This is a genomic window from Pseudomonas sp. ACM7 (assembly GCF_004136015.1).
In the GTDB taxonomy this organism is placed as follows: Bacteria; Pseudomonadota; Gammaproteobacteria; order Pseudomonadales; family Pseudomonadaceae; genus Aquipseudomonas; species Aquipseudomonas frigoris.
Window position 1 is genome coordinate 717,743 of record NZ_CP024866.1, and the last position, 57,671, is coordinate 775,413.

Below are 57,671 nucleotides of genomic sequence, written 5' to 3' on the forward strand. Positions count from 1 at the left end.
AGCGGTTGGTTAAGATCTTTCGTCTCAACCGAGGCGCGCATTCTACAGCAGCCTCTGTTGCTGTCAAGCGGTTATTTTTCGAAGTTTTCAAAGTTTCCTTTGCAACTTCAACCACTTGCGCTTGCGATCTCTCGTTAGCGGGAGGCGAATTCTACAGCGTTACTCGCTGCTGTCAACACCTCTTTTACACCGCTGTCGACCGAGAAGATCGAACCGTTAAAAGAGCCAAACCACCCTGCTCTTTCAACTCCTTCTGGGCTTCGATGATCTGAAGCAACTCACTGTCGAAAACTTCGTAACTCATTGTTTACCAAGGAGTTTTCCGTTTCGACTGCGCCGGAAGTGGGGCGAATTATAGACTTCCAGAATCTGCCGTCAACTCTTAATTGAGCTTTTCTATAAGGGTGCTCAAAATCGCTGCTTATATATAGACGCGCCCGCCATGAGTGCGCAGTATATTGCCCAGTAACATTCTCGCTTCCTACTTCGGACGATGCCACGCCATGAATGACCAACCTCGCAGCCTTGCCTCGACCCTGTTTTCGGTTGGCCTGCTATTGATAGCCATGGCATCCATCCAGTCGGGAGCCTCCCTTGCTAAAAGCATGTTCCCCATTATCGGTGCGCAAGGGACCACCACCCTGCGGCTGATCTTCGCCAGCGTGATCATGATGTTGATACTGCGCCCCTGGCGAGCGAAGCTCACCGCAAAATCCTTGCGCACCGTCATCGTCTACGGAATGGCGCTGGGCGGCATGAACTTCCTCTTCTATATGTCCTTGCAAACCGTCCCCCTTGGTATCGCGGTTGCGCTGGAATTCACCGGCCCACTGGCGGTAGCCATCTACGCCTCACGTCGCGCGATCGACTTTTTGTGGATCGCCCTGGCCGCCGTCGGCTTGCTGCTGTTAATACCTATGGGAGAAGCGACCGCGGGAATAGATCTGGTAGGCGCCGGTTATGCATTGGGCGCAGGTGTCTGCTGGGCGCTGTACATTCTGTTCGGCCAAAAGGCCGGCGCCGACAATGGTGTGCAGACCGCGGCACTCGGGGTGATGATTGCGGCACTTTTTGTGGCCCCTATCGGCATCTTCCATGCTGGCGCAGCACTGCTCACTCCCTCACTGATCCCCGTGGCCATCGCTGTCGCCATTCTGTCCACCGCCGTGCCCTACACGCTGGAGATGGTCGCCCTCACCCGAATCCCGACCCGGACATTCGGCACGTTGATGAGCATTGAACCTGCGATCGGCGCACTGTCAGGCCTGTTGTTTCTCCATGAGTACCTATCACTGTCACAATGGATGGCCATCATGTGCATCATTCTGGCTTCCATAGGCGCAACCATGACGATGGGGAGTGCGGCCAAACCTGCTGTCGCTGCAGATTGAGACAGGATTTGACGAGGGTCTGGTATTTACCGCGCAATTAGGCCATGTTTAGGCCCGTAACCCAGTGCCAGACATGGATTTTTCAGATAGGGATATCAGAACGCTTCAAGCGAAAGCGAATGCAGCCAAACCCGGGCGCAAAGATCCGGGACGCTATAAGGACAGTAATGAAACGAATTTTGATACTAATCGCCGTACTTGCGGTTGCGGGCTGCGCGGCGACATCGAAAACCCAGGTAAAACACGGCAAGAAAGGGCTGCATATCAACTGTTCCGGGCTGTCGTCATCTTGGGACAAGTGCTACACCAGCGCTGCCAACTCGTGCGCTCCCAAAGGTTACAAGGTCATCGCCAAGTCAGGGGACGCTGTGGAAGAACCAGGCGATTACCCGTTCGGCCTCAACCCTGCCGGCTATACCAGCCGCAGCATGATCGTCATCTGCAAATAGATTGATGCCGCCTTGTCAGGTTCGTGGACCTGCGATCTGGCGGCCAATCTCATCGTAACTGGACTTCAGTACCGCGCGCTGAATGTCCGGCGTGGCCAGCATTCGCGCAATGACCAACGCACCGATACATTGCGACAGAATCGCCCAGGCCAGGCTGTCGCTTTCCAGAACCTGCGCCCAACTCTTCTGAAGCCGACAAATCCAGTTCTCCGCCTGCTGACGAATCATCACGTCTGAACGTGCAATCTCAGCCCCCAATGCCGGCAAAGCACAACCGGATTCCGGGTGCTCGACATGGGCCATGCTCAGATAGTGTTTCAGGCAGCGCTGGAGCTTCTCAGGACTCTGGTCCGCCCCTAAACGCTCCAGGCTTTGAGACAGCTCACGCTCGACGATTGAAGCGAACAGCTCATCCTTCGACGAAAAGTGACTGTAGAACGCCCCGCCACTCAAACCGATCGCCTTCATCAAACCGTCGACACCTACCGTTGAAAAACCAGACTTCTTGGCCGACACCGCACTGCTTTCAAGTAGTTTCTCTTTGGTTTCCAGTTTGTGATTGGTCGAGTAACGCATTGCCTTGCCCTCAGGATTGATCGCTTGACGCTTGCCGAATCGTAGCATAACGTTCGTTTAGTTAACGATCGTTTAGCAAAGGGATCTACCCATGAATAACAAGAAGGTCGTACTGGTTGTAGGTGCAGGGGATGCCACCGGCGGCGCAATTGCAAAACGCTTTGCGCAGGAAGGATTTGTGGCGTGTGTAACCCGCCGCAGCGCGGACAAACTCCTGCCGTTGGTGGACGCCATCAAGGCCGATGGCGGTGACGCCCACGGATTTGCCTGCGATGCGCGCAAGGAAGAGGACGTGATTGCTTTAGTTGAGCAGATCGAAAGCCAGATTGGCCCGATCGAAGCGTTCGTTTTCAACATCGGCGCCAATGTGCCTTGCAGTATTCTCGAAGAAACCGCGCGCAAATATTTCAAGATATGGGAAATGGCCTGCTTCTCGGGTTTTCTCAACGCTCGTGAAGTGGCCAAGCGCATGGCCAAGCGTCAACGGGGTACGATCTTGTTCACCGGCGCTACCGCCGGCCTGCGTGGGGCCTCAGGATTTGCAGCGTTCGCCGGCGCCAAGCACGGGATTCGCGCCCTGGCGCAAAGCATGGCGCGTGAATTGGGGCCGATGAACATTCACGTCGCCCATGTTGTAGTCGACGGTGCCATCGATACCGATTTTATCCGCGAGAGTTTCCCCGAAAAGTACGCGACCAAGGACCAGGACGGCATTCTCAATCCAGAGCACATTGCCGAGAACTATTGGTACCTGCACAGCCAGCCCCGTGACGCATGGACCTTCGAGCTGGACCTGCGCCCCTGGAGCGAACGCTGGTAACCCCCCCTAAAAATAATAAGCAGAGCGCATCGACCATGAGCAAAACCGTGGAGTTCTATTTCGACCTCGGCAGCCCCGCCACCTACCTGGCCTATACCCAACTGCCGAAGATCTGCGAGCAGACCGACAGCCAGTTGATCTACATACCCATCCTGCTGGGAGGTATCTTCAAAGCCACTGGTAACGCCTCCCCCGCAACCATCCCCGCCAAGGGCCGCTACATGTTTCAAGACCTGGACCGCTACGCCAAGCGCTATGGCGTGCCACTAAAGTTCAATCCCCAATTCCCTATCAACACCCTGATGCTGATGCGCGCTGTCACCGGCATACAGTTGCGCCATCCCGAGCGCTTTCAGGCGTTCATCGATTGCCTGTTTCACGCCCTCTGGGTTGAAGGCCACAGCCTCGATGACCTGGCGACTGTCGCGTCAGTACTGACACAGAACGGTTTCGATCCCAATGCGGTGCTGGCCCTGACCGCCGATGAGGAAGTCAAAGCCACTCTCAAGGACAACACAGAGAAAGCGGTGCAACGGGGCGTATTCGGTGCCCCGAGCATGTTTGTCGATAATCAGCTGTTCTTCGGCCAGGATCGCCTGGACTTCGTCCTTGAAGCCCTGAGTTAAATCTCGACGACCAGCCGCCCCTGCGCAGTTCCCGAAACGAGCAGCTCATGGGCGGCTTCGGCGGTTTGCAGCGTGAACTGCCGAGGGTCGAGCAGCGGTTTTAACTGACCCGCCTCGATCAACTGCGCAGCCTCCCGAAGTATCTCCCCGTGATGCTCGCCCCCTTCGCCAGTCCGCAACGGTAACAAGGTAAACACTCCAGAATAAGTCGCCCCACGAAACGAAAGCGGCGCAAGGCTGTGCAACCCCCATCCAAGACAACTCACGACATGCCCCTCGTAGACGCGAGCAGCCTTGAATGAAGCGTCCAGCGTCTCACCACCCACCGTTTCGTAGACAATGTCGAAGCCCTCCCCCGCCGTGTGCTCAGCCACATACTCCTCAACCGAAGATTTGCGGTAATCAATAAACGTCGCACCGACCCCTTCAATGATCGCCTGCTGCCCGGCCGCCCCGGTGGCAAACACGTCAGCACCGAAAGCCCGGGCAATTTGCACAGTCACATGCCCGACACCACCCGCACCGCCGTGAATCAGCACTTTCTGCCCCGCCCGCACCCGCGCACGATCCACCAATCCTTCCCACGCCGTGATCAGTACCAACGGCAACCCCGCCGCCTCCCGAATGCTCAGATTGACTGGCTTGCGCGCCAGCAGTCGTGCATCGACGGCGGCATATTCCGCCAGTAACCCTGCGCACCGCCTATTCCGGTGGCCATCGCATAGACCTCATCACCCGGCAGCCATCCACTGACGCCTTCCCCCAATGCCGCCACTGTTCCCGCAAGATCAATACCCAATACCGCCGGCAACGGCTGGCGCGCATGAGCAGCCTGGCCCGACCGAATCTTTCCATCCAGAGTGTTCACCCCACTGGCCTTGATCCTGACCAATACCTGACCGGCTCCAGGCACGGGCCGTTGAATGGAAGCCAAGCGTAAAGGCCCGTTGGCCGAATCAACAATCAGAGCGCGCATTTCAAGTGAGTCAGTCATTTCGCAATTTCCCGTCAGAGGTGGCTGTGGGATTAATCTTCCTCTTGCTCACTCATGCCGATAAGACGCTATATAGCTATAGTGACCATGCCCATTTGGCATCAATGAGAACCCCCGTGGACAAACTCAATGCAATGGCGATCTTCGTTCGTGTTGTCGAACGTGGCAGCTTTTCTGCCGTCGCCCGGGAATTGCAGACCAGCCAGCCGACCATCAGCAAAGTGCTGCGAGCACTGGAAACTGAACTGGGTGGAAAGCTGATTTCCCGCAGCACCCGACAACTGTCCCTGACCGACTAAGGTCAGCGGTACTACAGCGAATGTCGACAAATCCTGGCGGCCGTAGACGCCGCAGAACACAGCTTTCACTCCGGCCGCGAAGCTGTTGCCGGAAACCTGAAAATCGGATCGTCCTTGAGTTTCGGGCGCTTGCAGATTGCGCCGCGACTGCCGGCATTCCTCAAAAAACATCCCCAGGTGCAAATTGATCTGCAACTGAGCGATCAAAATCAGCACCTGGTCAGTGAAGGACTGGACGTCACGTTCAGGATTGGCGAGTTGAACGACAGCGGATTGATCGCCCGTCGCATCGGCACCACCCACCGAGTGACCGTCGCAGCACCCGACTATCTTGAGCGACACGGCACCCCGCAAACACCGCAAGAACTGAGCGAGCACAACTGCCTGCTGTTCAACCTGCTGAACAGTCAGAACCTATGGGTTTACGAGAGAGATGGCCAACGTCACGAAGTGCGAATCAAGGGCAACGCCCAAAGCAACAACTCCGAGGCAATCCGCGAGATGGTACTGGGGGGATTGGGAATTGCGCTGTCGCCGGTTTGGCTGTTCAGTGAGGACTTGAAGGCGGGACGCGTGACCGCGATTCTGCAGGAATACAGCGCGCAGTCGCTGCCGATTCATGCGGTGTCCCCGGCGAATCGTCGCCAATCCGCCAGGGTCAAAGCCTTTGTCGACTACATGAGCCAGGCGCTCGAAGAAGCGCCTGAACTCAAACCGATCAAATAGCCGCAGTCCGGGTGTTCAACCACTCAAGGGCTGCGCCGTCGAGCAACGGGCTCAAGCGCTCGCGCACCTCGGCATGGTAGGCGTTGAACCACTGTTTTTCGTCATCGGTCAGCAGCGACGGTTTCAGGCAGCGAGTGTCGATCGGGCACAGGGTCAGGGTTTCGAACTTCAGGAATTCACCGAATTCGCTTTTGCCCGCCTCGCGGTTCAACACCAGGTTCTCGATCCGCACACCCCAGCGGCCCGGACGGTAAGTGCCCGGTTCGATGGACGTGATCATGCCCGGTTGCATCGCGGTTTGCGGTGCCGCAGCGGCCTGATAGGCAATGACCTGTGGGCCTTCGTGCACGTTGAGGAAGTAGCCGACGCCGTGACCGGTGCCGTGACCGTAATCAACGCTTTCAGCCCAGATCGGCGCACGGGCAATCGAATCGAGCAACGGCGAGAGAATTCCACGAGGGAATTGCGCGCGGGACAACGCAATCACGCCTTTGAGCACCCGCGTGCAATCGCGCTTCTGCTCCTCGGTCGGCGTACCGACCGGTACCATCCGCGTGATGTCAGTGGTGCCGCCCAGGTACTGGCCGCCAGAGTCGATCAACAACAGACCGTCGCCTTCGATCACCGCGTGTTCTTCTTCGGTGGCGTGGTAGTGCGGCATCGCGCCATTGGCGTTGAACGCCGCAATGGTGTTGAAGCTCAGCGATACATAACCCGGGCGTCGGGTACGCGCGGCCGTCAGGTGTTCGTCGATGGTCAGTTCGGTGATGCGCTCACGACCCAACGCAGTGTCCAGCCAGGTGAAGAATTCACACAGCGCCGCGCCGTCCTGCTCCATGGCCTGACGAATGTGCTCGGCATCGGCCAGGCTTTTCTGCGACTTGGCCAACGTGGTCGGGTTCAGGCCTTCGACCAGCTTCACACCGCTATCCAGATTATCCAGCAAGCCGGCGGTGACGCGCGCCGGATCGACTTGCAGACTCGCCCCGCTCGGTACGGCGCGCAAGGCGGCGGCCACTTCACTGTAGTCGCGCAGGGTCACGCCGTCCTGTTCGAGAACTGCGCGCAGCTCGGCATCGACCTTGCTCAGCGCCACGAACAGGGTTGCCTGTTGCTGGCTGATCAAGGCAAAGGAAACAAACACCGGGTTGAACGACACGTCACCGCCGCGCAAGTTGAACAGCCAGGCGATGTCATCAAGGGTGGCGATGAAGTGCCAGTCGGCACCGCGATCTTTCAAAACCTCACGCAGCTTGGCCAGTTTCTCGCCGCGACTGACCGTCGCCTGAGGCGGCAGGTGTTGATAGATCGGTTCATTCGGCAGCGTCGGACGGTCGCTCCAGACTTCGTTCAACACATCGATATCAGTGCGCAGACGTGCGCCGCGCTCTTCGAGCTTGCCGCCCAACGTACGCGCCGAAGCCACGGCCATCACTGCACCATCTACCGCGACGACGCCTCCTTCAGGGGTTTGCTCGGCCAGCCAGTCCAGCGGGCCGGGTTGACCCGGTTGCAGCTTGACCAGTTCGATCCCGCTGCCCTTGAGTTCCTTGGTCGCTTGTTCCCAGTAACGGCTGTCGGCCCAGACGCCGGCAAAGTCCGGCGTAACGATCAGCGTGCCGACCGAGCCATGGAAGCCCGACAACCATTGTCGCCCTTGCCAGTAACCCGGCAGGTATTCCGACAGGTGCGGATCGGCCGACGGCACCAGCAGAGCATGAATGCCCTCCCGGCTCATCAGTTCGCGGGTTTGAGCCAGGCGTTGAGGCACCGATCCATTGATCGAAGGCTGCGTACTCATCATGTCTCCTGCTAATCACTTCATCATTATTGTTGAGTGCCGATCAACGCCGACACTTTCAGATCTTATTGCCAAAATGCCGGAGCACTTGCGCAGGCCGCTTTAATCAGGTGTACCGCTTGGTCGATGTCCTGCTCGGTGGTGAATCGGCCGAGACTCAAGCGAATGGTGCGACTCGCCGAGCGGGCGTCATGCCCCAGGGCCAGCAGCACATGGGAGGGCGTGTTGCTGGCGGAGTTGCAGGCCGAGGTCGCGGAAAACGCGATCGAGGTGCTCAACGCCGCGGAATTGAACTCGCCTTCGTTGAAGGTCAGGCTCAAGGTATGAGGGATGCGCTGGGTCGGACTGCCATTGAGGCGAACCCCTGGAATACTCAGCAGTTGTTCAAGCAAGCGCTCGCGCAACCGGACGATCGTGGCTTTCTCTTCATCGAACGAAGAGGCCGCCAACTCGAACGCCACACCCATAGCAGCGATTTGGTGGGTCGCCAGGGTGCCGGAACGCAAACCGCCCTCGTGACCACCGCCGTGGATCTGCGCCTGCAAACGCTGTTGCGCGCGCGGCCCGACGTACAGCGCGCCGATGCCTTTTGGGCCGTAAATCTTATGGGCGGAAAATGACATCAGATCCACTGGCAACCGGGCCAGATCGATCACCACTTTGCCTGCACCTTGAGCCGCGTCGACATGGAACAACGCATCGCGAGCACGCACGACCTCGCCGATAGCCGAGATGTCGTTGACCGTGCCCAGCTCATTGTTGACCAGCATCAGCGACACCAGAAAGGTGTCTTCGCGCATCGCTTCGCTGACCGCTTGCGGGGTAATCAGACCCTCGGCGTCAGGCACCAGATAAGTCACCGCAACACCGGCATCCTGCAACTGCTTCGCCGTGTCGAGAATCGCTTTGTGTTCGATCTGGCTGGTGATGATGTGGCCGCCAGAAACGCCGCGAGCCTGGGCCACGCCCTTGAGGGCAAGGTTGTTGGATTCAGTGGCGCCGGAGGTCCAGACGATCTGGTCCGCCTGAGCGCCGACCAGTTCGGCGACCTGGCGCCGCGCCTGCTCGACCGATTGCCGGGCCTGTTGACCGAACGCATGGGAGCTGGACGCCGGGTTGCCGAAGTTGCCGGTAAAACCCAGACACTCGACCATGACCTTGATGACTCGCTCATCCACCGGCGTGGTGGCGGCGTAGTCGAAATACAGAGGACGTTTATTCATAGAAGACTCGCAGAGCATGTTCCGGGATCAGGAGGCTCGTCACTGAAACGTCAAAGCGCAGCCTCGTGAGCTGCGCCGATCGTTCAGAGCGTTAGAAATACCTGATCGGAGGCCGTTAAAGAAGAACAACTTCATTTAAAAGTGCGTAGGAACGCTCCTGAAGTCGAGCTTAACAGGCATCGGGCAACCGGTTGAAGCAATGCGTCAGCTAAAGCTTTCGAGCAACAACGGGTACAGCGAAGCCACCAGCAACAAGGCCATGCCCCAGTTGAACAGCCGCAACCAGCGGCGATCCTTCAGCACGTTGCGCAACAATGTGCCGCAGCCTGCCCAGACACTGACGCTTGGCAGGTTGATCAAGGCGAACACTGCCGCGATCACGATCACGTTGGTGAAATAACCCTGCATCGGCGTGTAGGTGCTGATGGCACCGATGGCCATGATCCAGGCCTTGGGATTGACCCATTGAAACGCTGCGGCGCCCAAATAGCTGATCGGCTTGCTCTCGCCCTTTTCACTTTCGGAAACCGGTCCGGAACGGGCGATTTTCCACGCCAGGTACAGCAAATACGCCGCGCCGACGTAACGCAGCACGCTGTAGAGCAAAGGATAAGTTTGAAACACTGCGCCCAAGCCGAAACCCACTGCCACGACGAGCACGAAGAAGCCGCAAGTGATGCCAAGCATGTGGGGGATGGTGCGGTTAAAGCCGAAGTTCACACCCGATGCCAGCAGCATTGTGTTGTTGGGGCCGGGAGTAATCGAGGTGACAAGCGCAAACAGGGCAAAGCCCAGCAGCAAATCGAGCGAGAGCGTCATGGGTGGCAGTCCATTGGGGTCAGTCAGGTGTTGACCCTATCGCACGCCTTCACGGAAACCCACGGACAGTTGCGTGAAACTTCAAGCGGTACAGTTTTCGATCAGCCAGGACGACCGTGAAGCTGTACAGCACGTTCGGCGTTCATCTCGCCTTGTTTGTCGAAACTGAAAGATTTTTGCGGCTGGCCGAGCAATTCGGCTTTCTTCGCGTGGTACTCCTCGAAAGACAGACCGCGACGATTCAACGCCTCAAGCGCCAGTTCCCTGGTTTCTTCCGCGGTGTACGGCCGTAATTCCGGGGAAACATGGCTGGCACATCCGGCGAGTACGGAGACCGCAAGCAGCAAGAAAGTAGCGATTAGAGGTTTCATTGTGAGCGTCCTGACATCTGGGTTCGAGGCAATGAACACAGGCTACGCCGGGCATCCGATCAGCAGAAATCAACGCTCTCGATAGTGGCTATCGACTTTGACTAATGCCGCTCAGGTAGACCGCCTTATATCTCCAAACGATCTATAAATATTAATTTAATGTCTTTTACGGAATAACACCGAGCCTTTATAACAACTGTCATCGCTTCACGCACTGTTGCCCAAGCAACTGTTGGCCAAGCAACTGTTGGCCAGGCAACAGTCATTCAACAAACAGCTCTGCCATTCGAACAGCGTCTACCGGCTAACGGGCTGAAAGCCCCGTAAATCGGGGATCCGAGGGATTGGTACAGCTCTTGCTCTCTGTCAGTGACTACTCACTGCTCCCTGAGCAACTGTTTAAAAAGGAACTGATCATGTCGCGTCCATTGAAAGTCGTTGCCCTCTCCGGCGGTACCTGGCGTCCGTCACGCACGTTGGTGCTTACCCAGGCGCTGTTGGCGCAACTGGCCGAGCAATTGCCGATTGAAAGCAAGCTGATTGAACTGGGTGACATCGCCCGACCGTTGGGCGCCGCGCTGTCCCGCCAGGAATTGAGCGCCGAGATCGAAGCCGAGCTGCAAGCGATCGAGAACGCCGACCTGCTGATCGTCGCCGCGCCGGTTTATCGCGGTTCCTACCCTGGACTGCTCAAGCATCTGTTCGACCTGATCGACCTCAATGCATTGATCGACACGCCGGTATTACTGGCCGCCACCGGTGGCAGCGAGCGTCATGCACTGGTGCTCGATCACCAGTTGCGGCCGCTGTTCAGTTTCTTCCAGGCCCTGACCCTGCCGATTGGCGTCTACGCCACCGAAGCCGATTTCTCGAATTATCAAATAACCAGTGAGCCCTTGAAGGCCCGCATTCGTCTTGCTGCAGAACGCGCCGCGCCGTTGTTTGGCGTGCACCCCAAAAATCTGCTGAAAATCGCTTAAGGATTTCTTCATGGATGTTTTCTGGTTCCTGCCGACTCACGGCGACGGCCATTACCTGGGCACCACTCAGGGCGCTCGCCCAGTGACACTCAACTACCTGAAACAAGTGGCCCAGGCGGCCGACAGCCTCGGCTACCACGGTGTACTGATTCCCACCGGGCGCTCCTGCGAGGATTCGTGGGTGATTGCTTCGGCGCTGGTGCCGCTGACTGAGCGCCTGCGTTATCTGGTAGCGATTCGGCCGGGGATCATCTCGCCGACAGTCTCGGCGCGCATGGCCGCGACACTGGATCGACTGTCCAATGGCCGCTTGCTGATCAACGTGGTCACCGGCGGTGACCCGGATGAAAACCGTGGCGACGGTATCTTCCTCGATCACAGCGAACGCTACGAAGTGACCGACGAATTCCTGCAAATCTGGCGCCGGGTGCTGCAAGGCGAATCGGTGGATTTCGAAGGCAAACACCTGCAAGTGCAGAACGCCAAGGCGCTGTATCCGCCGGTGCAGAAACCGTATCCACCGCTGTACTTCGGAGGCTCTTCCGAGGCAGCCCATGAACTGGCCGCCGAGCAGGTTGATGTCTACCTGACCTGGGGCGAACCACCGGCCGCCGTGGCGGAAAAACTGGCCGATGTGCGTGAACGTGCCGCGCGAAACGGTCGCACGGTGAAGTTCGGAATTCGCTTGCACGTGATCGTTCGCGAAACCGCTGAAGAGGCCTGGAAAGCCGCGGATAAACTTATCGAGCACATCAGCGACGAGACCATCGCGGCCGCGCAGAAGTCGTTCTCGCGTTTCGATTCCGAAGGTCAACGGCGCATGGCCGCGTTGCATGACGGGCGTCGTGACAACCTGGAAATCTCCCCCAACCTGTGGGCCGGTGTCGGCCTGGTGCGTGGCGGTGCCGGGACGGCGCTGGTGGGCGATCCGCAGCAAGTGGCGGCGCGGATCAAGGAGTACGCAGACCTGGGAATCGAGAGTTTCATCTTCTCCGGCTATCCGCACCTCGAAGAGGCTTATCGCTTTGCCGAGCTGGTGTTCCCGCTGTTGCCTGAGCCGTACGCAAGCCTGGCCGGGCGTGGGGTTACCAATCTCACCGGGCCGTTTGGCGAAATGATCGCCAATGATGTGCTGCCGGCCAAAGCCACGGCCTGACCAGGTAATCCATGTGGGAGCGGGCTTGCTCGCGAAGGCGTCAGTACCGTCGACATTGATGTTGAATGTTATGGCCTCTTCGCGAGCAAGCCCGCTCCCACAGGGGATTTGCGTCGACTCATATGAGGAACCCCGCGTGACTGCCAAGCCGCAAAGCGCCCTGATATCCCCCTTGCAGACCGCCCGCCGATTGGCCGCCGAGTTTGCCCTGACCGCTGTCGAGCGCGATGAACGTGGCGGTACGCCCAAAACCGAACGTGACGCCTTGCGCCACAGCGGTCTGCTCGCCTTGAGCATTCCCGCCCAGTACGGAGGCCTCGGCGCCAGCTGGAGTGACACCCTGACCATCGTGCGCGAGTTCGCCAAGGTCGACAGTTCGATTGCCCATGTCTTCGGCTTCCATCACCTGATGCTCGCCACCGTGCGCCTGTTCGCCCGGCCCGAGCAGTGGCAGCCATGGTTCGAACAAACCGCACGCAAGAACTGGTTCTGGGGCAACGCCCTGAACCCGCTGGACACCCGCACCGTGGTGAAAAACCTCGGTGGCTGGCGTGAGTTTTCCGGCAAGAAAAGTTTCTGCTCGGGTGCCAGCGATTCGGAAATGCTGATCGCCTCGGCCGTCGACGAAAGCACCGGCGGCAAGCTGTTGATCGCCGCGATTCCCAGCGGTCGCAGCGGCATCACCTTGCACAACGACTGGAACAACATGGGCCAGCGCCAGACCGACAGCGGCAGCGCGACGTTCGAACGGGTACGGGTCGAAGAGTCGGAATTGCTGCTCGATCCAGGTCCCTTGAGTACGCCATTCGCCTGCCTGCGGCCGTTGATTGCCCAGCTGACCTTCACGCACATGTTTCTCGGCATCGCCGAAGGTGCTTTCGAAGAGGCGCGGCAATACACCCTCACCGAAACCCGCCCGTGGCACAAATCCAGTGCTCAGGATGTGCGTCAGGATCCTTATGTACTCGGCCACTACGGCGAATTCTGGGTCGCCCTCGAAAGTGTTCGACTGCTGGTGGAGCGCGCTGCCGGGCTGCTCGACAAGGCTTGGGCCAAAGGCCCGAACCTCAGCGCCGAAGAACGCGGGCACCTCGCTAACACCATCGCCACGGCCAAGGTCGCTGCCACCCGCAACGGTCTGGAACTCTGTAGCCGGTTGTTCGAAGTGACCGGCGCCCGTTCAACGCATGCCTCACTGCGACTGGACCGCCACTGGCGCAACCTGCGCACGCAAACCCTGCACGACCCGGTGGATTACAAACTCCATGAACTGGGTGACTGGGCGCTCAACCAGTCCCTGCCGATTCCGACTTTCTATTCATAGCCTTCTATTCATGGAGCCTGCCCATGCAACTGCTGACCTTACCGCCCTCGCCCGCTCTGGCCACCTCGATCCGCGCCACGGCGCAGGTGTTCGAAGACCCTAAATCCCAGGCCTTGCTTGCCCACATTCAACAAGTCGCACCGAGTGAAGCCAGCGTGCTGATCATCGGCGAAACCGGCACCGGCAAGGAGCTGGTGGCGCGGCATATCCACAACCTCAGCGCCCGGCGCAACCGGCCATTCGTGGCGGTGAACTGCGGCGCGCTCTCCGAATCCCTGGTGGAGGCCGAGTTGTTCGGCCATGAAAAAGGTGCCTTCACCGGTGCGCTGAGCGCCAAGGCCGGCTGGTTCGAGGAGGCCGACGGCGGCACGTTGTTCCTCGACGAAATCGGCGATTTGCCGATGGCGATTCAGGTCAAGTTGTTGCGGGTATTGCAGGAGCGCGAAGTGGTGCGACTGGGTTCGCGCAAGAGCATTCCCATCAACGTGCGCGTGCTGGCGGCGACCAACGTGCAACTGGAGAAAGCCATCAACGCCGGTCATTTCCGTGAGGACTTGTACTACCGCCTCGACGTGGTCAGCCTGGAATTGAGCCCGCTGCGCGACCGCCCCGGCGACATCCTGCCGCTGACCCGACACTTCGTCGAAGCCTACAGCCAGCGCCTCGGCTACGGCACCATCACCATCAGCAAAGAGGCCGAACTGAAACTGCGCGGCTACAGCTGGCCGGGCAACATCCGCGAACTGGAAAACGTCATTCACCACACCCTGCTGATCTGCCGTAACGGCGTGATCGAACGCGACGACCTGCGCCTGTCGAACATGCGCATCGAGCGTCAGGACGACTACCACAGCAACGTCGACGACTCACCGGAAGCCCTGCTCGATCGGGCCTTTCAAAAGCTTTTCGAAGAACAGGCCGGTGCGCTTCACGAGAAAGTCGAAGACGCGTTGCTGCGAGCCGCCTATCGTTTCAGCCACTACAACCAGGTGCACACCGCTGCGCTGCTGGGGCTGAGCCGCAATGTAACGCGCACGCGGCTGATCAAGATCGGCGAACTGGCCGTGAACAAACGCCGGCCCACGGAAAATCTCCAGGGCGAGCGTGTCATGCAGCTGTCGATCTAGCCCACCAGATTGCAGTGCAGCGCGTTGTCGTGGCTGCGTTCCAGGCTGTGCAGCACCTGGAACGAGCCGAAGGTCACGGTTTTCGCCTGATGGGCGCGGATCAGTTGCCAGAAGTCCTGCTCGCCGCTTTCAAAGCTTTGAAACGCGGCTTCTCCCGCCTCGCGTGTTTGCCATTGCAGGTAGTTGAGCACCCGCCGGCCATCGTCGCTGGCCTGGATGCTGGCACTCAGAAAACCGCTGTAACCCTGGGCGAGACGCTCGGTCTGCTTCGACAGAGCCGACACCAGTGCGGGCTGTTGATGGGGTTCGATCTCGAATTCAATCAATTGGGTGAAGCTGCGATTTTTCTCTGACAGTTGCATGAAGAGTCCCCGCTGACCTGTAAGCCGGATCTTGCGATCCGAAGGCTTGCAGGGTAAAACCTCGAGTTAACTTGAGGTCAAGGGGCATTTTTTAAATGATCACCTCGGAAAATCTGCACAAGGAACTCACCGTCGGCCAAGTGGCTGCGCGCACCGGTGTCGCGGTCACGGCTCTGCACTTTTACGAATCCAAGGGTTTGATCAAAAGTAATCGCAACCAGGGCAACCAGCGGCGTTACCCACGGGAAGTGTTGCGGCGGGTGGCGTTGATCAAAGTGGCTCAGCGATTGGGCATTCCGTTGGCGGAGATTGGTGAGGCATTGAAATCGCTACCGGACAATCGGGCGCCGACGGCAGCGGACTGGAAGGTGTTGTCGGCGCAGTGGAGTCGGGATCTGGATGAGCGGATCAATCAGCTGACCTTGCTGCGGGACCGGCTCAATGGCTGCATTGGCTGTGGGTGTTTGTCGATGGAGGCATGTCCGTTGCGCAACTTTGGCGATGTGCTGGGGGAACGAGGGCCCGGGGCACAGCTACTGGAATCGGGGACTGATCCGAAATAGCGGTGCTGCTGCTCGTCGGACACTCGGTTGCAGAAAAGAGGCTGACCTATAGTTATCCGGCCGGAAAACGGCACAGGATCTTTCTCGATTGACAACAAAAACAGGGAGAACAGCCATGAGCGTCAAACCTATTCCAGAGGGTTATCACAGCATCACGCCTTATCTGGGCATTCAAAAAGCAGCCGAAGCCATCGAGTTCTACAAGAAAGCCTTTGGTGCCACCGAAATCATGCGTCTGTCCATGCCCGATGGCGGCATCGGCCACGCTGAACTGCGCATCGGCGATTGCCCGATCATGCTTGGCACGCCATGCGATCAGGGGCCATTGAGCAATCCGGACAAGTCGCCGTCTGTGGGGCTGCATCTGTATGTGAACGATGTGGACAAGTCTTATAAACAGGCGATTGCGGCTGGTGGCACGGTGGTGTCCGAGGTCAAGGATCAGTTTTATGGCGACCGCTCGGGAACCCTGAAGGATCCCTATGGGCATCTGTGGTTTCTGGCCACGCGCAAGGAAGATCTGACTCAGGAGCAGATCGAACAGCGGGCGAAGGAGATGTTCAAGCAGGGCTGAAATCTTCGGTGGCTGATCTGGCCTCATCGCGAGCAAGCTCGCTCCCACATGGGATCTTCTGCGAACACGTTATTTGTGAACACCCAAGATCACCTGTGGGAGCGAGCTTGCTCGCGATAGCGTTGGGCCAGTCAACATCAATGCTGAATGTCAAAGCGCTTTCGCGAGCAGGCTCGCTCCCACAAAGGGCAGGCTTCATTGCAATACGAAACATTTTCTTTCATATCCCCCTTCGGGATTTTCGATGCTCATCCGTCTTATTTAGATGCAGTCGGCCCGCGTAGGCAAAAGCCACGGCCGGCCTTTCATGGACCTCATCGCCGAGAAGACCGCAGCAGAGGCCCATTCATCGAAACAAGACCTTTAATCATGTCGAAGAAATCCCGTTCAAAACTCTGGTTTCTGGTCCATAGCTGGCTGGCATTGCCGATCTGGTTTTTCGTACTGATCGTCTGCGTGACCGGCACCCTGGCGGTGATCAGCCAGGAAATCGTCTGGCTGGCCAACCCGCAAATGCGCGCCAGCCAACCCTCGGACGATGCGCCGCTGCTCAGTTATGACCAGATCATAGCCGCGATCAAAAAAGCGGAGCCGAACACACTGGTCGAAGGCATCAGTCGGCCCGATGAATCGCACTTCGCCCTCGACGTGGACGTCAGCTACCCCGACGGTCGCTCCGTGACGGTCTACGTCAATCCCTACAGCGGCGTCATTCAGGGCACGGCGCCGCAGTTCAATTTCAAGGCGTTTACCCGCGCCCTGCATGGCTGGTGGCTCGTGCCGTTTACCAATGGCTACAGCTGGGGCTGGTACCTGGTGTCATTCCTGAGCTTGCCGTTGCTGGCTTCGTTGGTCACCGGGCTGGTGGTCTACAAGCGTTTCTGGAAAGGTTTCTTGCGCCCGACGTTGCGCATTCGTCACGGCGCACGGATTTTCTGGGGCGACTTTCACCGCCTCAGCGGCATCTGGTCGATCTGGTTCATCGCGGTGATTTCCATCACCAGCACCTGGTTTCTGATTCAGGCGTTCATGTTCGATAACCAGATTTCGATTTCCACCGCGCCGGTGGCTGCCGTGGTCCCGCGTGAAAGTGTCCCGCTGACTGCCGACGGTTCGCCAGCGCCGATGATCAGCCTGGAGACGGCGATCCGCGAAGCCAAGGAACGTATTCCCGGACTGGACGACAGCTTCGTCAGCCTGCCTGCCAATGCCTATAGCTATCTGTCGGTAGGCGGACGCAGTTGGTATCCGCTGATGTTCCAGACCGCCGACATCAACCCGTACACCGGCGACATCGCCGCCACCCGCCTGTTGTCGGATCGTTCCGGCCTGGAGCTGGTGACCGAATCCATGCGTCCGCTGCACACCGGGGATTTCGGCGGCATCTGGATCAAGCTGATCTGGTTCTTCTTCGGCCTGATCCTGAGCATGATGGTCCTCAGCGGCCTGTTGATCTGGACCAAACGCACCGCCCTGGCCACGGCCAATGCCCTCAAGCGCAGCCATAAACGCCCGCGCAGCCAGACCGCTGCGGCCCACAGCCGTGAAACCACGGAGGTCAGCTAATGAGTCTGTTTACCGCTGATAAACCGGGCTCGAAACTGAGTCGTTTCTGGCACAAATGGCGCTTCCACATCAACGTTCTGCTGTTGCTGGTGCCGCTGGGCTTCATGCCCAAATACTTTGCCGACGCTGCGCTGTTTCGCGGTGACACCGGCCTGGGCGAGCGGGAGATCGGCGAGGTTCAGGTCGGCCCCTGGAGCCTGCGCCTGGCCGAATTGCGTAACGATGCACCGACCCTCGATGGTCCGGCCGGTTACATGAAGAACTTCAACGCGGCGCTGTGCGACAGCTGCCGCGATCAGGTCAAGGCGACTTACCTGCGTATTGGCAAACCGCGCAGCCTGCGCGCTGCCGGGGTGATTTTCTTTGGCACGCCGTACCGCATGGGCGCGATGTTGCCGATCCCCGAGAAGACCAAAGCCGACGCCGAGCTGTGGATCACCATGGAAGGCTGGGACGGCGCCATGCATCAGGCCTCCGTCCCCCTGAGCCAGGCATCCCCGGCCACCCTCGCCTGGCTGAACCAACAAGGAGGCAAACCATGATCAACGTTATACGTCCTCTGAGCGCCACGCTGCTGGTGCTCTGCGCCGGTTTCAGCGCCAGCGCCCTGGCCCACAACCCGATGTGCGAATGCAAAGCCATCGACGCCGAGCAGATCAAATGCACCGGCGGTTTCTCCGACGGCAGCGGCGCGCCGGGCGTGACCCTGGATGTGATCGGCTACGACGAAACCATCCTGGTGCCCGGCAAGCTCGGCGCCGATTCGACCCTGACTTTCAAGAAGCCCGGCGCCGAGTTCTACGTGCTGTTCGACGCAGGTCCCGGTCACGTCGTCGAGATTGACCAAGCGGACATCGAAGCCCCATGAGTACACCGACTACGCAAATCGTCCGCCCGGCCGGTGCCGGCCATGAAACCCTCTATGTGTTGCTGTTGTGCCTGATGATCCTCGCGGTTGCCGGCTCGGTAGTCGCCTGGCGCGGTGAGTCTCAGGAAGTCAGCAGCGTTGGCAGCCATCAACTGGATGCCCGTCGTGACTTGAGCGCGTCCGAGCAAGGCATCTACGCCGACCTGCGGGTGACGCTCGACGAAATTCATCTGCTGCGTCAGGAGCAACAAGCGCTACCCGCCCCCGCCGCCCTCGCCGATGAAGGTTTTGCGCCGTTCGCCCAGGACGCCAGTTCCGTCAGCCGCGGCGGTCATGCCTGGCAATTGCTCGACGCCAAGGCTTACTTCGGCCAGAGCCAGACGCCCACCGTGGCGGGTTCGTTTCTGATGCGTTTGACCGCTGACGATGATGCTCCGGACGTCTGGCTCAACCGCGGCAACGCCCTCGCTGCCCCGACCGACCTCACCGACGCCGCGCTGGAAAGCGCTGGCTGGCAGCAGATCGTCGCGCAATTCGATGCCGGCGTGACCCGCCAGCACCGGCACTGAACCCTCGCCTTCACCCGAGAGAAGACCGCTTTCCCATGCCTATTTCATCTCAACGTTCTTTCTTGCGCCTGATGTTGGTCGGCTTACTGGCTTGTCTGCTGACCCCGCTGGCCTATGCCGACGCGGCCAAGCGCCTGCGCATCGGCATCACCCTGCACCCTTATTACAGCTACGTGGCGAACATCGTCGGTGACAAGGCCGAGGTGGTGCCGCTGATTCCGGCCGGTTTCAACCCGCATGCCTACGAGCCGCGCGCCGAAGACATCAAGCGCATCAGCGGTCTGGACGTAGTCGTGCTCAACGGTGTCGGCCATGACGACTTCGCCGACCGCATGATCGCCGCCAGCGAAACGCCGAACATTCCCGTGATCGAAGCCAACGAAAATGTACCGTTGCTGGCCGCCACCGGCGTCGCCGCTCGCGGCGCCGGCAAGGTCGTAAACCCGCACACCTTCCTGTCGATCAGTGCCTCGATTGCCCAGGTCAACAACATCGCACGGGAACTGGGCAAGCTCGACCCGGCCAATGCCAAGACCTACACCCAGAACGCCCGCGCCTACGGCAAACGCCTGCGGCAGATGCGCGCCGACGCCCTGGCGAAACTGACCCAGGCGCCGAACGCCGAACTGCGAGTGGCCACGGTTCACGCGGCTTACGACTATTTGCTGCGCGAGTTTGGCCTGGAAGTGACCGCCGTGGTCGAACCGGCCCACGGCATCGAACCGAGCCCGAGCCAGTTGAAAAAAACCATCGATCAACTGCGGGAACTGGACGTGAAAGTGATCTTCTCGGAGATGGATTTCCCGTCCACCTACGTCGAGACCATCCAGCGTGAATCCGGGGTGAAGCTGTACCCGCTGTCGCACATTTCCTATGGCGAGTACACCGCCGACAAGTATGAAAAGGAAATGACCGGCAACCTCAACACCGTGGTCCGGGCGATTCAGGAGTCCGGCCAATGACGGCTAAAGAAACCATCTGTGCACAAAACCCAACCCCGACAGCCCCCGAATCCCCTGTGGGAGCGGCGGTGCGACGCTGGATTTTGCGGAGGTCAGTTTGACCCTCGGGCGCACGACGATCCTCGACAACGTCACGTTCCAGGTCCAGCCCGGCAGCGTGCATGCACTGGTCGGCCCCAACGGTGGCGGCAAAAGCTCGCTGATCAAGACCTTGCTCGGGCAGATGCCCCATCAGGGTCGCTTGAGTCTGCAATGGCCCGGCACACCTGGAACCATCGGCTACGTACCCCAAGCCCTGGAATTCGATCGAGGTTTGCCGATGACCGTCGACGATTTCATGGCCGCGATGTGCCAGCGGCGCCCGGCGTTTCTCGGGTTGAGCAAGCACTACGCCGCCGCGATTGGCGAAGCCCTGGAACGGGTCGGTATGCAGGACAAACGGAAGCGGCGCATGGGTGCGTTGTCCGGCGGTGAGCGCCAGCGGGTGTTGCTGGCTCAGGGACTGATTCCGGCGCCGCAGTTGCTGGTGCTCGACGAACCGATGTCGGCGCTAGACGAGGCCGGTATTCAGGTGTTCGAACGGCTGCTCGGCGACTGGCGCCAGAGCGGCATCACCGTGCTGTGGATCGAGCATGATCTGGAAGCGGTTGGACGTCTGGCGGATCGGGTCACCGGGCTCAATCGCCGGGTACTGTTCGATGCCACGCCGAAACAGGCGCTGACCCCGGAGCGATTGCTGACCCTGTTTTCGACCCAACCACGGAGGGCTGCCTGATGAGTTACGAAGCCTTTCGTTTGATGGTCCAGGGTTGGGCCTCGTCGGGTTACTTGCCCGAGGCGCTGGCCTATGGATTTGTGGTCAACGCGTTGCTCGCCGGCTTGCTGATCGGCCCGGTGCTGGGCGGATTGGGTACGTTGGTGGTGGTCAAGCGTTTCGCGTTTTTCTCTGAAGCGGTGGGCCACGCGGCGCTGACCGGCGTGGCCATCGGCATTCTGCTGGGCGAACCTTACACCGGGCCTTATGGCAGTCTGTTCGGCTACTGCTTGTTGTTCGGCATCTTGCTGAATTACCTGCGTAACCGCACGGGTCTGGCGCCGGATACGTTGATCGGTGTGTTTCTGTCGGTGTCGTTGGCGCTGGGTGCCAGTCTGCTGCTGATTCTGGCGGGCAAGATCAACGTACACATCCTCGAAAACGTACTGTTCGGTTCGGTACTGACCGTCAACGGCAATGACCTGCTGGTGCTGGCCATCGTCGGTTCGCTGGTCATGGCGCTGGCCTTGCCGTTGTACAACCGCATCATGCTGGCCAGTTTCAATCCGCAACTGGCGGCGGTGCGTGGTGTGGCGGTGAAGACCCTGGATTATCTGTTTGTGATTCTGGTGACCCTGATCACCGTGGCGGCGGTGAAAGTCATCGGCGCGATTCTGGTCGGTGCTCTGCTGGTGATTCCAGCTGCAGCTGCGCGATTGCTGAGTCAGTCGCTGAAGGGCTTCTTCTGGTGCTCGGTGCTGATCGCCACGGTCAGCACGCTGTGCGGGATCCTTGCGCCGATTGTCTTCGACCTGCCTATCCCGTCCGGCGCCGCGATCATTCTGGTGGCCGGTATCGCCTTCGCTCTCGCCGCCATTGCGCGTGGCGTTGTCCCCAGCCTGAAAGGGAATCTCGGATAAATGTTTTTTACTTTGCGTCAATTGACCCTGGCATTGACCTTCACATTGCCCCTGTGCGGGCTGGTCAACACAACCTTTGCAGCTGACAGCGTCAAACCGCTGCGCGTGCTGGCGTCCTTGCCGATCACTTATGGTCTGGGCGCAGTCTTGCTCAAAGGCACCGATGTCAACCTTGAACGTGCCGCGCCGGCGAATTTGCCCGGTAGCCGTCAGACCGCGTACTTCACGGGTCGTGGCGCGCCGGCGCTGGCCAAACTGGCGACCAACGCCGATGCGGTGATCGGCCTGCGCTCGTTGTGGGCGGATGATCCGCTGTATCCGATCTCCCGGCGTAGCAACATCCGCATCATTGAAATCGACGCCGCCCGCCCGGTGGACGGCGCCCTGCCCGGCATCGCCGTGCAACCCGGCAACAAAGTTGATGGGTTGAACAGTCAGCCGTGGTTTTCCAGCAACAATATGGGGCGGATGGCGGACGTTATGGCGGCGGACCTGGTGCGCCTGGCGCCCGAGGCAAAGCCGAAGATCGAGGCTAACCTGGCGACGCTCAAACAGCGCTTGCTCAAGCTCAGCGCTGACAGCGAAGCGCGGTTGGCCAGTGCCGATAACCTCAGCGTGATGAGCCTGAGCGATCACTTTGGCTATCTGATCGGCGGCCTCAACCTGGAACTGATCGGCCTCGATGCGCGGCCGGACGCCGAGTGGACACCTGAAGCGCTCAATCAATTGGGTGCGATGCTCAAGGACAATGACGTGGCGGTGGTGCTGCATCACCGACAGCCGTCGGATGCGGTGAAAGCGGTGATTGCTGAGGCTGGGAGTCGGTTGGTGGTGTTGAGTGTGGATGCGGCGGATCCGGTGGCCGAGCTGGAGGGGAATGTGGATTTGGTGATCAAGGGGTTGAGCGGGGCGTAACGTCAGTTGGACCGCGTTATCGTTCTTCGCGAGCAAGCCCGCTCCCACATTGGATTTGTGGCGCGACACAGATCCAATGTGGGAGCAGGCTTGCTCGCGAAGGCGGCCTCACAAGCAACACACATTCCAGATATGAAAAAGCCCGCTGACCTTCTCGGTTCAGCGGGCTTCTTTTTGCGCGGTGACTCAGTGAGCCACAGCCGCTTGTTCTTCCATCTTCTGGCGCAAGCTCAGTGGACGCATGTCAGTCCAGGTTTCTTCAATGTAAGCCAGGCATTCCTTTTTCAGGCCGCTCTTGCCCACGGTGCGCCAGCCTGCAGGCACGGCTTTGTAGTCGGGCCAGATCGAGTACTGCTCTTCGTGGTTGACCACGACCTGAAAGAGGATGTCCTCGCGGTCGAATACTGAAGTCATGGTGTTTCTCCATCGCTGTAGGGTGGGCTGCACTGCGTGCGCAGCCGTTATGTAGAAGGAACGTTAGAGGCGCTGAAAAATTTAGAGGCTGGCGGTGGCAGCGGCCATGGCTCGGCCGAAAATCTCGGCCACCCGATCGATTTCCGCGGCAGTGATCACCAGCGGCGGCAGGAAGCGCACCACGCCGCCATGACGCCCGCCCAGTTCGAGGATCAAGCCGCGCTTGAGGCATTCACGCTGCACCAGCGGCGACAGACGACCGAAGATCGGCGGATGACCCAGCGCATCCGGCTCGCCAGTCGGATCGACCAGCTCAACACCCAGCATCAAGCCGCGCCCCCGAATATCACCCAGCTGCGGGAAGTCCCGTTGCAGGATGCGCAGGTGTTCGCTCAAGCGTTCGCCCATGGCGGCAGCGTGCTCGCAGACCTTGTGTTCGGTCAGGTAACGCATCACCGCAGAACCTGCGGCCATGGCCATCTGATTGCCGCGGAAGGTCCCGGCATGGGCGCCCGGCAGCCAGGTGTCGAGCCAGTCGCGATAGACCACCACGGCCAACGGCAAACTGCCACCGATGGCTTTGGACATGACCACTACGTCGGGAATGATCCCGGCGTGTTCGAAGGCGAACATCTTGCCGGTGCGGGCAAAACCGCTCTGAATCTCGTCGACGATCAGCGCGACACCGGCCTTTTCGGTAATCCGTCGCAGGCCGCGCAACCAATCAAGATCGGCCGGGATCACCCCACCCTCGCCCTGCACCGCTTCAACGATCACCGCGGCCGGCAATTGCACACCGGCCTCTGGATCATTGAGCAGGTTTTCCAGGTAGTTGAGATTGACCTGCACACCTTGCGCGCCGCCGAGACCGAACGGGCAGCGATAATTGTAAGGATATGGCATGAACTGCACACCGCTGCTGAGCAAGGCGCCCAAGGGTTTTTTCGGCCCCAGACTGCCCATCAGGCTCAGCGCGCCTTGGCTCATGCCGTGATAACCGCCCTGGAACGACAACACGGTGCTGCGTCCGGTGGCGGTGCGCACCAGTTTCAGCGCGGCTTCCACCGCGTCGGTGCCGGTCGGGCCACAGAACTGGATCCTGGCTTCAGCGGCCAAAGCCAGCGGCAGCAGACTGAACAGGTCCTGAACGAACTGATCCTTGACCGGGGTGGTCAGGTCGAGGGTGTGCAGCGGCAGTTCATCCGTCAGCACTTGCTGGATCGCTTCGATCACCACCGGATGGTTGTGCCCAAGGGCCAACGTCCCTGCGCCGGCCAGGCAGTCGATGAAACGGCGGCCTTCGACGTCTTCGACATAAATGCCCTTGGCACGCTTGAGGGCCAGGGGAATGCGTCGCGGATAGCTGCGGGCATTCGATTCCTGCTGGTTTTGACGGGCCAGCAGCGGCGATTCGTTGAACTGATAAAGCGTCTCGGTCGGCGCCGGAGTGATCCGGGCCGACTGATCTTCCATAAGGCTGGTAGCGACTGACATCTCTCGACCCCTCAATAAGGTTTTCCTGTTCTGGAAACGCATCAGGGCGCCGAGGATTTAGACCCTCGATCAGCTTTCTATGAGGGGGGTGTCAGCGCTTTGTGCATGGGGATGGCGTGGAGCCCCGCCACCGTGAAGGTTTCAGCGCAAGGCTGGTAACCCAGATGACGGTAAAACGCTTCGCTGGTGCGGGTGCTATTGAGTCGGGCTTGACGCAACCCCCGATCGGTCAACCAGCCTTCGAGGTCGCGCACCAGTGCTTGCCCGGCCCCACGCCGAAACCATTCCGGCTGCACGTAACAGAACGCGACCTTGCCGCTGATCGCAGCCATCGCGACGCCGACCGGTTTGTCGTGCAACAGGGCGATGTTCAGGTACAACCGCTCGTCGGCCAACCAGGGCTGCACGTGTTCGATGGTTTTGTTGTGGGTCCAGGTGGCGACGGTGAGCGGATCGTTGCGATGGTCAAGCGCGCAACCCACGCGAATGGAGCGCTCGACGATCCGGCTGATGATGCCGGCATCGGCGGGGGTTGCCTTGCAAATGTGTAGGGGGGCATACATGGCGCTGTTACCTCAATCCATTGAGAAAAAGCTGCCGGGGACGATAGCGTTGTGGCGAGTGGATGGCTAATGGAGAGACGTTACATTTGGTGTGCAACACAAAACCAGTGTGGGAGCGGGCTTGCTCCGGGCGGCGTTCCGACGAAGGCGGACTCCCAGCCAACATCATCGTTGAATGTTAAACCGCTTTCGCGAGCAAGCCCGCTCCCACATTTGCTCTGCGGTGCTTGTTAGATGGGTTGCAACGGCATGGTCAGTTCGACTCGCAACCCGTCCGGTCGACTGTCGAAATGCAGGGTGCAACCGCAGCGCTGGACGATCGCCTGAACAATCGCCAGACCCAGGCCGCAACCGGTGCTCTGCCCGTTGCGCCAGAAGCGTTGGGTCAGGTGTTGCAGGTCGTCTTCGGCAATCCCCGGGCCGTGGTCGCGAACCAAAAAGTGCACACGACTGCCAGTGGTTTCCAGGCTCAGCTCCACCGCCCCTTCGCCAGGGGTATGACGCAGTGCGTTGTCCAGCAGGTTGCGCAACGCCGCAATCGACAAAACTGCTGGCATTTGCACCGGTGCAGCGGAGAATTTGCTCGGCATCTGAAATTTGATCCGCTGACGATCACCACTGGCGGCGTCCTGAATCGCCAGTTTCGCCACCTGCTCGGCGCTGCATTGCACGCCGTCATCGAACGACAGACTGCCCTCGACCCGCGCCAGCAACAGCAATTGTTCAAGGGTCCGGTGCAGGCGATCGGCGCCCTCTTCGGCCCGGGCCAGGGATTGATCCCGGGCCGCGCCGTCAGTCATGCGCGCCACTTGCAGGTGGGTCTTGATCGCCGTCAGCGGGCTGCGTAACTCGTGGGCGGCGTCACCGGTCAAGCGGCGTTCCCGTTCGATGGTCTTTCCGATCCGTTGGAACAGCTGATTCTGGGTGTCCAGCAACGGTTGCAGTTCGCTGGGCAGCGGCTGGATTTGCAAGGGTTCGAGAGAATCGGCACTGCGGCGCATCAAGGCATCGCGCATGCGGTTGAGCGGCGCCAGCCCCTGGCCGATCCCCAGCCAGAGCAGGCACAGGCAGCCGAGCAAGGCCACGCCCACCGGCACCGAAGCCGCCAGCAGGATCGACATGTTCAGCGCCTCCCGCTCGATCTGCCGATCAGCGGTGGTGATGCGCACGTCGCCGCGGGCCAGGGTGAAACTGCGCCACGGCGCGCCATCAATCATCTGGTCGTGAAAGCCCATTTTCTCGGCTTCGAGGGTTTGTTGCGGATCGGTGTGACTGCGGGCGAGGATTTCGCCGCGCAATGAACTGACCTGGCAGGCCATGCCGCCGGGGAGGTTCAGTTGTTCAGCGCTGAAATGGGTGCCCTCGCCCTTGCTCGGCAATGGCGGCAATTGCTCCATCAAGCCGGCGACCATGCGTGCCGAGGCCACCAGCCGCTGGTCGAGGGAAAACATCATCTGATTGCGCAGGTCGCTGAGCATCCAGGCCGCTGCCAGGGCCCAGATCAGGGCAAAAGCGGCGCCGAGTGTCAGGCTCAGGCGCAAACGCAGGCTCATCACTTTTTCAATACCTCTGCGCCATCGGCCGGCCCCAGGCGATAGCCCAGGCCGCGCACCGTCTCGACAATGCCATTGCCGAGTTTGCGCCGCAGGTGATGGATATGCACGTTGAGAGCGTTGCTTTCCAGCTCATCGTTAAAACCATAAACGCTGTCTTTCAGTTGCTCGGTCGACAGCACCCGGCCCCGATTATGCAGCAAGGCCTGCAACAACGACTGCTCACGACGGGACAGGTCCACCGGCTGGCCCGCAAGGGTGGTTTCGCGGCTACTCGGGTCGTACGTCAGGGCACCGTGCTCGATCAGGTTGACACTGCGTCCTGCCACCCGTCGCAACAGGGTATGCAAGCGTGCCGCGAGCTCGCGCAGATCGAACGGCTTGAGCAGGTAATCGTCGGCACCGGCCTGCAAACCGTCGACGCGGTCGGTGACCGAATCCCGGGCGGTGAGGATCAACACCGGGATTTCCAGACCGCTGTGTCGCAACTGCTGCAGCAGCTTCAAACCGTCTTCATCGGGTAGACCGAGGTCGAGCACCATCACATCGAATTCGGCGACCTTGAGCATCGCCCGGGCCGCCGACGCGGTGGCGACATGCTCCACGGTCAGGCCCTGTGCGGTGAGGCCGGCAACGATACCGCTGGCAATCAGCTCATCGTCTTCGCAAACCAGTACGTGCATGGGAACTCCATGAGCAAAGACCCTAGTCAAACAGGTGAGGATTAAGTCGCAATTATGGCAAGGGCTTCGGCTGACGAGAAGCAGGGCTTGCATTCACGTCGCAGGATCAATTCAACGCAATACATATATACCGCACCCGTGCGTCCCCTTCTCAATAGCCTGTGTCGGGTAGTACTTAAATTCAACTCGACTCAATACAGGTATCCATCATGTATTCCCATGCAAGTGCTTTAACGATTCTGTTCAATCTGTTTGACGCCCTGAGCGCGCTGGCAACCCAAGGCAACGATCAGCCAAAAGAAGCGATAACCAAGGGCCTGGCCCTGTACAACCTGGGCGAATTCATCCAGGCGAAGCCTTATCTGACGGTTGCCGCCGTCGCGGGAGACCGTGCGTCGCAATATGCGTTGGGGGAGGTGACAAGGCGTCAGGCGGGCAGCATCACCGACGAAGCAAAAGACTGGTATCGACTCGCTGGTGCCCAGAATCATGTTTATGCCCTGATGCGACTGGGCGACGAAGCCTCGCTCAGGAAAGCAAAGGAACTGGCCCAGGCCAATGCCGCTCAAGCCATGCTTGAGTTGTACGAGCTGGACCAGAACATTGAAACATTGAAAAAAGCTGCGGATGCCGGCTCCCTGGAGGGCCAGTACATTCTCGCGGTCAAGTACGACCAGGACGAAACGCTCATTTCCGACAGTGAGCAACGTCGATCCACCATCGATGCGCTGCTGAAAAAAGCCGCCGACGCCGGTTTTTCGAAAGCGGTCCACTGGTACACCAACCGTACCCCGATCAACCAGGATCTTCCTCTGAGGCGCCAATGGCTGGAAAAACGCGCACAGCTCAATGACGTGAACGGCGTATTGAATTACGGTTTCGCACTCAGCGGTTTCTATCAAGATGACAGCGGTGTCGATAACGAATATGGCTTCACGAAGGATCTGGTCAAAGGCTATGGGTTGATCTGGCTGGTCGTCGAAACCACCAAAGAGCTGTCTCGACACGATAGCGCCAGACAATACCTTGACGATATCGCCGAGGAGATGACGACTGATCAAATAACTGCCGCCAAAGCCTTCGCGCAGCAATGGAAAACGACTCATCCCCCGATGTCCGAATTCAGGCTGACCTATAGCGACATTGCCTGATCCCGCCGGGCGCCAATCACCGAAGACGGCCATCGACGTCTTGCGTTAACCCCCGGTTAATCGCTGGCCATCATCTTGGGCGAAGTGTGTAAACCTCAAGGCGTTGTCGATGCGTTACGTTCTTCTATTGCTATTAACGTTGTTTGCCAGCTTGGGTCAGGCCCAGGCTGGCAGCAATCCGTTTGAAACCAAGCCCGACTTTCTTCCCGTCAGCAAAGCCTTCAGCTTTACGTCTGAGCGTCTCGCTTCCGGGGAAACCCAGCTGTTCTGGCAGATCGCCGACGGTTATTACCTGTATCAAAAACGCCTGAAATTCGATGGTTTACCCCCGGAACAGCAACCTGTCTTGCCGGAAGGTGAAGCGCACAGCGACGAGTTTTTCGGCGCGCAACAGGTTTATCGCCAAGGGCTGGAGCTGAAGATCCCGGCGGGTGCCTCCGGCCGGATCAAGGTAGGTTTCCAGGGCTGCGCCGATGCTGGCCTGTGTTATCCGCCACAAACCCAGGTCGTTGATCTCGCAAACGCCACTACCTTGGCCGCCGCAAGCGAAGCGCCGGACCAGGCCCTGGCCAGTGATCTGCAGCAGCGGGCGCTGGGCTGGAGCCTGCTGGTGTTCTTCGGCCTTGGGCTGCTACTGGCCTTCACCCCTTGCTCGCTGCCGATGCTGCCGATTCTCGCCGGTTTGATCGTCGGCAGTGGCGCCACGCCCAAACGCGGCTTCGCGCTGGCGACCAGCTACGTCGTCAGCATGGCGCTGGTGTATGCGGCGATGGGCGTTCTGGCCGCGCTGCTCGGGGCGAATCTGCAGGCGTTGTTACAGAACCCTTGGTTGCTGGGCAGTTTCGCTACCGTATTTGTGTTGCTGGCGTTGCCGATGTTCGGCTTCTTCGAGTTGCAACTGCCAGTGGCCGTGCGTGATCGATTGGAAAATGTCTCGCGCAATCAACGCGGCGGCAGCCTGTTCGGTGCCGGTGTGTTGGGCGCCTTGTCCGGTTTGCTGGTGGGTCCGTGCATGACGGCACCGCTGGCGGGCGCCCTCCTCTACATCGCGCAAAGCGGCAATGCGCTGCATGGCGGGCTGATTCTGTTCGCCATGGGCATCGGCATCGGTGTGCCGCTGCTGTTGTTGGTCACCGTCGGCAATCGCTTCCTGCCCAAACCCGGTGCCTGGATGAACCTGCTCAAGGGCGTATTCGGCTTCCTGTTCCTCGCTACCGCGTTGCTGATGCTGCGTCCGGTGCTGGACGAATCACTGTGGATTGGTTTGTGCGGTGCCTTGCTGCTGATTGCCGCATACAGCGCCTGGAAGCAGTCGGAAGGTTTCGGTCGCGTCGCCCATGTGTTCGGCGCCAGCTCACTCTTGCTGGGTGTGTGGGGCAGCCTGCTGATGATCGGTGCCGCTGGCGGCGGCGACGACCTGTTGAAGCCATTGCAGGTCTACAGCGCTTCAAACTCGAGCAGCGCCGCAAACCCGGTCGGCCACGACGCATTCACCACGATCAAGGACCCGGCAGCTCTGCAACGGGAACTCGACGCGGCACAGGCTCAGGGCCAATGGGTGCTGCTGGACTACTACGCCGACTGGTGCGTGTCGTGCAAGGTCATGGAAAAACAGGTGTTCGGCAAAGCCCACGTACTGCAAACCTTGAGCGATGTGCGCTTGCTACGGCTGGACGTCACCGCCGACAATGCCGCCAGCCGCGAACTGCTGGGCCGTTATAAAGTGCCGGGGCCACCGAGCCTGCTGTGGATCGGCGCCGACGGCATCGAGCGTCGCAGCCAGCGCATCACCGGCGAGGTCGATGCCGGCACCTTCCTGCAACGCTGGACCACCACCCGAGACGCTCGTTAATGCTGACCTTTACCCTCGGCACTTTTGCCATCGCGCTTAATCACCTGCTGCTGATCAGCGCCCTGGCGCTGGCGACCTTCATCGGCTGGCGGGTGGCCAAGCGCGGCGGCGAGAATCCAGAGTCGGTGCTGTTCAGTCTGTTCCTGCTGGGTATGCTGGCCGCCCGGGTCGGGTTCGTGGCCGTTTACTGGGCGCACTATCGCGATGACCCATGGCAGATCATCGACCTGCGCGACGGCGGTTTCCTCGCCTGGCCCGGTGTGATCGTGTTGCTGCTCGCCGCGTTGTATCGAGGCTGGCGTCGCCCGGGCTTGCGCCGGCCGTTGGGCTTTGGCGTGGCCAGCGGCCTGGCGTTCTGGCTGCTGGCGACCTTCTCACTGACTATCTACGAACAAGGCACACGCCTGCCGGAAATCACCCTGCGCAATGCCGCCGGCGAAACCGTGCAGCTGGCCGATTACAAGGGCGGCCCGTTGGTGATCAATCTCTGGGCCACCTGGTGTCCGCCATGCCGTCGGGAAATGCCGGTGCTGGAAAACGCCCAGCAACACCGCCCGGACCTGACGTTCCTGTTCGTCAACCAGGCTGAAAGCATGCAAAGCGTCAGTACTTTTCTGGAAACCCAGGGCCTGAGCCTGTCCAACGTGCTGTTTGACGGCAGTGGCCGATTGGGCCAGGCCGTCGGCTCCATGGCGTTGCCGACTACGCTGTTCTATAGTCCCGACGGTCGCCTGCTGGGCAGCCACCTGGGTGAGCTGTCGGAAGCCAGCCTGGCCCGCGCCCTGGAAAACTTCGGCACCCCGAATCCTGCCGCACCGGCCACCTCTTCAAGGAAATTGCCATGCCCCGCCTCCGCCACCTGCTGACGTTGACCCTCGGCGCTGCCCTGCTCCATTTACCGTTAGTGCAGGCCGCCGAAGAATTGCCCGAAGCGATCAAGAAAATCGAAGCCAAGGGCGCGAAAATCGTCGGCCAATTCGACGCACCCGATGGCTTGCGTGGTTATGCCGCGCAGTACCAGAACCGTGGCATGGCGCTGTACCTGACGCCGGATGGCAAACATGTGTTGCTCGGCAATCTGTACGACGCAGACGGCAACGACCTGAGCAGCGCGCCGCTGCAGAAGCTGGTTTACGCGCCGATGGCCAAGGAAGTCTGGGGCAAGCTGGAAACCAGCAACTGGATCGGCGACGGGAAGAAAGATGCGCCGCGGATCGTGTACCTGTTCAGCGATCCGAATTGCCCTTACTGCAACATGTTCTGGGAGCAGGCGCGCCCATGGGTCAAGTCGGGCAAGGTGCAGCTGCGGCACATCATGGTCGGCATCATTCGCGAAGACAGTCCGGGGAAATCGGCTGCGCTGCTGGCCGCCAAGGATCCGCAGAAAGCCCTGGAAGACCATGAGAAGTCAGGCAAGAACAGCTCGCTAAAAGCCCTGAAAAACGTGCCCCCGGCGATTCAGGCGAAGCTGGCGGCCAACATGCAGTTGATGGAAGACCTGGAGCTGCAGGCCACCCCGGCGATTTTCTACATGGACGACAAGGGCGAGCTGCAACAACAGCAAGGCGCGCCTTCGCCGGACAAATTGGTGCAAATTCTCGGACCGAAGTAGTTCTTTCTGATACGGCGTTGGTGGGTTCACTGGCATCTTCGCGAGCAAGCCCGCTCCCACATTAGTCCTGCGAACACAGGTCAAATGTGGGAGCGGGCTTGCTCGCGAAGAACGATTACGCGGTTTTGCGGGCTCTCTCACTTAGAAACTTCAGCAGTGCGTCGGTGACAAACTGCGGATTCTCCAGATTGGAGATATGCCCCGCCTCCGGCACCAGCAGATACGGGCAACCGATCAACTCGGCCATTTCCCCTGTCTCCGACGGCGGCCGCGGCTTGTCCTGATCGCCACACATCAGCAGCGTGGTGTCAGGATTCAATTCGGCCAGACGCGGCAACAGATCATCCCGCCCAAACGTAATCCGCCCCATCGGCACGATGCTCTCTCGCAGACGCTCCGGCGGCAGTGCGGCCAGTTTGGCGCGGAAATCCTGATACAGCGCCGACTGCGGATCGATACCCGGACGGAAGAAGATCGGCACGACGATATCGAGCAGCTGCGGCGCGATCACGCCGGTGTCTTCGATCTGTTTGAACAGCGAGAAATAGTATTGGCGAGTCGGTTCCGGCTCGACGCCGACGTAGGTGTCCATCAGCACCAGACCGTTGATCCGCTGCGGCGCCGACAGCGCCAGACGCACGCCCCACATGCCACCGACCGAGAGACCGACCAGCGTGACACGGTCGATGTCCAGATGATCGAGCAGCGCCAGTGCCTGGCGCGCTACGTCATCCAGCGACTGTGTGCACTCGGGCATCCGCCCGGATTCACCATGGCCCCACAGGTCCAGAGCGATCACCCGATACTGCTGCGACAGAGCGGCAATCTGCGGCGCCCACATGGCCTGGTCCCACAGGTAGCTGCCGGCCAGCAGAACGGCAGGGCCTGTGCCTTGATCAATGTAGTGAAGCGCTTGTCCGTCTATTGTTGCGAAGGGCATCGGTTGTCTCCTCTCCAAAATGGCACAGGCAGACTGTGCCGCTGACGATCCACAGTCAACTTTGCAGTGTCTGTACCGGCCCTTTCGCGAGCAAGCCCGCTCCCACATTAGTCCTGCGTACACAGATCAAATGTGGGAGCGGGCTTGCTCGCGAAGGGGCATTCACAATCGCTAGAGAATCAAAGCCCCTCCAACTCCGCCATCAAATCGTTAAGGCGATCCACCTTCTCCTCAGTGATGTCGCTCGCCGCCAATCCGTCGATGTACCCAGCCAACTCCGCCACCGTGCTGCATTCAAACATCGCCCGCAGCGGCACATCCCGTTGCAGAGCTTTCTGCACCCGCGAAGCGATCTGCGTTGCCAGCAATGAATGCCCGCCCAGCTCGAAGAAGTTGTCGCGAATACCCACCTTCTCGACCTTCAGCACCTCGGCCCAGATATCCGCCAGCGTCTGCTCCAGTTCATTGCGCGGCGCCCGGTAGCCCTGGCTCTGCAACTGGCCGATCTCCAGCGCCGGCAAAGCCTTGCGATCAAGTTTGCCGTTGGCGTTGAGCGGCATGCGATCCAGCCATAGCCAGTGCAACGGCACCATGTATTCCGGCAGTTCGGCACGCAGGCGTTGCTTGATGCGTTCCAGTCGCTCGGTTGGATTGATCAAAGAATCAGCCGCTACCAAATAGCCGACCAGATGTTTGCCGTTGACCCCTTCCTGTACACCCACCGCCGCTTCGCGCACTTGCGGTTGCTCATGCAGACGCGCTTCGATTTCACCCAGTTCGATGCGGTAGCCGCGGATCTTCACTTGATGGTCGATCCGCCCGACGTATTCCAGCACGCCGTCACTGCGCCGACGGGCCAGGTCGCCGGTGCGATACAGACGATCACCCGGCGCACCAAACAGGTCAGGCACAAACACTTGAGCCGTGCGCAAAGGATCACTGACGTAGCCACGGCCGACACCGGTACCCGCGACGCACAACTCGCCCACCACACCCAACGGCACCAGTTCCAAGGCACCATCAAGCAAGTACAAACGGTTGTTGTCGGTCGGCGTACCAATCGGCAGGTAGCTGCCGCGCGTCGACGCCATGTCGACGCGAAAGAAAGCCACGTCATCCGAGCATTCCGCCGGACCGTAAGCATTCACCAGCCCGATCTCCGGGTAGCGCTGCAGCCACTGATGCGCCAGCTCCGGCGGCATTGCCTCACCGGTCGGCAGCATCCAGCGCAGACCGTCGAGACTCATGCGTTCCTGGGCGAGCATGCCCTGAATCAGCGACGGCACGCTTTCCAGCACGGTGATGCCCTGGGCCGCCACATGCGCCAGCAACCCTTGCAGATCATGGGCGATGGTGTTCGGCACGATGTCCACCCGAGCGCCGAACAGCGGTGCGGCGAGGAACTGCCAGACCGAAATGTCGAAACTTTGCGAGGCGGTCTGAGCGATCACATCGGCATCGCTCAAATTCAGGTACGGCACCTTGCTCAACTGGTTGTTGAGCATGCCGCGCTGTTCGACCATCACGCCTTTCGGCAGGCCGGTCGAGCCCGAGGTGTAGATCACGTAGGCGAGGTTGTCCGGGCCGCTGTAGATGCCCGGGTTGGCAACCGAAACATCGCTCGCCTGTACCTCTTCCCAGACCAACAACGTGGGCCGGTTGGCGCAACCGAACTCATCCAGCAGCGCCAACGCATGCTCGCGGCAGGCCTGAGAACAAACCAGCAACGGCGTGCGGCTCAGGTCAATGATCCGGCTCAGACGCTGACTCGGCAGCCCCGGATCCAGCGGCAAATAACCTGCGCCAGCCTTGAAGCTGCCGATGATCATGCCCAGCAGATCGAGGTTGCGTTCAGCCAGCAACGCCACCGGTTGATCCAGCCTTACGCCAGCGGCGATCAAGGCATGACCGAGACGGTTACTGCGCTGGTTCAGCTCAAGGTAACTGTGCTGCTGATCCAGGCAACTGGCGGCAACCCGTTGCGGATGCTGAGCAACCTGCGCTTCAAACAATGAGACGTAACTCTGCTCCAGCGGGTACTCGTGTTCGCTCTGGTTGCAGCCGTGGATCAGGAAGTCCTGTTCCTCGGCACCCAGCAACGGCAGATCGGCCATGTCGCCGTGGAAACCTTCGACCAGTGCCAGCAGCAACCGTTTGAACTCGCCGAGCATGCGCTCGACGGTCGACTCATCGAAATAACGCTGGTCGTAAGACAGGTGCAAACCCAGGTCCTCGCCCGGATAGCAGACCGCCGTCAGCGGGAAGTTGGTGTGGGTGCGGCCCGAATCCGAGGTCGCGTTGAGGCTTTGCGCACGGTCCAGCACCGAGACTTCCACCGGGGCGTTTTCGAACACGAACAGGCTGTCGAACAACGGCTGGCCCTTGGGCAGTTCGCTGTTTTCCTGAATGCTCACCAGCGGCAGGTATTCGTACTCGCGCAGTTGCATGTTGCTGTCGAGCAAGCCACTGAGCCATTGACGAACACTGCAACGCTGATCGTCTTCGGGCATTTTTACCCGTAGCGCGATGCTGTTGATGAACAGCCCGACCGTGCGTTGCATCTGCGGCATGTCCACCGGACGCCCGGCCACCGTGACACCAAACAGCACGTCGCGATCACCACTCAAACGACGCAACACCAGCGCCCACGCCGCTTGGGCAAAGGTATTGATGGTCAGTTGATGCGCCTGAGCCAGTTCGCGCAGTTGCGCACCGTCACGAGCATCGAGCCTTGTGTAGCGGTCGCCGACGATCATGCCGCCGCTTTCGCCGGCATGTTCACGCAGGAACGGCCGGTCGCTCGGAATCGGCGTGGTCCGCTCGAAGCCTTGCAGGTTGGTTTTCCACCACTGCCGCGCCTCGGCCAGGCTTTGGCGTTGCAGCCAGCCGATGTAGTCGCGATAACGCGGTGGCACGGCCAGTTGCGCGTCCCGGCCTTCGCCGAGGGCGGTGTAGATTTCGAAGAAATCGTTCATCAGCAGCGACCGGCACCAGGCATCAATGAGGATGTGGTGGTTGCTCATCATGAACCAGTAACGCGCCGCGCCGACCTTGATCAGGCGCAGGTGGAACGGTGCCTGATTGAGCAGATCGAACCCGGCCTCGCGCTCGCTTTTGAGCAGCGCCTGCAACTTCGGCTCTTGCTCGGCTTCAGCGATTGCCGTCCAGTCCAGATACTCGATCGGCGTGCTGCCCGGCTTGTGGATAACTTGCAGCATGTCTTCGCCGACGTTCCAGCAGAACGACGCGCGCAGGGCTTCGTGACGGGCGATCACCGCTTGCCAGGCCTGGGCGAAACGCTGCGGGTCGAGCTCGCTGTTGATGCGGTAGCGATCCTGCATGTAGTAGAGGCCGGTGCCCGGTTCCAGCAAGGTGTGCAGCAGCATGCCTTCCTGCATAGGCGTCAGCGGGTAGACGTCTTCGATGACGGCGGTCGGGATTGGCAGCGCGTCGAGTTGCGGTTGAGTCAGCTTGGCCAGCGGGAAGTCCGAGGGCGTCAGTCCGCCCGCGTCGTCGTGCAAGCAATGCTCGATCAGGCTCTGCAATTCGCCGAGGTAAGTGTCTGCCAATTCAGTGATGGTCTGCAGATCGTGGCGTTCGGCGCTGAAGTTCCAACGCAGCACCAGCTCACCGCCATAGACCTGGCTGTCGACGCTCAGCTCATTGGGCAGCGGCGCGCACGGATCATGGGCCGCGCCGACCGCTTCATCGAGAGGACGGAACAAGGCGTCCGCGCCGAAGCTCTGGTCGAACTGGCCGAGATAGTTGAAGGTGATCGGCGCCACCGGCAAGGCCGCCATGGTCTGCCGGCTCGAGTCATCGGCGAGATAACGCAGCACGCCATAACCCAGACCTTTGTGCGGGACCGCGCGCAGTTGTTCCTTGATCGCCTTGATCGAGGCGCCCTGCCCGTTTTTCGGCGTCAAGCGCAGCGGGTAAGCGCTGGTGAACCAGCCGACGGTGCGGGTCAGGTCGATCTCGTCGAACAGCGTTTCGCGGCCGTGACCTTCGAGTTGAATCAGCGCCGATTCGTGACCGCTCCAGCGGCACAGCACGCGGGCCAAAGCGGTCAGCAGCAAGTCGTTGACCTGGGTGCGATAGGCACTCGGCGCTTGCTGCAACAATTGGCGGGTGCGCTCGCTGTCGAGGCGCACGCTGACGGTTTGCGCATGACCATTCTGCCGGCCACCCTCGGGGCGATCACACGGTAATTCGGCGCTTTGACCGGCCAGTTGCGACTGCCACCAGCTCAATTCTTCACGCAGGGATTCGCTACCGGCATACGCTTGCAAACGTGCCGCCCAGTCCTTGAAGGCACTGGTTTTCGCCGGCAGTTTTGCCGACTGCCCCGCGTCCAGTTGGCGATACACCGTTTGCAAATCGTCCAGCAACACCCGCCACGAAACCCCATCCACGACCAAGTGGTGAATGGCGATGAACAGCCGTTGTTGGCCCTCGGGACCGTCGACCAGCAGCGCGCGCATCAGCGGCCCTTCCTCAAGGTCAAGGCTGCGCTGGGCATCAGCGAACAGCGCCGCGCATTTGTCCATGGACGAAACACGCACTTGCCACAGCACCGGCGCGTCGGAAACCACCTGGTGCTCGGCCTGCCATTGACCTGCTATTTCAGAGAAACGCAAACGCAAGGCGTCGTGCTGTTCGATCACTGCCAGCAGTGCTTGCTCCAGGCGATGGGGCTCTAGCGCCTCGGTCGGTTCCAGCAGCAATGCCTGGTTCCAGTGTTGGCGCTGGGGGATGTCGGTGTCGAAGAACCAGTGCTGGATCGGCGTCAGACGCGATTCGCCGGTCAGCAAACCTTGCTCGGCCGTGACCTGCTCGGTGCGGGTCGCCACGGCGGCCAGGGTCTGCACGGTCTGGTGCTGGAACAGGTCACGAGGGCTGAAGTGAATGCCCTGCTGCCGCGCACGGCTGACCACCTGGATCGACAAAATCGAATCGCCGCCCAGTTCGAAGAAGTTGTCGTTGAGGCCGACCTGCAGGACGTTCAGCACTTCGCACCAGATCGCGGCCAGCGTCAGTTCAAGCTCGTTGCTCGGTGCCACGTAATGCTGACGGTTCAGCTCCGGGTCCGGTGCCGGCAATGCGCGGCGGTCGAGTTTGCCGTTGGTGGTCAGCGGCATGCTGGCCAGCAGGATCAAATGCGTTGGCACCATGTAATCCGGCAGCTGGGACTTGAGGTGCGCCTTCAACGCCTCACGCAGTGCGTTTTGTTGCGCTTCATCTTGCTCGGCGACTTCAGTCACCAGATAGCCGACCAGTTGTTTGCCGCTCGGGGCATCCAGCGCCAGCACCACGGCTTCACGGATCGATTCATGTTCCAGCAGTCGGGTTTCGATTTCGCCCAGTTCAATGCGGAAACCACGAATCTTCACTTGATGGTCAATACGTCCGAGGTATTCCACCAGACCATCGGCGCGCTGACGCACCAGATCGCCGGTGCGGTACAGACGCCCGCCATTGGCGGCGAACGAATCAGCCACAAAACGTTCGGCCGTCATGCCCGGACGCTGGTGATAACCCTGCGCCAGACCAGCGCCGCCGACGTACAACTCGCCCGTCGCGCCTTGCGGCACCAACGCCAGATCAGCGTCGAGGATGTAGGCCACGCGCGCGCCGATCACACTGCCGATCGGCACGCTGCCGAGGCCTTCTTCCAATTGCTCGGGCGCCAGACTGGCCAGCGGCATGACCACGGTTTCGGTCGGGCCGTAGGCGTTGAAAAACAGGCTCGGCTTGAACGCCGCGCGAATCCGCGCCAGGTGCTCGCCAGTCAGCGCTTCACCGCCGGTGATGCACATGCGCACCGGCAGGATTTCGCCCTGCGTCGCCAGCCACTGCGCCAATTGGCTGCCGTAGCTTGGGGTGAAGCCGAGGATGTTGATGTTGTGACGGCGAATCAGCCCGCAGATTTCTTCCGCGTCCCACTGACCTTGAGCGCGCAAAACGACTTGAGCACCACTCAACAGCGGCACCAGCAACCGCTCGGTCGCGGCGTCGAAGTTGATGGAATAGAAGTGCAGTTCGCAATCGTCCGGGCGCATGCCGAAGCGCGCGATCACCGCGCGGCAGTGCATGGCGATTTCACCGTGGGACACCACCACGCCTTTCGGTTTGCCGGTGGAGCCCGAGGTGTAAATCAGGTACGCCTGATGCTGCGGCAGGCTGATAAACAGCAGCTCGGTGGCCGGGTAGTTGGCCAGTTCTGCTGTGTCCTCCTCCAGGCACCAGCGAGCCACGGTAGGCGGTAGTTCGCCAAGCGCTTCGAACATCGCCGCATCGCTGAGCAGCAAACCGATGCCACTGTCTTCGATCATGTAGTGCAAACGATCCAGCGGGTATTCCGGGTCCAGCGGCACGTAGGCGCCGCCCGCCTTGAGGATCGCCAGCAGGCCGACGACCATTTCCAGTGAACGCTCAAGCGCCAGACCGACCCGAACCTGCGGCCCGACGCCACGCTCGCGGAGCATCCAGGCCAGGCGATTGGCGCGGCTGTCGAGTTCGGTGTAGCTCAGGGTTTGCCCGGCGAAGGTCAGTGCCGGCGCATCTTTGCGCGCCAGCGCCTGCTCGCTGAACAGGTGATGAATGCACTGGTCGAGGCGATGTTCGCCCGGCTCGACGCCGAGGCTGTCGAGCAGGTTTTGCTGTTCGGTGGCTTCCAGCAGCGGCAGCTCACTGAGGCGCTGTTGCGGATCGGCCAGCAGCGCTTCCAGCAGGTTGCGCCAATGCCCGGCCATCCGCGCAATGCGTGGTTCATCGAACAGATCGGTGCTGTAGGTCAGGCAGCAACCCAGGCGATGGTCGAGGTCGGTGACTTCCAGGTTGAGGTCGAACTTGGTCGCACGCGCATCGTTGGCCAGGTATTCGACGGTCATGCCCGCGAGTGTGCGGCTCTGCTGGAATTCCCAGCGCTGCACGTTGCACATCACCTGGAACAACGGGTTGTAAGCGGCGCTGCGCGGTGGCTGCAAGGCTTCCACCAAGTGATCGAACGGCAAGTCCTGATGGGACTGGCCTTCGATCACGGTATGGCGAACCTGCTCGAACAATTCGCTGACGGACATCTGCCCGTCGAGCTGGCAACGCAACACTTGGGTGTTGAGGAACGCCCCGATCAGCCCTTCGCTTTCCGGACGAATCCGGTTGGCCACCGGCGCGCCGATGCGCAGGTCGGTCTGACCGCTGTAGCGGTAAAGCAGCACCGCCAACGCGGCGGTCATGGTCATGAACAGGGTCAGACCGTTTTGTGCATTGAAGGCGCGGACCCGCGCGGCAAGATCATCGCTCAGGTCGAAACGGAACAGTTCGCCCTGATGGCTTTGCACCGGTGGACGCGGACGGTCGCCCGGCAATTCCAGCAGCGGATGTTCGCGGCCCAGTTGCGCGGTCCAGTAATCGAGTTGGCGCTGACGTTCGCCGGACTCCAGCCACTGGCGCTGCCAGACGCTGTAATCCAGGTAGTGCACCGGCAGCGGTTGCAGCGGTGATTCGCGGTCATCGACGAAGGCCTCGTAGAGCGCGCTCAGTTCCCGGGCGAAGATGTCCATCGCCCAGCCTTCGGTGACGATGTGGTGCAGGGTCAGCACCAGGTAGTGCTCCTGCTCGGCGGTCTTGACCATGCAGGCGCGCAGCAGGGGTCCGGTTTCCAGATCGAAGGGTTTATGTGCCTCGTCGTCGGCCAGTTGCTGGACGCGTTGTTCGCGGCGATCAACGTCGAGCGCGGAGAAGTCCTTCCAGTCCATGCGCATCCCGGTGTCCGGGTGAACCCGTTGCTGCGCCACGCCATCGATGCTCGGGAACGTGGTGCGCAGAGTTTCATGACGCATGATCAGTGCTTGCAGCGCGGCTTCGAAGCGCCCGACATCGAGCACCCCGCGCAGCCGCGCCATGCCGCCAACGTTGTAGGCCGGGCTGTCCGGTTCCATCTGCCAGAGGAACCACATGCGCTGCTGGGAATAGGACAACGGCACCGGTTGGCTGCGATCGACTTTCTCGATCGGCGGTTGCTGGTTGGTTTTGCCGCTGGCCTGGATCAGTTGAACCTGTTCGGCAAAGGCGCCCAGTTCACTGTTTTCGAACAGCGCGCGCAGCGGCAACTCGACGTCGCAGGCCTGACGGGTGCGGGAAATGATTTGCGTGGCCAGCAAGGAATGGCCGCCGAGTGCGAAGAAATCGTCGCGCAGACCGATTTTCGCGAGGCCCAATACCTCACGCCAGATGTCGGCGATTTGTTGCTCGAGGGCAGTGACCGGTTCGACGTGCTCGCGGACTTGCCATTGCGGTTCCGGCAAGGCGCGACGATCGAGTTTGCCGCTTGGGCTCAGGGGCATTTCGTCCAGACGCATGAGTTGCGCCGGGACCATGTATTCCGGCAACTCGGCGGCCAGCGCAGCTTTCAGGCGTGCGGTTTGAGCATCAATATCTTCTGTGGAATCGGTTGCGGTGTAGTAACCGATCAACTGTCCACCGGCCGCCGTCTCTCGCACCAACACCACGGCTTGAGCGACACCGTCCTGAGCCAGCAATCGTGCTTCGATTTCTTCCGGTTCAACGCGGAAGCCACGCAGCTTGACCTGCTGATCGAGACGGCCGAGGTATTCGATCACACCGTCAGCGGTCCAGCGTGCACGGTCACCGGTGCGGTACAGACGCGCGCCCTGCTCGCCCAATGGATCGACGACAAAACGTTCTGCAGTCAGACCCGGACGCCCCAAATAGCCACGGGCCAAACCGATACCGCTGATGCACAGTTCACCCGGCACACCGGCCGGAACGGGATTGAGTGCCTCGTCGAGTACGCGGCACAGCACATTGCCCAGCGGACGACCAATCGGCGAGCGTTCGCCATCGGCCGTTGTGCAGTGCCAATGAGTGACGTTGATCGCGGTTTCGGTCGGGCCGTAGCGGTTGTGCAATTGCACGGCTGGCAGTTGTTCCAGCACGCGGTTGCGCAATTCGGCGGGCAAGGCTTCGCCGCCGGAGAATACGCAGCGCAGGCTTGTGCACTCGGCGCTCAGCGGTTCGTCGATGAACAACGCCAGCAGCGGCGGTACGAAGTGCAGCGTGGTCACGCCGAATTGCTGAACCAGTTGCGCGATGCGGTGCGGATCGCGGTGTTCGACGGGGCCGGCAATCAGCAAACGTGCACCGCTGATCAGCGGCCAGAAGCACTCCCACACCGACACGTCGAAACTGATCGGCGCCTTTTGCATCAGCACGTCGGTGTCGTTCAAACGATAGGTGTTCTGCATCCATTGCAGGCGTTCGGCGAGGGCTGCGTGGGTGTTGCCGACGCCCTTCGGCTGGCCGGTGGAACCGGAGGTGTAAATTACGTACGCCAGGTTGTCGCCGTGCAGGTGCAGGCCCGGGGCGTGGCTCGGCCAGTTCTCCAGATGCAAGGCGTCCATGGCGATCACGCTGACGCCATCGGTGGCCGGCAAGCGGTCAAGCAATTGAGTCTGGGTCAGCAGCAATTCGACGCCGCTGTCGCTGAGCATGTAGGCCAGGCGTTCGGCCGGGTAATCCGGGTCCAGCGGCACGTAGGCGCCACCGGCCTTGATGATCGCCAGCAGGCCGATCAGCAATTGCGGCGAACGCTCGGCGGCGATGGCCACGCAGACGTCCGGGCAGACGCCTTTGTCGCGCAGGTAATGGGCCAGGCGGTTGGATTGGGTGTGCAGTTCGGCGAAGTTCATGGCGCCACCGTCCCACATCAACGCGGTGCGTTCCGGGGTCAGGCGAGCCTGTTCGTTGAGCAATTCAGGCAGCCAAACGCTGGCCGGCGTACACGGTGCGGCGCTCCACGATGCTTGCTGATCGAGCTCGGACGAGGTCAGCAATTGCAGATCGCCGATGGCGATTTTCGGTTGTTCGCAAATGGCTCGCAGCAGGTTGGTGAAGTGCTCGGCCAGACGCTCGATAGTCGTCGCGTCGAACAGTTCGCTGGCGTAGTCGAAGGACAGGCTCAGGCGACCCTTTTGGTCTTCCTCGCTGTGCAGTTGCAGGTCGAACTTGGCTTCGCGGCTGTGCCACGGCAGCTCTTCAGCCAGCAGCCCTGGCAGGCGACGCAATGCGCTCAAATCCCGCTGCTGGTGGTTGAACATGACCTGGAACAAACCTTGTTCGCGGGCTTGCGGGAAGGCTTCGAGCAATTGCTCGAACGGCAGATCCTGATGCGCTTGTGCGCCCAACGCGGCCTGACGGGTTTGCGCCAGCAGCTCCACGAATGGCAGCTGCGAATCCAGTTCGGCGCGCAGCACCTGGGTGTTGATGAAGAAGCCGATCAGCCCTTGGGTTTCCAGGCGCGGACGGTTGGCGTTCGGCACGCCGATGCGGATGTCGCGTTGGCCGCTGTAGCGGTGCAGCAGGCTCTGGAACGCGGCGAGCAACAGCATGAACGAGGTGGATTCATGGGCCTGGGCGGTCTGGCGAATGGCATCGCTCAGGGTCGCGCCCAACCGTACGGTGTGGCGCGCGGCGCTGTGAAGGTGTTGCGCCGAACGCGGATGGTCAGTGGCCAGGCTCAGGGTCGGATGGTCACAGCCCAATTGCGCTTTCCAGTAAGCCAGCTGACGCTCGCCCTCCCCTTGCGCCAGCCATTGACGCTGCCAGCTGCCGTAATCGGCGTACTGGGTCGGCAATACCGGAAGCGTCGCCTTTTTTCCTTGGGACGCTGCGGCATACAGGCGCGAGAACTCGTCGATCAGCACGTTCAGCGACCAACCGTCGGCGATGATGTGATGCATCGTCACCAACAGTTGATGGTCCTCATCATCGAGACGCACCAGAGTCACCCACAGCAGCGGGCCTTGCTGCAGATCGAATTGCGTGCGGGCTTCGTCTTCACGGATCTGCTGTGCGCGAGCTTCACACTCGGCAACCGGCAGGTCGCTGATATCGATGAGTTGCAGGTTGAATTCGCTCGCTGCATCGACCTGTTGCAGCGCCACACCATCACGTTCGAAGAACCGCGTGCGCAGGGATTCGTGACGCTCGATCAACTGTTGGAAGCTGGCGCGCAAGGCGTCTTCATCCAGCTCGCCGCGCAGGCGCAAGGCGCCGGGAATGTTGTAGGCGCTGCTCTGCGGGTCAAGTTGCCAGGTGATCCACAGACGGTTTTGCGCAAGCGATTGCGGCATGGCATCGGTGCGCGACAACGGGGTGATCGCGCCTTGGGCGAGTCCCCCGTCCTGTTGCTGCTGAGCGACTTCGGCGGCAAACGCGCCGAGGGTCGGCGCTTCAAACAGCAGGCGCAGGTTCAGCTCCAGACCGAGTGCTTCGCGCAGACGCGCAACCACCTGAGTGGCGGCAATGGAGTTGCCGCCCAGCAGGAAGAAGTGATCGTCGGCGCTGACCTGTTTGACGCTCAGCTGCTCGCACCAGATCTGGCCGATCAGGGTTTGCAGTTCGGAACCTGATTCAGTCGCGGATTTACTTTCGATGTCTGCCGACGGGAACAATGCATAGCTTTCGAGGCTGCCGTCCGCCAGACGATTGCGGCATGCCGAGCGTTGCAGTTTGCCGCTGGAGGTCTTGGGCAACGCGCCCGGATTGAGCAGTACCACCACGCTTGGCGCTTCCTGATACGCCTCGGCCACGGCTTGGCGGATGGCTTTGATCAGGGCATCGGGCGGGAGGATTTTCTGCACGCTGCGGCTGATTTCCGCCGCAATGCCGATGCCTTCCTGCCCCTCGATGTTGACGGCGAAAGCGGCGACACGACCTTTGCGCACCACCTCCACTTCGCGCTCGATGGTTTGCTCGATGTCCTGCGGATAAAGGTTGTGGCCACGGACGATCAACATGTCTTTCAGGCGCCCGGTGATGAACAGTTCACCGCCGCGCATAAAGCCCAGGTCACCGGTGCGCAGCCAGGTGCGGCCAGCGTGCTGAACGAAGGTTTTGGCGCTGGCCTCCGGATTGCGCCAGTAACCGTGGGCGATACTTGGTCCGGCGGCCCAGACTTCGCCAACCGCGTCGTCAGCCAACTCGGTGAGGGCTGCTGGATCGACAATCAGCACCGCGTGATCCGGCTGACTGATGCCGCAACTCATGATCGGGCTGCCATCGCCCCGCTCGGCACGGTTTTGTGCCAGGGCTTGATCGTCCACGCGCAGGTTGCCAATGCCCTGACCGCGAGGGCTGCCAGCCACGAACAGCGTCGCTTCGGCCAACCCGTAGGACGCCATGAAACTGTCTTGGGTGAAACCGCAGGCCGCGAACTTCTCGGCGAAGCGTTCCAGCGTATCGAGGCGAATCGGTTCGGAACCGGAATACGCCACGCGCCAGCCACTCAGGTCGAGGCGTTCCAGGGCCGATTCACTGACCCGCTCGCTGCACAATCGATAGGCAAAATCCGGCCCGCCGCTGATGGTCCCGCCGTACTCGCTGATTGCTTCCAGCCAGCGCAACGGTCGGCCGAGGAAATACGCCGGTGACATCAACACGCATGGCACGCCGCTGAAAATCGGCTGCAACAGACCGCCGATCAGGCCCATGTCGTGGTACAGCGGCAACCAGCTGACGATCACGTCGTCAGGATTCAGATCAATACCGAAGCCGTGGCGAATCAGCAGTTCATTGGCCACCAGGTTGCCGTGGCTGACTTGCACCCCTTTCGGCAGCGCGGTGGAACCGGAGGTGTATTGCAGGAACGCGATGTGGTCGTCTGCAAGGTTCGGCGCCACCCAACGTTCGGCCAATGCACTGTCGACGGTGTCGACGCACAGCAACGGCGGCGCACCGTCGATTTGCAGCAACGCATCGCGCAGAGCGGCGCTGGTCAGCAGCAGACGCGGTTCGGCATCGCTAATGATCGACAGCAAACGCTCCTGATGATGACGACGAGCCGACTCCGGCGGATAGGCCGGCACCGCGATCACACCGGCGTACAGGCAGCCGAAGAACGCCGCGACGTAATCCGGACCGCTGGGAAACAGCAGCACCGCGCGATCGCCAAACGCAGCCTCGCCCTGCAACGCGCCAGCAATGATCCGCGCCCGCTGATCCAGCTCGCGATAACTGAGCACCACAGCCTGATCCTGGGTTTCGGCGAGAAAACGCAAGGCCACCCGATCCGGCGTCAGGGCCGCTCGGCGCTGAAGGGCTTGGACCAGTGTGCTGGGGAGTTCGAACGCGTCGGTCATGAGGTTTCCTGCCTGAATTCGGCTTGCAAGTGGAATCGGTTTTCTGACGTCACGCCCCTTCGAGGGCGTGCAGGACGCGGTCTTCGCCGACCGCGCAAGGCTTGGGAATGCTGTTTTGGCCGCAGCCGCTACCCGGAACCATTCACCAATGAGAACGGTTGACCTCTTGAAATAATTAGTCGGTAAGCCTGATCGCCAATGGGGCTGCAGTGCGTCAGCGTGTCGCAGTTCTCACTCTGCACCTTCGCGGCGCATTAGTTCTATTTCTCATTTGACAATCATTATCATTAAGAATAATTTGTCGCTCGATGTGTTGGACGGCTAAGCCCCCGCTTGCCGTCCCGCTAACCTATTGGCAGCAAGGTGATTTCCATGACGGAACAAGTGTCCACAAGCAGGTGCGATTCACCGCTACTTCAGGCATTCGTCGACAATCGACTGATTCTGGTCAAGATTGCAGCCCGCATTACCGGCTGCCGGTCGCGTGCTGAAGACGTAGTGCAGGATGCGTTTTTCCGGCTGCAATCAGCGCCGCAGATCACGTCCTCGTTCAAGGCTCAGCTCAGCTACCTGTTCCAGATCGTGCGCAACCTGGCGATCGATCACTACCGCAAACAGGCGCTGGAGCAGAAGTATTCGGGCCCTGAAGAGGAAGGCCTGAACGTGGTGATTCAAGGTGCTTCGCCGGAAACCTCGCACATCAACTTCTCGACCCTGGAACACATCGCCGACGCGCTGACCGAGCTGCCCAGCCGCACCCGCTACGCCTTCGAGATGTACCGCCTGCACGGCGTGCCGCAAAAGGACATCGCCAAGGAGCTTGGCGTCTCGCCGACCCTGGTGAACTTCATGATTCGCGATGCGCTGGTGCACTGCCGCAAGGTGTCGGGCAGTCGTGTGGATACCTTTGCCCGCCGCTAAGATCTGAAATTTGCGTCGCCCCCTTCGCGAGCAAGCCCGCTCCCACATTGGATCTTTTGTGAACACACTCTTTGTGGACACTGGAGATCAAATGTGGGAGCGGGCTTGCTCGCGAAGACTGACTCAAGGTCGGTGCAGACCTTGAGACTTACATCTCAAACCAACACACACCGATCAAAAAACCGCTCACGCCCCAGCACCATCAGCGCCGCACGCTTGTGTGGGAAGTCGAACGCTTTCTCGCAGTGGAAACCCTGGCTCTGCATATGCCCGATCATCTTCGCGTTGTCGGCGCGAGGCTCGGCAACCACTCGCTGAGTGCGTGGATCGTCGAGAAACAGGTAGTGCGTCAACGCCGATAACCAGCTCGCCACCTTGTGCGGGCCACGGTGATTTTCTTCACCCACCAACATGTGAATACCGCGGTCGTAATCGCCGGCGTCATAGAACGGCGCGATGCGATCTTCCTTGGCCCAATACGCTTCAAAGTAGGCGAACGGCTGATCATCGAAACACCCGATCAGCGTCAGGGTATGGGGATCGGCTTCAAGCTTGCTCAGGTACTCGTGATGCTGCTCGAGGCTGCCCTCCTCCTGCCAGAAACTCGCCACGCGCGGGCTGTTCTGCCAACGATTGAAACGCGCCAGGTCCAGGCCGATGTCAACCGTGCGCAGGGAAATCCAGGCACCGAGGCGCGCATCAAAACGCAGATAGACTTCACCACGCGGTTTCACCGGGCGCAGCGGATGACGCTTGCCGCCACTGATGACCATTTGCTGCGGATAACTCGATGTCTGTGACACGCCCAGCCAAGGCTGCGGCAACTGCCAGAACAGCGTGCGTTCGCAACGATACTGGCCGACGATTTCGGTAGGGATCAGCAACCCGCCGAGCAATGCTTCGGTGGGGGCTTCATCGAGATGCCAGGTCAGGCGCTGGCAGACCGGGTCACGGGCAAACAGCCAATAACAGACCGCCCAGACGGCCCGATTGTCGGCGTGGTCGAAGCGCTCTTCTACTTGCACATGCAGCTCGGGCTCGCGAGTCAGACGCAACTGAATCAGCGGCTGCCCTTCAAGGCTGAGGCACAGGTGGCTTTCGGTTTCATCAGCTACAAGACGGCTTCCTGTCGGCAAGGCCAGGGCAGTCAGGTCATTCAGAGTGGACATGGGTCGGGCTCACGTTAATCGTCGACAGTTCAACGAGGTGACGTGAGCCAGTGCGGGAAATTTAAGAAAAGTCGGTCAATACGCGACCTGTGGTGCGATCTCAGGTACCCGGGACCGGCACCACGGCGATCTTGTAGGGATCGAAAATCTTCAGCATTTCGCCATTGTCCCGCAACCCTTGCAGCAACTTGCCGAACGCCTCACCACTGATGGGTGCGGCCGGACTGAGGATGGCGTAGTGGTGATAAACCTGATCGATACGTTGGGACACCAGCAGTTGATTGGCGACTTTCTCGTTGCGCAGCAGGTAATCGCTGAGGTACGAGCGCGTCACCAGGGCAACGTCGGCACGCCCACGCAGCACCATCAGCAGGTTACTGTCATGGGAATACGTCAGCGTGGCGTTGTAGTTTTGCGCGAGGAATTTTGGATCGGCATTGAAGTTGGCGAACTCGTAGTGATAGCCGCTGAACAGCGCCAGACGCTTGCCGGCGAGGTCGGCAAAATAATTCTGCTGACGAACCGGCTGGCCATCGGGTTGGCGTTGCGCGACAAAAATCTCGGCGTCTTCCAGTCCCATGTCGACAGTGGTGTGCGGGATGTCCTTCCAGCCCCAGTCCGGGTTCTCGAAAATCGCCATGTCCACCCGGCCTTGCTTGAAGTCACCAAAACGCCGGGGAATGGAAGTGGGCACCAACACAAACTGATAGCCGCTCTGCAAGGCATTGAGCGCCTCGACCAGCTGCGGCAGCAAACCGGTGTCGGCACCGGATTCCGGGCGCACGGTATAGGGGGGGAAATGTGCGGCACCGACCCGCACCAGCTGTGCGGCCTGGGACGGAACCACGCATAACGCTGCAAGCGTCGCCAGCAAAAGCCGCGAAGCCGTCCGAATTGGCGAAGACATCAAAACAACCCACTCCCCAAAAAAATACACTTCAATGCATTCAAGCTAGGCGGTTTCGGCCACTTAGCCAGTTTCCTGCGACCTGAATAAACTTATTGCTTCTCTTCCAGCACCAGAATCAACGCCTCATCGGCCAATTGATCGAGGCTCATGCTGCCGCTGGGGCGATACCAGGTGGTGGTCCAGGACAACGCACCGGTCAGAAAACGGCGGGTGATGAACACATCCCCGCGAATAAAACCGGCCTCCTTGGCCTCGCCCAGCACCTGAAGCCAGAGTTCTTCATAAATATCGCGCAGCGCCAGCACCTGCGCCTGCCCGTCTTCGGACAGCGAGCGCCATTCATACACCAACACCGCCATGGCCTCGCCGCTGCCGCCCATGATCGACTGCAATTCACAACGAATCAGCGCCAGTACCCGCTCGCGCACACTGCCGGCTTCTGCCAGGGCTGCACGCATCAACGCAGTGTTGTAACGAATGGTTTCCTCCATCACCGCCCGCAGGATCTCGTCCTTGCTTTTGAAGTGATGAAAAATACTGCCTGACTGAATCCCCACGGCGCCGGCCAGATCGCGCACGGTGGTGCGTTCGTAACCTTTGTTGCGGAACAGGTGAGCCGCCACTTGCAGCAGTTTTCCGCGGGCGCTGTCCGGGTCGGTCAATTGGCCGCTATCGACCAATTCGCGCATCACCCTCAGGGCTTTTTGCTCGTCCACCCGTTCTCTCCTACAGTCGATCAATCAAATACGCCGCTCACCGCTAAAACTGCGGGGTTGCGCGGGCAATTTAAGCTGGCCGGCGCGACCAAGCAAGCGCTCGGGCAGAAGATATTTCAGCCGTTTACAAACCAAGCGCTTGCTTGGTAGTCTCGATGTACTTCTGTCGGGGGTGGTTATGGAGTTGACTGTGCCAAAAACAATCCGCATCGGTTGCGCCAGCGCCTTCTGGGGCGACACCTCGACCGCTGCCGCGCAACTCGTCGAAGGCGGGCGTCTGGACTACCTGGTCTTCGATTATCTGGCCGAGATTACGATGTCGATCATGGCCGGCGCGCGCATGAAAGATCCCGAGGCCGGTTACGCCAGCGACTTCATCGAAGTCCTCAGCCCGCTGTTGGGTCAACTGGCCCAACAGAAAATCCGCGTCATCAGCAACGCCGGCGGGGTCAACCCGCAAGCCTGCGCCGCCGCCCTGCAAGCGGCCTGCGACAAGGTCGGGGTAACGCTGAAAATCGCCGTGCTGCTGGGCGATGACCTGCAGCCGCAGCTCAAACAGCTGGGCAGCAAAGGAATCCATGAAATGTTCAGCGGCGCGCCCTTGCCGCCGATGTGCGTCTCGACCAACGCCTACCTCGGAGCACCGGGCATCGTCGAGGCCCTGCGTCTGGGCGCCGACATCGTCATCACCGGACGCGTGGTGGACAGCGTCGTGGTCAGCGCCGCGCTGGTGCATGAGTTCGGCTGGTCGTGGCACGACTACGACAAACTCGCCCAGGCCGCATTGGCCGGGCACATCATCGAATGCGGCGCCCAGTGCACCGGCGGCAACTTCACCGATTGGCGCGAGGTGCCCGACTACGAACACATCGGCTTCCCCATCGTCGAAGTCAGCGCCGACAGCCAGTTCATCGTCAGCAAACCCGAAGGCTCCGGCGGGCTGGTCACACCCCTGACGGTCGGCGAGCAGATGCTGTATGAAATCGGTAACCCGCAGGCGTATCTGCTGCCCGACGTGGTCTGCGATTTCACTGAAGTCAAACTCGTGCAACAAGGCAAAAACGCGGTCCAGGTGCATGGCGCAAAAGGCTTGCCGCCGACCGATCAGTACAAGGTCAGCGCGACGTACCCGGACGGTTTCCGCTGTACCGCCAGTTGCCTGATCGCCGGGATCGATGCGGTCGACAAGGCGCGTCGGGTCAGCGAAGCCATCATCAACAAGACGTCGGAAATCTTCAGCCAGCGCGGTTGGCCACCCTACAGCGAAGTGAACATCGAACTCCTCGGCAGCGAGGCCACTTACGGCCCCCACGGTCAGCGTCAGGACAGCCGCGAAGTGGTGATCAAACTCGCGGTGCGCCATCCGGGTAAACAGGCGTTGATTGTGTTCTCCCGTGAAATCGCCCAGGCCGCCACCGGCATGGCGCCGGGACTGACCGGGATTGTCGGTGGACGGCCGACGGTGTATCCGCTGATCCGGCTGTTCTCGTTCCTTATCGACAAAACCGCCTGCACGCTGGAAATTGATCTCAAGGGCCAGCGCCATCCCTGCGCCCTGCCTGCCGTTGATGTGCTCGACACCGCCGACCTGCCCGTGGCGTGCGCCTCACCGAAACCCTCAGGCCGGGCCGATGCCAGCGTGGCCCTGGTCAAACTCGCTGTGGCGCGCTCCGGTGACAAGGGCAACCACAGCAACATCGGCGTCATGGCTCGCGAGCCGGAGTACCTGCCGTGGATTGCCGAAACCTTGACGCCGGAAGTGATCGTCGACTGGATGAGTCATGTCCTCGATCCGATCCACGGACGTGTCGAACGCTGGTACCTGCCGGGCACCCACAGCCTTAATTTTCTGCTGGAAAACGCCCTGGGAGGCGGTGGCGTGGCCAGCCTGCGGATCGATCCGCAAGGCAAAGCCTTCGCCCAGCAACTGCTGGAAATCCAGATACCGGTGCCTCAGCGCATCGCTGACCGAGTCAACTAGAGGACTGTCGCCATGGCATACGATTCGATTTTCAAAGCCGATTTGTTTGCAGGCCAAAACATCATCGTCACCGGTGGTGGCAGCGGCATCGGCCGTTGCACCGCGCACGAACTGGCGGCCCTCGGCGCCCATGTGCTGCTGCTCGGGCGCAAGGCCGACAAGCTGAAAAACGTCACGGCCGAGATTACCGAAGATGGCGGCAAGGCTGACTGGATGGTCTGCGATATTCGTGAGGAAGAAGCCGTCAAGCATGTGGTCAGCGAATTAATCCGCAAGCACGGACCGATTCACGGTCTGGTCAATAATGCCGGCGGGCAGTACCCGTCCCCGCTGGCGTCGATCAATCAAAAAGGCTTCGACACGGTGTTGCGCACCAACCTGATGGGCGGCTTCCTGATGGCCCGGGAAGTGTTCAACCAGTCCATGAGCACGCACGGCGGCGCCATCGTCAACATGCTCGCCGACATGTGGGGCGGCATGCCCGGCATGGGCCACTCGGGCGCGGCGCGTTCAGGCATGGACAACCTCACCAAGACCGCCGCGTTCGAATGGGGTTATGCCGGGGTGCGGGTCAACGCCGTGGCGCCGGGCTGGATCGCGTCCAGTGGCATGGACACCTACGAAGGCGCGTTCAAGGCGGTGATTCCGACCTTGCGCGAGCACGTGCCACTGAAACGCATCGGCACCGAATCGGAAGTCAGCGCGGCGATCGTTTTCCTGCTCAGCCCGGCCGCGGCATTTGTCAGTGGCAGCACTTTGCGCATCGATGGCGCCGCCAGCCTGGGCGGGCGCGCCTGGCCGATACACAAGGCGCAGATCAGCGAGTCGTTCAACGGTTTTCACCGCGCCTACCTTCCCGACGTGCTCAAGGACAAGGAATAAGTCATGCCGGTGATTCAGTCGCAAGTGGACCCGTTCAGCGAACAGTTCACCCGCAATCGCGCGGCGATGCTGGTCGGCATCGAACAGGTCCGCCAGCTCGAACAGACCCTGCTGAACAAGGCGGCCGAAGCCAAACCCCGGTTCGACAAGCGCGGGCAATTGTTGCCCCGGGAACGCCTCAACCTGCTGCTGGACCCTGGCGCACCGTTCCTCGAACTGGCGAGCCTGGCGGGCTACAAACTGCATGACGACAAGGACGGCAGTTCGGCTGGCGGCGGTTTGATCGCCGGGATCGGCTATGTGTCTGGCGTGCGGGTGCTGGTGGTGGCGAACAACAGTGCGATCAAGGGCGGGACCATTTCCCCCAGCGGTTTGAAAAAATCCCTGCGCCTGCAACAGATCGCCATGGAGAACAAACTGCCGGTCATTACCCTGGCCGAAAGCGGTGGCGCCAACCTCAATTACGCGGCGGAGATTTTCGTCGAAGGCGCCCGCAGCTTTGCCAATCAGGCGCGGATGTCGGCCATGGGCCTGCCGCAAATCACCGTAGTCCATGGCTCGGCCACGGCGGGCGGCGCCTATCAGCCAGGATTATCGGACTACGTGGTGGTGGTGCGTGGCAAGGCCAAGCTGTTTCTGGCCGGTCCGCCGCTGCTCAAGGCTGCCACCGGCGAAGTCGCCACCGATGAAGCGCTGGGTGGCGCCGAGATGCATGCGCAAATCGCCGGCACCGCTGAATACCTGGCCGAGAACGATGCCGATGGCGTGCGGCAGGTGCGCGAGATTATCAGCCTGTTGCCGTGGAATGATCAGTTGCCCTGGATACCCGAACGTCGGTGGGAAGAACCGCTCTACCCCATCGACGAGTTGCTCGGGCTGATTCCTGACGACGCGAAAAAACCTTACGACGTGCGCGAAATCATCGCGCGGATTGCCGACGGCTCGAACTTTCTCGAATTCAAGGGTGAGTTCGATCAGCAAACCGTCTGCGGCCATTTGCAGATTCAAGGTCGCGCCTGCGGGTTCATTGGCAACAATGGACCGATCACGCCCAAGGGTGCGAGCAAGGCGGCGCAGTTCATTCAGCTCTGTGACCAGAGCAAGACCCCGTTGCTGTTCTTCCACAACACCACAGGATTCATGGTCGGCACCGAGTCGGAGCAGCAAGGCGTGATCAAACACGGCGCGAAAATGATTCAAGCGGTGGCCAATGCCCGGGTGCCTAAACTGACCATCGTCGTCGGTGGCTCCTACGGCGCCGGCAACTACGCGATGTGCGGCCGCGGCCTCGACCCGCGCTTCATTTTCGCTTGGCCCAACAGCCGCACGGCGGTGATGGGCGGCGCTCAGGCCGGCAAAGTGCTGAGGATCGTCACCGAGGCCAAACAGGCCAAGGACGGCCTGGTGCCCGACCCGAAAATGCTCGACATGCTGGAACAGGTCACCGCGCAGAAACTCGACAGCCAGTCCACCGCGCTCTATGGCAGTGCCAGCTTGTGGGACGACGGGTTGATTGATCCTCGGGATACCCGGACCTTGCTCGGGTACTTGCTGGATATCTGTCATGAGGCTGAAGTGCGGCCGCTGCAATCCAACAGCTTTGGTGTAGCCCGCTTCTAAGGACGATAAGGAGAACAATAAAAATGATCTTCACCCAGGAACACGAAGCACTGCGCCGCACCGTCCGCCAATTCGTCGAGCACGAAATCAATCCGCACGTCGAGGCATGGGAAAAGGCTGGGCGCTTTCCTATCCACGAGATCTTCCGCAAGGCCGGCGACCTCGGCCTGCTGGGGATTTCCAAACCGGAAAAGTTTGGCGGCATGGGATTGGACTACAGCTATTCCATCGTCGCGGCGGAAGAGTTCGGCACCATCCACTGCGGCGGCATTCCGATGTCCATCGGCGTGCAGACCGACATGTGCACCCCGGCGCTGGCGCGTTTCGGCTCCGATGAATTGCGTGAAGAATTCCTTCGCCCGGCGATCACTGGCGAGCAGGTCGGCTGCATCGGTGTTTCCGAAGTCGGTGCCGGTTCCGACGTGGCCGGTTTGAAAACCACCGCCCGCAAGGACGGCGACGATTACGTGATCAACGGCAGCAAGATGTGGATCACCAACTCGCCAAGCGCCGATTTTATCTGCCTGCTGGCCAACACCTCGGACGACAAACCGCACATCAACAAGTCGCTGATCATGGTGCCGATGAACACGCCGGGCATCAGCCTCAGCTCGCACCTGGACAAGCTCGGCATGCGCAGCTCGGAAACCGCCCAGGTGTTTTTCGACAACGTGCGCGTGCCGCAACGCAACCGCATCGGCCATGAAGGCGCGGGGTTCATGATGCAGATGCTGCAGTTCCAGGAGGAACGGCTGTTCGGCGCGGCGAACATGATCAAGGGCCTGGAGTACTGCGTCGACAGCACCATCGAGTACTGCAAGGAACGTAAAACCTTCGGCAATGCGCTGATCGACAATCAGGTCATCCACTTCCGCCTGGCCGAACTGCAAACCGAAATCGAATGCCTGCGGGCGTTGGTCTATCAAGCCACCGAGCAGTACATCAAAGGCCAGGACGTCACCCGTCTGGCGTCGATGGCCAAACTCAAGGCCGGGCGTCTGGGCCGCGAAGTCAGCGACAGCTGCCTGCAATACTGGGGCGGCATGGGCTTCATGTGGGATAACCCGGTGGCCCGCGCTTACCGTGACGTGCGGCTGGTCTCGATCGGCGGCGGGGCCGACGAAATCATGCTGGGGATCATCTGCAAACTCATGGGCATCCTGCCGGGGAAAAAGAAATGAGCTCCTTGCCTGTTTGCCAGACCTTGCTGCTCGAACCGCATAACGGTGTCCTGCACATCACCCTCAACCGACCGGAAAGCCGCAACGCCATGAGCTTGCAGATGGTCACTGAGCTGCGCGCGGTGCTGGCGGCGGTGCGTGACGACCGAGCCATTCGCGCGCTGGTGATCGGTGGTGCGGGCGGGCATTTTTGCGCCGGTGGCGACATCAAGGACATGGCCAACGCACGCGCTCAAGGCCCGAGTGCCTATCGCGACTTGAATCGCGCGTTCGGTGCGTTGCTGCAAGAGGTGCAACACGCGCCACAAGTGGTGATCACGGTGCTGCAAGGCGCGGTGCTCGGCGGTGGTTTGGGTCTGGCCTGCGTCAGCGACGTCGCCTTGGCCGATCACCAGGCACAATTCGGTCTGCCGGAAACCAGCCTCGGCCTGCTGCCAGCGCAAATCGCGCCGTTCGTGGTCCAGCGAATCGGCCTGACCCAGACTCGCCGGCTGGCGCTGACCGCGGCACGTTTCGATGGCACACACGCACGGCGCATGGGATTGGTGCATTTTGTCGAGCATGACGCGCAAGCGTTGGCCGAGCGTCTCGATGAAATTCTGGCCCATGTGTTGTGCTGCGCGCCGGAGGCCAATGCGACGACCAAAAAACTGTTGCTGGCGAGTGCCGGACAGCCATCGAGTGCGTTGCTGGATGAAGCGGCCGACTGGTTCAGCGAGGCGGTGACCGGGGCTGAAGGGGTCGAGGGGACCATGGCCTTCGTGCAGAAACGAAAACCGGGTTGGGCGCCTTAAAAGCATCGTCGGAACGCCGCCCGGAGCAAGCTCGCTCCCACATTGGTTCTGTGTCGTTCACAAAACCCTGTGGGAGCGAGCTTGCTCGCGATGAGGCCCTGACATTCACCGCAAAACCATGGGAATAAAACATGCCCGGACTCAGCAAAATCCTGATCGCCAACCGCGGTGAAATCGCCTGCCGCATCCAGCGCACCGCCCAGGCCCTGGGCTATCGCACGGTCGCAATCTTCAGCGATGCCGACGCCGATGCGCTGCATGTGCAGATGGCCGACGAAGCCGTTAACGTCGGCCCGGCCCCGGTGCAGCAGTCCTATCTGAATATCCCGGCCATTCTCGACGCCGCCCGGCGCACGGGCGTTGACGCGATCCATCCAGGCTACGGCTTCCTCTCGGAAAACGCCGGGTTCGCCCGCGCCTGCCAGGATGCCGGCATCACCTTCATCGGTCCCAGCCCCGAAGCCATCGAACTGATGGGCAGCAAACGCCTGTCGAAACTCGCCATGCTCGATGCCGGTGTGCCGTGCATCAAGGGTTATCAGGGCGAAGAACAGGACGACGCGACCCTGAGCCGAGAAGCCGCACGCATCGGCTATCCGCTGATGATCAAGGCCAGTGCCGGCGGTGGCGGGCGGGGCATGCGCCTGGTGCACGAGGCCAGTGATTTGCTGGAGCAACTGCGCACCGCCCGCTCCGAAGCGCTGCATGGGTTTGGCAGCGACGAACTGATTCTCGAGCAAGCGCTGATTGACCCGCGTCACGTCGAAGTTCAACTGTTCGGCGACCAGCACGGCAACCTGATCTACCTTGGCGAGCGCGACTGTTCGATCCAGCGTCGCCATCAAAAAGTCATCGAAGAAGCGCCCTGCCCGGTGATGACCGCCGAGTTGCGTCAGGCCATGGGTGAAGCGGCGCTGAAGGCAGGTCGCGCAGTGAATTACGTCGGCGCTGGCACTGTCGAGTTCCTGCTGGATACGCGTGGGCAGTTTTACTTTCTGGAGATGAACACCCGACTCCAGGTGGAGCACCCGGTGACCGAATTGATCACCGGCCTCGATCTGGTGGCCTGGCAGTTGCACGTCGCCCAAGGACTGCCTCTGCCCCTGCGACAGGAGCAGGTTCAGCTCAGCGGCCATGCCATGGAAGTCCGTTTGTACGCCGAAGATCCGGCACACGGTTTTCTCCCACAAACCGGCCGCATCACCGCCTGGGAGCCTGCGTTGCAGCGCGGCGTGCGGATCGATCATGGCCTGATCGAAGGCCAGACAGTCAGCCCGTTTTATGACCCGATGCTGGGCAAGATCATCGCCCACGGCGCCACCCGCGAAGAAGCCCGG

At 60.6% G+C, this 57,671-nt stretch carries 45 protein-coding genes and 2 pseudogenes (1 of these 47 cut by a window edge); 30 read left to right on the top strand and 17 right to left on the bottom strand.

The features are described from left to right. The first annotated feature begins 503 nt into the window (after positions 1-503). Positions 504-1,391 carry a threonine/homoserine exporter RhtA gene (rhtA, locus tag CUN63_RS03470; protein ID WP_129437216.1) on the top strand — a complete coding sequence of 296 codons (888 nt, stop codon included), beginning with the start codon at positions 504-506 and terminating at the stop codon, positions 1,389-1,391. A gap of 167 nt (positions 1,392-1,558) precedes the next feature. Continuing rightward, positions 1,559-1,840 (top strand): hypothetical protein, encoded by a 282-nt coding sequence (locus tag CUN63_RS03475; protein ID WP_041069802.1) that lies wholly within the window; start codon positions 1,559-1,561, stop codon positions 1,838-1,840. A 15-nt stretch (positions 1,841-1,855) separates the two neighbouring features. Here the strand turns inward: CUN63_RS03475 and CUN63_RS03480 are convergent, their stop codons facing one another. Beyond that, positions 1,856-2,416 carry a TetR/AcrR family transcriptional regulator gene (locus CUN63_RS03480; RefSeq protein ID WP_129445054.1) on the bottom strand — a complete coding sequence of 187 codons (561 nt, stop codon included), beginning with the start codon at positions 2,414-2,416 and terminating at the stop codon, positions 1,856-1,858. A 91-nt stretch (positions 2,417-2,507) separates the two neighbouring features. On the opposite strand from CUN63_RS03480, the gene CUN63_RS03485 reads away from it, so the two are divergent. Further along, on the top strand, positions 2,508-3,236 hold the full coding sequence (locus CUN63_RS03485) for an SDR family oxidoreductase (protein WP_129437218.1): 729 nt from the start codon (positions 2,508-2,510) through the stop codon (positions 3,234-3,236). Between the two features lie 35 nt (positions 3,237-3,271). Further along, positions 3,272-3,862 carry a 2-hydroxychromene-2-carboxylate isomerase gene (locus CUN63_RS03490; protein WP_129437220.1) on the top strand — a complete coding sequence of 197 codons (591 nt, stop codon included), beginning with the start codon at positions 3,272-3,274 and terminating at the stop codon, positions 3,860-3,862. On the opposite strand, the pseudogene CUN63_RS03495 reads toward CUN63_RS03490, so the two are convergent. Continuing rightward, positions 3,859-4,856: pseudogene (locus CUN63_RS03495) on the bottom strand (zinc-dependent alcohol dehydrogenase family protein). The gene CUN63_RS03490 and the pseudogene CUN63_RS03495 overlap by 4 nt on opposite strands. A 104-nt stretch (positions 4,857-4,960) precedes the next feature. Here CUN63_RS03495 and CUN63_RS03500 point away from each other — a divergent pair. Continuing rightward, positions 4,961-5,881: pseudogene (locus tag CUN63_RS03500) on the top strand (LysR family transcriptional regulator). On the opposite strand, the gene CUN63_RS03505 reads toward CUN63_RS03500, so the two are convergent. The 4 genes from CUN63_RS03505 to CUN63_RS03520 form a co-directional block, all read right to left on the bottom strand. Further along, positions 5,874-7,682: an aminopeptidase P family protein gene (locus tag CUN63_RS03505; protein ID WP_129437222.1), complete on the bottom strand. Its 1,809-nt coding sequence runs from the start codon at positions 7,680-7,682 to the stop codon at positions 5,874-5,876. The pseudogene CUN63_RS03500 and the gene CUN63_RS03505 overlap by 8 nt on opposite strands. A 65-nt stretch (positions 7,683-7,747) precedes the next feature. Then, entirely contained in the window at positions 7,748-8,905 is a 1,158-nt protein-coding gene (locus CUN63_RS03510; protein WP_129437224.1) for a cysteine desulfurase family protein, read from the bottom strand. A 204-nt stretch (positions 8,906-9,109) separates the two neighbouring features. Continuing rightward, on the bottom strand, positions 9,110-9,724 hold the full coding sequence (locus tag CUN63_RS03515) for a LysE family translocator (RefSeq protein ID WP_046054456.1): 615 nt from the start codon (positions 9,722-9,724) through the stop codon (positions 9,110-9,112). Between the two features lie 101 nt (positions 9,725-9,825). Beyond that, on the bottom strand, positions 9,826-10,095 hold the full coding sequence (locus tag CUN63_RS03520; protein ID WP_129437226.1) for a hypothetical protein: 270 nt from the start codon (positions 10,093-10,095) through the stop codon (positions 9,826-9,828). A gap of 416 nt (positions 10,096-10,511) precedes the next feature. Between CUN63_RS03520 and msuE the strand changes: the two genes are divergently transcribed. The 4 genes from msuE (at position 10,512) to CUN63_RS03540 (ending at position 14,682) form a co-directional block, all read left to right on the top strand. After that, positions 10,512-11,075, top strand: a complete 564-nt coding sequence (gene msuE / locus CUN63_RS03525; RefSeq protein ID WP_046049228.1) for an FMN reductase — start codon at positions 10,512-10,514, stop codon at positions 11,073-11,075. Between the two features lie 10 nt (positions 11,076-11,085). Beyond that, positions 11,086-12,231 (top strand): FMNH2-dependent alkanesulfonate monooxygenase, encoded by a 1,146-nt coding sequence (ssuD, locus tag CUN63_RS03530; RefSeq protein ID WP_129437228.1) that lies wholly within the window; start codon positions 11,086-11,088, stop codon positions 12,229-12,231. Between the two features lie 136 nt (positions 12,232-12,367). Beyond that, positions 12,368-13,555 (top strand): acyl-CoA dehydrogenase family protein, encoded by a 1,188-nt coding sequence (locus tag CUN63_RS03535; RefSeq protein ID WP_129437230.1) that lies wholly within the window; start codon positions 12,368-12,370, stop codon positions 13,553-13,555. A 23-nt stretch (positions 13,556-13,578) separates the two neighbouring features. Next, entirely contained in the window at positions 13,579-14,682 is a 1,104-nt protein-coding gene (locus tag CUN63_RS03540) for a sigma-54-dependent Fis family transcriptional regulator (protein WP_129437232.1), read from the top strand. On the opposite strand, the gene CUN63_RS03545 is transcribed toward CUN63_RS03540, so the two are convergent. Next, on the bottom strand, positions 14,679-15,044 hold the full coding sequence (locus tag CUN63_RS03545; protein ID WP_129437234.1) for an antibiotic biosynthesis monooxygenase: 366 nt from the start codon (positions 15,042-15,044) through the stop codon (positions 14,679-14,681). The two genes, CUN63_RS03540 and CUN63_RS03545, sit on opposite strands and share 4 nt — an antisense overlap. Before the next feature lie 95 nt (positions 15,045-15,139). Here CUN63_RS03545 and soxR point away from each other — a divergent pair, with 95 nt between their 5' ends. The 10 genes from soxR to CUN63_RS03600 all read left to right on the top strand — a co-directional run bounded on the left by soxR (position 15,140) and on the right by CUN63_RS03600 (position 22,735). Beyond that, positions 15,140-15,607 carry a redox-sensitive transcriptional activator SoxR gene (gene soxR / locus CUN63_RS03550; protein WP_129437236.1) on the top strand — a complete coding sequence of 156 codons (468 nt, stop codon included), beginning with the start codon at positions 15,140-15,142 and terminating at the stop codon, positions 15,605-15,607. A gap of 115 nt (positions 15,608-15,722) precedes the next feature. After that, positions 15,723-16,181, top strand: a complete 459-nt coding sequence (locus CUN63_RS03555; protein ID WP_129437238.1) for a VOC family protein — start codon at positions 15,723-15,725, stop codon at positions 16,179-16,181. Positions 16,182-16,550: 369 nt separating this feature from the next. Beyond that, positions 16,551-17,747, top strand: coding sequence for a PepSY domain-containing protein (locus tag CUN63_RS03565; RefSeq protein ID WP_129437242.1), 1,197 nt, complete (start codon positions 16,551-16,553; stop codon positions 17,745-17,747). Continuing rightward, positions 17,747-18,289, top strand: a complete 543-nt coding sequence (locus CUN63_RS03570) for a thiamine pyrophosphate-binding protein (protein WP_129437244.1) — start codon at positions 17,747-17,749, stop codon at positions 18,287-18,289. The genes CUN63_RS03565 and CUN63_RS03570 overlap by 1 nt, the downstream gene beginning before the upstream one ends. Next, positions 18,286-18,615 carry a hypothetical protein gene (locus CUN63_RS03575; protein WP_129437246.1) on the top strand — a complete coding sequence of 110 codons (330 nt, stop codon included), beginning with the start codon at positions 18,286-18,288 and terminating at the stop codon, positions 18,613-18,615. Before CUN63_RS03570 ends, CUN63_RS03575 begins: the two co-directional genes overlap by 4 nt. After that, positions 18,612-19,184, top strand: coding sequence for a DUF6162 family protein (locus CUN63_RS03580; RefSeq protein WP_129437248.1), 573 nt, complete (start codon positions 18,612-18,614; stop codon positions 19,182-19,184). Before CUN63_RS03575 ends, CUN63_RS03580 begins: the two co-directional genes overlap by 4 nt. Positions 19,185-19,219: 35 nt before the next feature. Continuing rightward, complete coding sequence (locus CUN63_RS03585; RefSeq protein ID WP_129437250.1) at positions 19,220-20,146, top strand: metal ABC transporter substrate-binding protein; 927 nt, start codon at positions 19,220-19,222, stop codon at positions 20,144-20,146. A gap of 49 nt (positions 20,147-20,195) precedes the next feature. Further along, entirely contained in the window at positions 20,196-20,921 is a 726-nt protein-coding gene (locus tag CUN63_RS03590) for a metal ABC transporter ATP-binding protein (protein WP_129437252.1), read from the top strand. Next, positions 20,921-21,820 carry a metal ABC transporter permease gene (locus tag CUN63_RS03595; protein WP_003226663.1) on the top strand — a complete coding sequence of 300 codons (900 nt, stop codon included), beginning with the start codon at positions 20,921-20,923 and terminating at the stop codon, positions 21,818-21,820. Before CUN63_RS03590 ends, CUN63_RS03595 begins: the two co-directional genes overlap by 1 nt. Then, complete coding sequence (locus CUN63_RS03600; RefSeq protein ID WP_129437254.1) at positions 21,821-22,735, top strand: metal ABC transporter solute-binding protein, Zn/Mn family; 915 nt, start codon at positions 21,821-21,823, stop codon at positions 22,733-22,735. 186 nt (positions 22,736-22,921) lie between these two features. On the opposite strand, the gene CUN63_RS03605 is transcribed toward CUN63_RS03600, so the two are convergent. The 5 genes from CUN63_RS03605 to CUN63_RS03625 all read right to left on the bottom strand — a co-directional run bounded on the left by CUN63_RS03605 (position 22,922) and on the right by CUN63_RS03625 (position 27,442). Continuing rightward, positions 22,922-23,149, bottom strand: a complete 228-nt coding sequence (locus CUN63_RS03605; RefSeq protein WP_008152757.1) for an MbtH family protein — start codon at positions 23,147-23,149, stop codon at positions 22,922-22,924. 81 nt (positions 23,150-23,230) lie between these two features. Then, positions 23,231-24,643: an aspartate aminotransferase family protein gene (locus CUN63_RS03610; RefSeq protein ID WP_129437256.1), complete on the bottom strand. Its 1,413-nt coding sequence runs from the start codon at positions 24,641-24,643 to the stop codon at positions 23,231-23,233. A 77-nt stretch (positions 24,644-24,720) separates the two neighbouring features. After that, positions 24,721-25,206: a GNAT family N-acetyltransferase gene (locus CUN63_RS03615; RefSeq protein WP_129437258.1), complete on the bottom strand. Its 486-nt coding sequence runs from the start codon at positions 25,204-25,206 to the stop codon at positions 24,721-24,723. 230 nt (positions 25,207-25,436) lie between these two features. After that, the gene (locus tag CUN63_RS03620) at positions 25,437-26,762 is read right to left on the bottom strand and encodes an ATP-binding protein (protein ID WP_129437260.1); all 1,326 of its coding nucleotides are present in this window, start codon (positions 26,760-26,762) and stop codon (positions 25,437-25,439) included. Then, positions 26,759-27,442, bottom strand: a complete 684-nt coding sequence (locus tag CUN63_RS03625; RefSeq protein ID WP_129437262.1) for a response regulator — start codon at positions 27,440-27,442, stop codon at positions 26,759-26,761. Before CUN63_RS03625 ends, CUN63_RS03620 begins: the two co-directional genes overlap by 4 nt. Positions 27,443-27,651: 209 nt before the next feature. Here CUN63_RS03625 and CUN63_RS03630 point away from each other — a divergent pair, with 209 nt between their 5' ends. The 4 genes from CUN63_RS03630 to dsbG all read left to right on the top strand — a co-directional run bounded on the left by CUN63_RS03630 (position 27,652) and on the right by dsbG (position 32,057). Beyond that, positions 27,652-28,593, top strand: coding sequence for a tetratricopeptide repeat protein (locus CUN63_RS03630; protein ID WP_129437264.1), 942 nt, complete (start codon positions 27,652-27,654; stop codon positions 28,591-28,593). Between the two features lie 109 nt (positions 28,594-28,702). After that, a complete protein-coding gene (dsbD, locus tag CUN63_RS03635; RefSeq protein WP_129437267.1) occupies positions 28,703-30,445 on the top strand; it encodes a protein-disulfide reductase DsbD in 1,743 nt (580 codons plus the stop codon). Continuing rightward, positions 30,445-31,311 (top strand): TlpA disulfide reductase family protein, encoded by an 867-nt coding sequence (locus tag CUN63_RS03640; RefSeq protein ID WP_129437269.1) that lies wholly within the window; start codon positions 30,445-30,447, stop codon positions 31,309-31,311. The genes dsbD and CUN63_RS03640 overlap by 1 nt, the downstream gene beginning before the upstream one ends. Continuing rightward, a complete protein-coding gene (gene dsbG / locus CUN63_RS03645; RefSeq protein ID WP_129437271.1) occupies positions 31,287-32,057 on the top strand; it encodes a thiol:disulfide interchange protein DsbG in 771 nt (256 codons plus the stop codon). Before CUN63_RS03640 ends, dsbG begins: the two co-directional genes overlap by 25 nt. 115 nt (positions 32,058-32,172) lie before the next feature. Here dsbG and CUN63_RS03650 read toward each other — a convergent pair whose 3' ends face one another. Further along, positions 32,173-32,997: an alpha/beta fold hydrolase gene (locus tag CUN63_RS03650; RefSeq protein WP_129437273.1), complete on the bottom strand. Its 825-nt coding sequence runs from the start codon at positions 32,995-32,997 to the stop codon at positions 32,173-32,175. 179 nt (positions 32,998-33,176) lie between these two features. Beyond that, positions 33,177-46,160, bottom strand: coding sequence for a non-ribosomal peptide synthetase (locus CUN63_RS03655; RefSeq protein WP_129437275.1), 12,984 nt, complete (start codon positions 46,158-46,160; stop codon positions 33,177-33,179). Positions 46,161-46,532: 372 nt separating this feature from the next. Here CUN63_RS03655 and CUN63_RS03660 point away from each other — a divergent pair, with 372 nt between their 5' ends. After that, positions 46,533-47,081, top strand: a complete 549-nt coding sequence (locus CUN63_RS03660) for an RNA polymerase factor sigma-70 (protein ID WP_008145913.1) — start codon at positions 46,533-46,535, stop codon at positions 47,079-47,081. Between the two features lie 155 nt (positions 47,082-47,236). On the opposite strand, the gene CUN63_RS03665 is transcribed toward CUN63_RS03660, so the two are convergent. The 3 genes from CUN63_RS03665 to CUN63_RS03675 all read right to left on the bottom strand — a co-directional run bounded on the left by CUN63_RS03665 (position 47,237) and on the right by CUN63_RS03675 (position 49,876). Then, complete coding sequence (locus tag CUN63_RS03665; RefSeq protein WP_129437277.1) at positions 47,237-48,250, bottom strand: GNAT family N-acetyltransferase; 1,014 nt, start codon at positions 48,248-48,250, stop codon at positions 47,237-47,239. Positions 48,251-48,350: 100 nt separating this feature from the next. Next, positions 48,351-49,157: an ABC transporter substrate-binding protein gene (locus CUN63_RS03670; RefSeq protein WP_178082654.1), complete on the bottom strand. Its 807-nt coding sequence runs from the start codon at positions 49,155-49,157 to the stop codon at positions 48,351-48,353. Positions 49,158-49,249: 92 nt separating this feature from the next. Further along, positions 49,250-49,876, bottom strand: coding sequence for a TetR/AcrR family transcriptional regulator (locus tag CUN63_RS03675; RefSeq protein WP_129437281.1), 627 nt, complete (start codon positions 49,874-49,876; stop codon positions 49,250-49,252). A 190-nt stretch (positions 49,877-50,066) separates the two neighbouring features. Between CUN63_RS03675 and CUN63_RS03680 the strand changes: the two genes are divergently transcribed. From CUN63_RS03680 to CUN63_RS03705, 6 genes are all read left to right on the top strand, one after another. Beyond that, entirely contained in the window at positions 50,067-51,857 is a 1,791-nt protein-coding gene (locus tag CUN63_RS03680) for an acyclic terpene utilization AtuA family protein (RefSeq protein WP_165353226.1), read from the top strand. Positions 51,858-51,869: 12 nt separating this feature from the next. Then, positions 51,870-52,739, top strand: coding sequence for an SDR family oxidoreductase (locus CUN63_RS03685; RefSeq protein WP_129437285.1), 870 nt, complete (start codon positions 51,870-51,872; stop codon positions 52,737-52,739). A 3-nt stretch (positions 52,740-52,742) separates the two neighbouring features. After that, positions 52,743-54,359 (top strand): geranyl-CoA carboxylase subunit beta, encoded by a 1,617-nt coding sequence (gene atuC / locus CUN63_RS03690; protein WP_129437287.1) that lies wholly within the window; start codon positions 52,743-52,745, stop codon positions 54,357-54,359. Between the two features lie 23 nt (positions 54,360-54,382). Further along, positions 54,383-55,540 carry a citronellyl-CoA dehydrogenase gene (gene atuD / locus CUN63_RS03695; protein WP_129437289.1) on the top strand — a complete coding sequence of 386 codons (1,158 nt, stop codon included), beginning with the start codon at positions 54,383-54,385 and terminating at the stop codon, positions 55,538-55,540. Beyond that, a complete protein-coding gene (locus CUN63_RS03700; protein ID WP_129437290.1) occupies positions 55,537-56,334 on the top strand; it encodes an enoyl-CoA hydratase/isomerase family protein in 798 nt (265 codons plus the stop codon). The genes atuD and CUN63_RS03700 overlap by 4 nt, the downstream gene beginning before the upstream one ends. Positions 56,335-56,465: 131 nt before the next feature. Next, positions 56,466-57,671, top strand: the 5' portion of a protein-coding gene (locus CUN63_RS03705; protein WP_129437292.1) for an acetyl/propionyl/methylcrotonyl-CoA carboxylase subunit alpha. Its footprint extends 756 nt past the window's final position; only the first 1,206 of its 1,962 coding nucleotides appear in the window; its start codon is at positions 56,466-56,468; its stop codon lies beyond the right edge, outside the window.

Excerpts from the sequence above, each read along its gene's own strand:
- rhtA (WP_129437216.1), top strand. The coding sequence starts at position 504 with ATGAATGACCAACCTCGCAGCCTTGCCTCGACCCTGTTTTCGGTTGGC.
- CUN63_RS03475 (WP_041069802.1), top strand. The coding sequence starts at position 1,559 with ATGAAACGAATTTTGATACTAATCGCCGTACTTGCGGTTGCGGGCTGC.
- CUN63_RS03480 (WP_129445054.1), bottom strand. The coding sequence starts at position 2,416 with ATGCGTTACTCGACCAATCACAAACTGGAAACCAAAGAGAAACTACTT.
- CUN63_RS03485 (WP_129437218.1), top strand. The coding sequence starts at position 2,508 with ATGAATAACAAGAAGGTCGTACTGGTTGTAGGTGCAGGGGATGCCACC.
- CUN63_RS03490 (WP_129437220.1), top strand. The coding sequence starts at position 3,272 with ATGAGCAAAACCGTGGAGTTCTATTTCGACCTCGGCAGCCCCGCCACC.
- CUN63_RS03505 (WP_129437222.1), bottom strand. The coding sequence starts at position 7,682 with ATGAGTACGCAGCCTTCGATCAATGGATCGGTGCCTCAACGCCTGGCT.
- CUN63_RS03510 (WP_129437224.1), bottom strand. The coding sequence starts at position 8,905 with ATGAATAAACGTCCTCTGTATTTCGACTACGCCGCCACCACGCCGGTG.
- CUN63_RS03515 (WP_046054456.1), bottom strand. The coding sequence starts at position 9,724 with ATGACGCTCTCGCTCGATTTGCTGCTGGGCTTTGCCCTGTTTGCGCTT.
- CUN63_RS03520 (WP_129437226.1), bottom strand. The coding sequence starts at position 10,095 with ATGAAACCTCTAATCGCTACTTTCTTGCTGCTTGCGGTCTCCGTACTC.
- msuE (WP_046049228.1), top strand. The coding sequence starts at position 10,512 with ATGTCGCGTCCATTGAAAGTCGTTGCCCTCTCCGGCGGTACCTGGCGT.
- ssuD (WP_129437228.1), top strand. The coding sequence starts at position 11,086 with ATGGATGTTTTCTGGTTCCTGCCGACTCACGGCGACGGCCATTACCTG.
- CUN63_RS03540 (WP_129437232.1), top strand. The coding sequence starts at position 13,579 with ATGCAACTGCTGACCTTACCGCCCTCGCCCGCTCTGGCCACCTCGATC.
- CUN63_RS03545 (WP_129437234.1), bottom strand. The coding sequence starts at position 15,044 with ATGCAACTGTCAGAGAAAAATCGCAGCTTCACCCAATTGATTGAATTC.
- soxR (WP_129437236.1), top strand. The coding sequence starts at position 15,140 with ATGATCACCTCGGAAAATCTGCACAAGGAACTCACCGTCGGCCAAGTG.
- CUN63_RS03555 (WP_129437238.1), top strand. The coding sequence starts at position 15,723 with ATGAGCGTCAAACCTATTCCAGAGGGTTATCACAGCATCACGCCTTAT.
- CUN63_RS03565 (WP_129437242.1), top strand. The coding sequence starts at position 16,551 with ATGTCGAAGAAATCCCGTTCAAAACTCTGGTTTCTGGTCCATAGCTGG.
- CUN63_RS03570 (WP_129437244.1), top strand. The coding sequence starts at position 17,747 with ATGAGTCTGTTTACCGCTGATAAACCGGGCTCGAAACTGAGTCGTTTC.
- CUN63_RS03575 (WP_129437246.1), top strand. The coding sequence starts at position 18,286 with ATGATCAACGTTATACGTCCTCTGAGCGCCACGCTGCTGGTGCTCTGC.
- CUN63_RS03580 (WP_129437248.1), top strand. The coding sequence starts at position 18,612 with ATGAGTACACCGACTACGCAAATCGTCCGCCCGGCCGGTGCCGGCCAT.
- CUN63_RS03585 (WP_129437250.1), top strand. The coding sequence starts at position 19,220 with ATGCCTATTTCATCTCAACGTTCTTTCTTGCGCCTGATGTTGGTCGGC.
- CUN63_RS03595 (WP_003226663.1), top strand. The coding sequence starts at position 20,921 with ATGAGTTACGAAGCCTTTCGTTTGATGGTCCAGGGTTGGGCCTCGTCG.
- CUN63_RS03600 (WP_129437254.1), top strand. The coding sequence starts at position 21,821 with ATGTTTTTTACTTTGCGTCAATTGACCCTGGCATTGACCTTCACATTG.
- CUN63_RS03605 (WP_008152757.1), bottom strand. The coding sequence starts at position 23,149 with ATGACTTCAGTATTCGACCGCGAGGACATCCTCTTTCAGGTCGTGGTC.
- CUN63_RS03610 (WP_129437256.1), bottom strand. The coding sequence starts at position 24,643 with ATGTCAGTCGCTACCAGCCTTATGGAAGATCAGTCGGCCCGGATCACT.
- CUN63_RS03615 (WP_129437258.1), bottom strand. The coding sequence starts at position 25,206 with ATGTATGCCCCCCTACACATTTGCAAGGCAACCCCCGCCGATGCCGGC.
- CUN63_RS03625 (WP_129437262.1), bottom strand. The coding sequence starts at position 27,442 with ATGCACGTACTGGTTTGCGAAGACGATGAGCTGATTGCCAGCGGTATC.
- CUN63_RS03630 (WP_129437264.1), top strand. The coding sequence starts at position 27,652 with ATGTATTCCCATGCAAGTGCTTTAACGATTCTGTTCAATCTGTTTGAC.
- dsbD (WP_129437267.1), top strand. The coding sequence starts at position 28,703 with ATGCGTTACGTTCTTCTATTGCTATTAACGTTGTTTGCCAGCTTGGGT.
- CUN63_RS03640 (WP_129437269.1), top strand. The coding sequence starts at position 30,445 with ATGCTGACCTTTACCCTCGGCACTTTTGCCATCGCGCTTAATCACCTG.
- dsbG (WP_129437271.1), top strand. The coding sequence starts at position 31,287 with ATGCCCCGCCTCCGCCACCTGCTGACGTTGACCCTCGGCGCTGCCCTG.
- CUN63_RS03650 (WP_129437273.1), bottom strand. The coding sequence starts at position 32,997 with ATGCCCTTCGCAACAATAGACGGACAAGCGCTTCACTACATTGATCAA.
- CUN63_RS03655 (WP_129437275.1), bottom strand. The coding sequence starts at position 46,160 with ATGACCGACGCGTTCGAACTCCCCAGCACACTGGTCCAAGCCCTTCAG.
- CUN63_RS03660 (WP_008145913.1), top strand. The coding sequence starts at position 46,533 with ATGACGGAACAAGTGTCCACAAGCAGGTGCGATTCACCGCTACTTCAG.
- CUN63_RS03665 (WP_129437277.1), bottom strand. The coding sequence starts at position 48,250 with ATGTCCACTCTGAATGACCTGACTGCCCTGGCCTTGCCGACAGGAAGC.
- CUN63_RS03670 (WP_178082654.1), bottom strand. The coding sequence starts at position 49,157 with ATGTCTTCGCCAATTCGGACGGCTTCGCGGCTTTTGCTGGCGACGCTT.
- CUN63_RS03685 (WP_129437285.1), top strand. The coding sequence starts at position 51,870 with ATGGCATACGATTCGATTTTCAAAGCCGATTTGTTTGCAGGCCAAAAC.
- atuC (WP_129437287.1), top strand. The coding sequence starts at position 52,743 with ATGCCGGTGATTCAGTCGCAAGTGGACCCGTTCAGCGAACAGTTCACC.
- atuD (WP_129437289.1), top strand. The coding sequence starts at position 54,383 with ATGATCTTCACCCAGGAACACGAAGCACTGCGCCGCACCGTCCGCCAA.
- CUN63_RS03700 (WP_129437290.1), top strand. The coding sequence starts at position 55,537 with ATGAGCTCCTTGCCTGTTTGCCAGACCTTGCTGCTCGAACCGCATAAC.